The following is a 57,671-nucleotide window of genomic DNA, read 5'->3' as shown; positions in this document are numbered from 1 at the left end:
ATCCAGTTGTTGCGAAAGTCCCAGCCGAGCGTTTCGACATGCGACCCGTCCAGGTCGCAGCGGAAGACCATGCCTTCGCGATACGGCTTGCCGTCGCGCGAAACAACATTGCCCGCCAGATCGACGACCGGCTTGCCGTCCTTGTCTTTGAGCTGGTGGCCTTCATTGCCGAAGTTGAAATAGAGCTTGCCATCGGGGCCGAAGAGGAACGTGTGAATCCCGTGATCGTGCTGCGTTCCGGAAATGCCTGAAAACAGCACGATTTTGTCATCCGGCACGTCGTCGCCGTTGTTGTCGATGAGTTCGAACACTTTGTCGGCGCAGGAGACGATGACGCGATTGGTCTTGCCGTCCGGCGAGCCGATGACGCAAACGCCGTGCGGCGACATCATCTCGGGGTCCTGGTAAAAGACCTTGCACGTGTCGGCCTTACCGTCGCCGTTGGTGTCTTCGAGGATCAGGATGCGGTCGCCTTCGGGGCGCTCGCCCTTGTGATGACGATAGTTGACGACTTCGCAGACCCAGATGCGCCCGCGGGAGTCGATGTCGATGTTCGACGGGCTTGCGAGCATCGGCTCGGCGGCAAAAAGCTGCGCCTGCAAACCGTCGCGCACGCTCAGCGCGTTCAGTTCGTTCTGCGGGTCGTGCGTGATCGCCGCCGCGGCCGGGAGTTTCGCGTCCTTCGAGTTCGACACGGCGAAGATCACGGTCGAGCCGCATCCCTGCTTCGTCCCGCCGTCGTCGAGCGCCGCCGTCGCCTTGAAGCGGACGTAACCGGCGGGCAGGTCGTAGGCGATGATCGAACCGGCGTGCGTGCCGATGCCGTACGGAACGCTCTTGCCGTCGACCGACATCGGCCGGCCTTCGACGTTCGCATCGACATGCGCTTCGGCGTGGCCCGTCGTCGCGCTCTTCCATTTGAGCGTCGTCAGCTTCGTCTCGCTGCCGTCGGCCTTGACCAGCCGCGGCTCGGCCCAGTCGGCCCAGTCGCAGCCGATCCCGTCCCCTGCGTCCGTCGCATACAGGTATAGCTCCTTCGCGCCCGTGATGTCCACGTCCACGTTCACCGCATGGCCCGGCGTCGCCGCCGTCACGACCGGGCTCACGAACAGCGGCTTGTCATTGCCGCTCGTCTGCGTGCTCGTCGCCGTCTCAGAAGTCGCCGACACCTTGTTTCCGCCGTTCCATTCTTCGATCTGCTTCTGAATCTTGTCCGAGTCCCAATGATCGGGCTGCTTCTCGTCGATGTTCTCTTCAAGGTCCTTGGCCGTGACCGGCGACGTCTTCACGCCGTCCTTGGGCACGTCCATCTTCGCCGTCCAGACAATCGCGTTGAGCACGAGCTTGCGCTGCTGATCGTTGCCCCAGTTCCAGTGAAAGTGTCCGCCGGTGAATCCGAATCCGCGGCCGTTGCCGTAGTCCTCGCCGCGCTGATAGGCCCAGGCCATGTGCTGCGGCTCGTGACGCTCGAGCACCGCCGCGCGCACTTCCGGATTACCCTCGTGCGGACCGTCCTTGCGCGTCAGCGACGACGCCGGCGGCAGGTCCGTGAGAATCGGCGTCACGCCCTCCATGCTCGGGCGGAAGCGCATGTGGTAGTACCATTCGTCGTTCGTCGAAAACGACGCGACGCCGCGCGTGATCGGGTGGTCCGGGAGCTGCTTGTAGTCCGCCCGCCAGTGCGGATTGACCGACCAGTTCACCGCGAAATACCCGCCGATCCACCGCAAAAACGCATCGCCCGGCTCGCCGTCGACCGTCTCCACGCCGTAGTGCAGGCACACGAGCCCGACGCCCTTTTTCATCAGCGCATCGAACTCGGGAAGATGCCCGTTGAGCAGATGACCCCCGCCGCCATCGCAATACACGACGACCGTATCCGCGCCTTCGAAGATCGACGGGTCCTTCGGATATCCGTACCCGTCGCTGACGACGACGTCGAGCGGCAGCCCGCTCTTGCGAAGCTGGTCGGCCAGCAGCAGGCAGCCGGCGCGGTGTTCATGCGATCCGTACCCGTGCGAGGGATTGCCCGGCACGAAGACGATCTTCTTCTTCTCGCCCGTCGCCCCGGCCGCGCCCGCGTCGCCCGGCGCGCCCAGCTTCTTGATCCGCATGTTGCGGAACTCGACTTTCATCGGCGTGCCGTGATGAAGCTGCAGCGCGAGCAGCCCCGTCGCGCGGCGCTGCTCCGTGTCCTCATCCGTGCACTCGGCCGTCTTCACGCCGTTGATCGTGTGCACGAAATGAAATCCCTCGGCGTGGATGACGTAGCTGTTCCAGTCTTCCTTCTTGATGTGGGTCTGAATTTCCTTCGAGTCGCCGATCTGCTCGACGACCTTGGGCTTGTGATTGGATTCGATGACGGTCTTCTGCCCGCGGTTGGCGAGAATGCCGCGGAACTGCTCGCCGTAGAGGATGCCCGAATACGTGTCGCCGGCCTCCATGTCCGCCTGGTATCCGCCGATGCGCCATTTGTTCTTGTCATCGGGAATGCGGAAGCTGCGGTACTGCACGCCCGAGTTGGCGAAGCCGGACTTCTTGTCCATCGGCGTGATGCGGTAATCGAAGCGCAGCTCGAAGTCGCCGACTTCCCCGGCGGTGTAGATCAGAAACGTGTTGGACCCGACGGGTTTTTCGAGCGTGGACTCGCCGACGATGCATCCGTCTTCGACGCGCCACAGGCGCGGGTCGCCGTCCCATCCGTCGAGGGTCTTGCCGTCGAAGATCGGCGTGAAGCCCGCTTCGTCATCCGCGTGTGCCGGCGGCGCGATCACCGCGCCGAGCAACGCCATAAGCACCCACATCCCTTGCATCATGGTTCGCGTCATCGAGTAGTCTCCGTTAGAGAATGCGTCGCCGGATTATACCTCAACGCCGGCGGCGATGTTCCTATTTCATTGCACGCCGGCGGGCAGCGTCACGTGGATCATGTTCTTCTTACTGTCCAAATCCTTGTTAAGTTCTTCCTCCGTCACCGGCTCGGATTTGACGCCGCCTTCGGGGATCGGCGCCTTGGCGACCCACAGCATGGCGTTGAGCACGACGTTGCGCTGGGTGTCGATGGCCCAGTTGTTGTGGAAATGTCCGCCGGTGAATCCCACGCCGCGCCCGCCGTCGGGCCGCTCGATCGCCCACATCAGAATCTCCGACCGGCCCGACGCGTCGACGATGTGCTTCTTGGGCCCGCGCGGCGAAGCGGTCGAGCCGCTCCGCGCTTCGTCGTCCGGCACCGCCTCAAGAATCGGCGTCACCGTCTTCGCATCATCATCGCGCCAGCGCATGTTGAAGTACCACTCGTCATGCACCTTCGCGGGCACAATCCCCGTGCCGATCGGGTGCTGCGTGTTGATCTTCAATACCGCGTCCCAGTGCGGATTGATCGAGTAGCCGTTCTCGTAAAAACCGCCGATCCATTTTTTGAATGCGTCGCGCTCGACCGGCCCGTCGACCTGCACCGCGTAGTGCATGCACATGATGCCCACGCCCTTGTCCGCGAGCTTGTCCAGTTCCTCGACATGCCCGACGACCGGATGCCCCCGCCCGCCGTCGGCGTAGATCACCACGGCGTCGGCATTGTCGAACGCCGTCGGATCCTTGGGCCACCCGTTGTCGTGATACTGCGACACCGCCACCGTCGGAATCTTTTCGAGCCGGCGCGCCAGCAGCTTGATCCCCGCATTGAACTCGTGCTCGCCGGACGGATGGCTCGGATGCCCCGCGATGAGCACCAGCTTCTTGCGCCCATCCGTCAGCGGCAGACGCTTAAGTTGAATGTCGCGGTACGCCACGGTCATCGCCGGCCCGCTGTGAAGCTGAAGCGCGAGAATGCCCGTCAGGTCGCGCTCGGCGGTTTGATTGTCGATCACCTCGGCGGTGATTTTGCCGTTGATGGAGAGCGTGATGTGATTGCCGCGGGCTTCGATGCGGTAGTCGTTCCAGTCATCGACCTTGATCGCCGCCATGAGCTGATCCGCATCGCCGACCTGCTGCGTGTCCTTCTTGCCGTCCTCGCCGACGATCGTCTTCTGCCCGCGCGTCGCCAGCACACCGCGCCCTTCCTCGTCATACAGCCCGCCGACCCATTTGCCCGCCTTGTCGATGTCGGCCTGATACCCGACCGCGTGACCGTCGGCCCAGAGGCCCGAGCGAATCTGCACACCTCCGTTGGCCGAGTCGGCGCCGGTGATTTTGAATTGGAGGGTCAGGATGAAATCGTCGAGCGTGCCCTGCTGCCAGACGAGGAACTGATTTTTCCTGCAGGGATGTTCTTCGCTGCTCTTGCCCACGATCGCCCCGTCTTCGACGCTCCAGTAGCTCATATCCGGCGCGGACCAGCCGTCGAGCGTCTTGCCGTTGAAGATGGGTTTGAATCCGTCGTCTGCGAAGGTGGTCGAACAACTTAGCACGATCAGCAGAGCGACGATTCGTTGGGGCATCGCGTTGTCTCCGTGGGGAAGGCGGGGTGAAGGGACATTGTAAGCCCGCATGGAGACGTTGGAAACCCTCACAGGCGATCAGCGGAAATTGATGGGCGTACCGATTTCGTAGGTGTCCTCCACCGGGTGCGCGCTGACGTGGCCATCGAAGAATACGGCGTTGCCCGTCCCGTTGTAGAGGTCGGAGCCGTTGTGGTAGGTGCCCAGCGCTTCGACGAAAGGCAGGGTGCTGATTTTGGGATCGAACGTCGGCGCGAAGAGCGCATCGTCGATGGCGACCATCGACACGGAGGCGATCCACGGACTTTCCTCGGTGAAAAGGAACAGCCGCGCCGGCGTGCGGACATCGGCGATGCGTCGGATGCTCGGACAGCCGGCCCATCCCTGGGGACTGACCTGCCCGGGCAGAATGGTGTAGATGTTCATCGCATAGCTGAACGCCGGGGTGACGCCCGCGGGGCAGACCTCGGTGAACTTGGGACACAGGTACAGCTTGTCCTTCTGCCCGACGTATTTGTAGAGCGTGCCCTGCCGGACCGACGCGGGGGTCTTCCACGAATCGAACCACGCGATCGAGTTGTCGACCCATTCGCGCGGCGAAGGCAATTGGCTCTGGTAGTCGACCGAGTAAAGCACGGTGGCGAGGTTCAACTGATTGAGATGCGTCGAGCAGACGACCGACTTGGACACGTCGCGCGCCTTCTGAAGCGACGGCAGCAGAATCGCGATCAGCACGGCGATGATGGCCACCACGACGAGCAGTTCGATGATCGTAAAGGCCTGTCGTCGCATGGCGGGATTCCTTGTGATGCAAAATCGAATCAAAGGCGGACGGACGGCTCTCGCCGCCCGAACGCTCGGGTCAGACAAGCCCTCTCATTTGCGACGGCGGTGCAGACCGCTCAGCGCCATCAGCGCCAGTCCGGCCGGCAGGGCCGCGGGCGCGGGGACGGCGATGGTGACGCTGTTGAAGGTGGCACCCCAGCGGATTTCGTCCCACGCGGCGGAATTCTCGTCGTAGTCCGACAGCGCCAATCGATCCCATGTGAGGTTCAGTCCGCCGATCGTGACGCCGCCGGTCGGATCGCCGGCGCCGAGCGTCGGGTCCAGCCAGACCGTCACGCTGTCCATGCCCGCCGTCGCGCTGAGGGCGAATCGGACGACGAACAGGTGAACGGCGGTATTGGAGGCGACGCCGAGACTGGTGTAGGCATTATCGACGCCGAATCCGTATTGCAGACCGCCGCCCGCCCCGCTGACGAGGCCGGCGTCGAAGTTCCGGTTGGCGTCGGGCGTGGTGCTACCGTCATACAGCGCCAGCGTCTGGTAGGTCGTCCCGCCGTTGGTGTTCTGATTGCCGCTCTGGAAGAGGAAGCTCAGGTAGCGCACACTGGTGGTCGCATCAGTGGCGGTATGCGCCGCGTCGAAGAGCCGGAAGACGCGGCCGGAGTTGGAGACGTCGATATTGCCGGGGGTGTTGCTGAACGGAACCGCGACCTTGTCGCCGGTCTCGGGCAGGTAAAGCGGATCGGTGTAGTCGAGCGAACCGGCCACCACAGGCGGGCGCTGCGTGCCGAAGTCGTTGCCCGCCCATGCACCGCTGTAACCGCTGACGGTCGGGTTCTGGCCGGCCAGCGAACCGGCGCTGTATCCGCCGGCGATGCTGAACGGCTCGTAGCTGGCGGGGGCGCTCGAGCTTGACACGGCCGTCAGGTTGGCATGAAAGGCGCGGTCGCCGGTCAGGGCGGTGTAGTTGGAGTTGATCGCGCCGTTGGCGCTGCCGCGGTAGGCGTTGCCGCCGGCGTACCCGTCGGCGCTGGTGCCGCTGGTCTCGAAGAACGGCGCGCCGGTTTCGGGCGCAACCTCAAAATAGTAGGTCGTGTTGGGCGCGAGCGTGGTCAGCCCCGTTGAGGCGACGTTGAAAGTCAGATAGTTGCCCGTGCCGCTGGTGCCCGCTCCCACGATGGCCGAACCGGAGTAAGTCGCGGCATTGGTCGTGAACAGCGCGCTTTTGGTCGAGCCCGTGAGTTTGCCGATCTGAAGCTCGAATGTATCGCCGTTCTGGATGTCGTAGAAGGTGCCATTGGCTTCGAAAACGTTCCACAGGACGTGACGGAGGGTGACGGCGTCGAGGGTGTAGCCCAGCGGGTTGGAGCCGGTGGTGAACGTCTGCCCCATCGCGGGACGATCGTTGGCGATGTAGGTTGATCCGTCGTTGGCGCCGGAGTTGCCGTTGGCGGTGTTGCCGTCGCCGTCGATGTTGAACGCGTCGTCGATGTTGCCGGGCAGGTAGGCCTGATCGGCCCCGTCGACCGTCGGCGCGGTCAGACTCGCCGTCACCGTGACCGCACCGTGCGATTGGACCGCTGGGGCCAGTAACATCAGAACAGCGAAGATTGCACATTGATTGACGGACAGTTTGCGGATGCGGTTCATTTCGTCATTCCTTTTCGGTTGAATCAGTGGTTTTGGAACTGGACCACGTCATTTCCTGAATTCCCACGCGCACCGTGAATCGCTTGAGTCGGACCGTGAAACCGGAGTCGGGGCCGGGGTCGGTATGATTGACGAACACGCCCGCCACGATCGGCGCATTGGCCGCGACGTTCGCGATCGCATTCGAATTGACCTTGAGCGCCGCCCCGCCCACGTGCGCCGTCCACACCCCCGCCGTCCGCTCCAGCGATACGACGAGTTCGCCATCAGCGTTGATCGCGATCCGATCTTCGGGCACGTCCGCCAGATCGACATCGCCGCCGTCGACGGTCGCGACGCTGAACGCCCGGCGTCGATCCCAGTGAAGCACGCCGGTCCGGATGACTGCGTTCGTCGAAGTGCCGACGAACAGACCGTAACCGTCAAAGTCGCGCGTCGCCTTCGGCAACTGATCAAAAACGGCTTCGATATGCACGTTCGCGTCGCCCGCCTCTTCGCCGAGTCGGCGCAGGTCGATGCCCGGGTATTGCCCCTCGTCCAGATTCGTCGCGCCGCGCAGATCGCTCATCGTCGAGTGCATCAGCAGGCCGCGCGGACCCATCGTCAGATGCGGGTCGACCTGACCCAGACGGGCGCCCGAGCCGGGGAGTCGAACATCAAAGGGCGTCGCCGCGCCCTCGTCCGTGACGATCGGCCGGGGGGCGGATTGTCGTATCGCGCCGTCGGCATCGATCCGCCATAACTCACCGGGCGTGAGCACCTGCTCCGGCGCCCGCCTCCTATTCACCGCGACGCGCCCTTCAATCACGCGCATCAGCGTCGGCCCGCCGTCGCGTCCGACGATGACTTCAAAACGTGTGCCCAGATCCACAATTTGTACGCCGCTTGGCAGATCAATCGTAAACCCGTGGGCGGCGGCGGGCACGTAGGCCTCAAGGATGCCCTCCGTCAGTTGACCACGATTGGGGCCGATCATCTCAAAACGGCATGGCCCGCTCAGATCGACGACCGCCGTCGAACTAAACATCATCTGCGCCCGGCCGGAAATCAGCGATATCTCCCCCGGCGGCAGTTCCGCGCCCAGCGCGTAGGTCGCATTGGCGAACTGCGCGTCGCCGGACAGGTCGGAGATCATCGCGACGGAGGAGGGATCGGAGTGTGAATCGGGGAGTGTGGATTGCGGAGTGGAAGGCAGGAAGGCGAAGTAGAGGCCGACGGCGAGGAGGATCGCGGCGGCGGCGGCGATAATGGGCTTGAGCGGGAAGCGGTACGTTGTCGAAGGGTCGTCGACATCGTCGCTCGGTTCATCGGTCAGGATCGCGGCGGGCACGTCGTCGTGCCAGCCCAGTTCGTGATGCACGGCAAGGTAATCGAGATAGAAGTGCCGGGCTTCGGGCGTGCAGAGCTTGTTGGACAGGGCGAGCACCATGTCGGGCGTCGCCCGGCCGTCGGCGATGGCGTCGATGAGCGGGATCAGGTCGGCGAACTGTTCGAGGCGGGGTTCCATTACGCGCGGCCCTCGGTGCGGATGGAGCGCTCGATGCATTCAAAGAGCGCGCGGCGGATGCGCGAGAGGGCGTGATACAGCGAACCGGCCGGACGCTGAATCTCCCGGGCGACGCGCTCGACGGTCGTCTGGGCGTCGTAGCAGCGATGGATCAGGTCGCGGTCGGTGTCGCGCAGCTTGGCGAGACAGCCGGACAGCGCGGCCCGGCGCTGATCGGAGATTTGCTCACAGCGCTCGTGATCCTCGGCCAGGTGCGCGACCAGTTCGTCATTGAAGAGCAGGCGCGGATCACGGAAGGACCGGCGGGCCTTGTGAATCTGATTGAGCGCCACGCCGCGCGACCAGGCCCCGAAGTCGCGCGTCCGGTCGAACGAGGCGAAGTCCCGCCAGAGCACCACGCTCGTCTCGGCGAAGACTTCCTCGGCGACGGTGCGATTGGGCGTCAGGGAGGCGATGAACTGATGGAGCCGGCGGTGTTGCTCGGCGAACAGACGCATGAAAAGCTCATGGTCGTCGGCGGCGTGCGGCAATTGAGGGGCGTCACTCATTCGAATCGGGCCTCCATAGAAAGATGGCGCGCCGCGGGGGAATCCTGAATGACATTTTCCGAAATCGGCGCAAAAAAACACCCCGCGCGGGGCGGGGTGCTTCTTAATCGAGAAGGCGGGGGGACTTAAGTCCCCCCGCCTCGGAAGATGCACAAACGCATTACCCTTCCCATTTGACGCCGGTCTTCTCCCATTTGCCGGTCTTGGCGCTCTTGAGCACGGCGTCGCAGACCTTCTGCGTTTCGAGGGCGTCGGCGAACGTCGGATGGCACGGCTTGCCCTCGTCCAGACTCTTCATGAAGTCGGCGACCTGGTGCACGAACGTGTGCTCGTAGCCGATCTGAAGACCGGGGACCCACCAGTTCTTGTGATAGGGCTGATCGCCATCGCTGACGTGCACATTGCGCCAGCCGCGCACGATGCCCTCGTCGGCGTAGTCGAAGTACTGGAGGCGATGCTGATCGTGCAGGTCCCATGCGATCGAGGCGTTGGCGCCGTTGATCTCCAGCGTGTCCTTGGCCTTGTGCCCGCGGGCGTAGCGCGTCGATTCGAAGACGCCCAGCGACCCGTTGGCGAAGCGGCACATGAAGATGCACGCATCGTCGATGGTGACCTTCTGCACCTTGCCGGTCAGTTGATGCGTGCGTTCCTTGATGAAGGTTTCGGTGATGGCGGAGACTTCGCTGATGCCGCCGTTGAGCCACATCGCCGAGTCGATGCAGTGGGCGAGCAGGTCGCCGGTCACGCCGGACCCGGCGGCTTTCGCATCGAGCCGCCACAGCGCCGCGCCGCCCTGCGGGAGGTCGGCGTTGATGGTCCAGTCCTGCAAAAACTGGGCGCGGTAGTGGAAGACCTTGCCGAGCCGGCCCTCGTCGATGAGCTGCTTGGCGAGCGTCACCGCCGGCACGCGGCGATAGTTGTACCAGACGGTGTTGGGCACCTTCGCCTTCTTCACCGCCTCGACCATCTTCTTGCCCTGCTCGGTATTCATCGCCAGCGGCTTCTCGCACAGAATCATCTTCCCCGCCTTCGCCGCCGCGATGGCGATCTCGGCGTGCGAGTCGTTGGGCGTGCAGATATCGACCGCATCAATGTCGCTGCGCTCGATGATCTTCTTCCAGTCGGTCTCGTAGCTGGCGTAGCCCCACTGCTCGGCGAAGGCCTTGACCTTGTCCTCGCTGCGGGCGCAGACGGCTTGCAGCACCGGCACATGCTTGGTGTTGAAGAACGTAATCGCCTTGCGGTATCCGTTGGAATGCGTGCGGCCCATGAAGCCCGTGCCGATGAGCCCGATGCGGACCGGCTTGCGGTCGCCGACGCTGATGCACATGGTGTTGTGGGCCGCGCTGCACGAAGCGGCGGGCTGGCCCTTGACCGGGCCTTTGGACCAGCCGTGCGCGTTGCGCACTTCGATCATCTTCGCGAGGATCGTGTTCCATGTCTTGGGCGTCTCGAGCATCTTGTTGGGGAACATGCACCCGTCCCAACAGATGTGCTGCACGCCGCGATGGGCGGCGCCTTTGAGCCAGTAACCCGAGCAGGCGACGATGTCGACCTTGCCGTTCTTGTCGTCGGCGGGGCAGTGCTTGCCGGTCTTGTCATGCGACCCCGTGCCGTGGACTTCGCCGTCGTTCTGCGCGACGTGGAAGTCGATCGTCCAAGGCCGCAGCGCCTCGGTCATCGTCTTGTACGCCGCCCAGAATTCGTCCTTGCTGTAACCCGGCTTGAGCAGCGCATCCTGCTCCGCGTTGTAGCCGAGCAGGTAGAGGTAGGTGTGAGCGAGGTCGGCCTGGAACCCGACGGTTTCGGGCATGCCGACGCCTTCGAGCGTGCGCAGCATCTGTTTCCATGAATGCATGCCCGCCCAGCAGATTTCCCCTTCGGCCGCGAGACGTTCGCCGGCATCCGCCGCGATCTTGCCCGCTTCCTTGAACGTCTTGATGATCTTGGCCGTGCCCCCCTTGGGGTCCTTGTCCCATGCCGCCGCGGGCGTCGCCGAGTCGATGCGGATGACACCGTACTTCCGCACGCCGTGCTCGTTGAAGATCTTGGCGATGCGGCACGCCTTCTTCACCGCCAGCACGAACTTCTTGCGATCCTCCTCCGAGCCCATCGCCGACGCTCCCACCGTGCCCGGCCAGACCGGCGCGACCAGCGACCCGACATTGAGGTTGTACGAAGCGATCTTGTCCGCCATCTTGCGAAGATCATCCTCGCTCGCGTCCGGGTCGGTGTGCGGATGAAACAGAAACAGGTCGACGCCCTCGAACTTCTGCCCGTTGACCTCGGCCGCGGCGGTCAATTCGAGCATGCGATCGAGCGAAATCGGCGGATGATCCGTCCCCGGCTCCTTGCCGACAAGACCGGGCCACATGGCGTTGTGCAGTTTCGGGTAGTTGTGTTGTCCGCTCATATTTGAATGCTCCGTTTGGATGAATGACCAATGACCAAATCCCAATGACCAAGGGAATGACGAAAGGCAGAATCACTCGTCGATTTTTGTCTTACGATAAATTGCGGCGAAGATCAGATGCAGCTCGTTGGCTTCCTTCCAGAGTTTGCGAGCGTCGTCGCGCTGATCCGGCGAAGCCGCCGCCATCATTCGCAACCAGCGTTTGGTTTCACGTGCCTCCTTTTTACTGACTCCGATCCGATATCGAAAGTCCTTCTTCGTCGTCGCCTCGTCCGCCTCGTCGTCATTGGCTCCGATGCTCGTCGCCGACCGCACCAGTTGTCCGATCAGCGGCGTCGTGATCGCATCGCGTCGAACCTTTCGCAAATACTCGATAACCGCCTCGCCGAACACCGCCGTCCGCTCCGCCAGATCAAACCGCGGCTCCCCCGAACTGTCCGCCCCGCCTTCAGACATTGATTCATTACCTTGGTCATTGGTGCTTGGTCATTGGTCATTTGCCTTCAACCGATTTCATCTTCTCGCTGAGCACCTTCACATCCTCCTGATACTTTCCCCAGTCGAGTTTCCAGCCGTCGGACTCGCGGACGAGCTCGACGATGGCGGGGGCGGGGTTGATGTTGTGTTCGCGCATCAACTGAGCGCGTTTGCGGATGTCGGCCCAGGCCGGGGAATCGGCGGCGAAGAGCCGGTTGACGATGCCCTCCGCCGTTGGCGCGGGCTTGCCGTTTTTGATCGACAGCATGGCCAGGCGCACATACGTATTGTTCGCCTCGGTGGCCATGAGCCATTCCTCCAGATGCGCCGCGTCAAACCGCAGCAGCACCTTCGCCCGCCCCCCCTGCACGACCACCGCGCCGGGGTCCACATGAATCAGCGCATCCTGCTTGGCCCCGACGAAGTCCGCCATCTTCGCCGACTCGGGCAGATCGTTAAGCTGGCGGAGCAGCTTCTTCATGTCCTCGGTGTACCGATCGAGAAACGCCTTGCGCGACGTCGCATCAATGGCATCGGCGAACTCGAGCCCGCGCCCGCCATACAAGCTCTTGAGCCCGCGCGACAGCGCCGTCGCCGCCGAGACTTGGTCCGCATCGACGCCGGGTTCGTCGGCCGCGCGCAGCGGCGAAATCATCATGAGCATCAACACAACCGCCGCCCATGCCAGTCGAGCGCCCGCCGCCAACTCCCTCCCCCTTGAGGGGGAGGGTAGGGTGGGGGTGAATCGTATACGCCCCATGCCGCGCCCGCTTCGATGCTGATGCACATTCGACTGATGCGCCTCACCCTCCCCCAACCCCTCCCTCAAAGGGAGGGGGGAAGAAGCCGCGCCCATCCATGCGATCATCATCCAGCGTCGATGCATATCGCTCACTTGCCTTTCCTGTAGTCCCCGATCGCCGGTGCCTGCGGGTTCACCTCCGGGCCGAAGTAACGCAGCATGACCAGCGGCTCCGTCTTGGACGTATTCTCATATGTCACACCCGCCTTCGCCGCGCTTTCGGTGACGAAGAATTCGTCTTCCGTCAGGTCATGGAACCCGATCAGCTTGGGGCAGTTGAGCACGAGGTTGTTCGCCTTGCCTTCGCCCTGCACGACGATGACGCTCGTCGCGCCTTTGTCCTTGATCGTGACCTTTTGGCCGGGCATGACGGTCAGCTCTTTGGCCGAGAAATACTGCACTTTCTTGATGCGCCCGTACACGATCCACTTGTCGACGTGCGCCTCGTCCTGCGTATCCGCGATCGGCTCAAGGTAGTGATTGTCCTTGAAGTTCGGATCGCAGTTGCCTTCCCAGTCAAGCTGATCGACGATGAAGTCGATGTCCTTGTGCTTGCTCTTGGGCATGTCCTTCACCAAGAGCGCCCACGGCACGCTCCGCCCCTCGACAAGATTCTGATACATCCCGAACACGTCGCTGCCCCACTGCGGCTCGTACGTGCACAGACTTCCGGGGGCGTGCAGAATGCACGGCGGAATCAGCCAGCCCGTCCCCGGCTGCAAGCGATACGCCCGGCTCAGATTCAGAATCCCGTTGTCCCCCTTGTTCCAATTCGCGATGCAGTCGCGCACCTGCTTGCGCGTCGTGCCGGGCTCGAGCCCCATGAACGTGTACGGAAAATTGTTGCCCACATTGTTGTGCTGCGGCGGAAAGTAATACGACTCGGGCTTGCCCTCTTGTTTGACGAGCTTCGCCTGCGCCGCGTTCTGGTGCATGTGATGCGGGATCGGCCCCATGTTGTCGAAGAACTTCGAATACACCGGCCACTTCTTGTACTGCTTCCAGATCTTCTCGCCGATGATCGCGCTGCCCATCTCCGACACCACATCGCGCAGCGTGCACCGCTGACCTTCATGCACGACATAGCTCAATCCCTCATCGGGCGTGCGATTGTCGTTCGCCGCTTCGGTCGTGGACCCGAACCAGCGCTCGTCGATCCCGCCGCGGTCCAGACCGAACGCGTACGTGTCCTTCGGATCGAGCTTGAGCCGCAGGCCCGGTTGCAAAAACGAGCGGGGCACCCAGCACGGGGCCAGCCGCAGCAGTCCGCCGCTCGACTCCAGCGCCGCGGCGGCGAGTTTGGACACATTGCTCTTGACGGTCTTGAGTTGCTTGACGGAAGGCACAGCCATTGGGGAATACCTCGATGAGTTTACTTTGCACCGAACGGGGCCCCATTTTGTACCCGCCCCCCGCCCCCGATGCAACGCATTGACCGCACATCCCGCCACGCCGACGCTGAGCGGCGATTCGCCGCGATGCGTCTGGTACCCCGCCCCCCAATCCGCGATTTCCCTTGCATTCCGCGCCATCTCCCATGTAAAATCGCCTCACCTACACAGAGGGTGATTCGGATGATCAAGACTTTCACATTCGCGTGCGCCATCATTGCCTCCGTCCTCGCGGTTTCCCCCGCTCAGGCCGTCCTCTTCAATCTCAAGACCGACTGGTCCGAGTCGGCCAATCCCAACGGCCCCTGGTCCCTCAATGAAGGCGCCAACGCCCTGCCGCATGTCGATGCATGGCAGAAGATGATCGGCGGATGGGCCACCGATCAGCCCGGCTGGGCGCGCTCCGAAGATGGCTCCGATCGCTTGCCCTTCTGGTTCCAGTCCAACGGCAATGAAACCTTCGGACACGACTGGGTCACCGGCGACATCGTCGTCCATGCCACCGACCCCGCCAACGGCGCCGGCAACGGACTGGCCAACGTCACCTGGACCGCCCCCTCCGCCGGCCTCATCGACATCCTCGGCGGCGTCTACCTCGGCCGCGACATCGACCGCAGCGTCGATTGGCGCCTCCGTCTCAACGGGACCCTCCTGACCGGCGGATCGCTCTTCAGCGGCGACCTCTTCGACAGCGGCGAACCCTTCGAATTCTCCGCCGGCTCCGGCGGCGCCAATGCCGTCCTCGCCCTCGCCGTCTCCGCCGGTGACGTCGTCACGCTCGAATTCGAACGCACCAGCGTCTCCGGCGACTTCGTCGTCGTCGACCTGGGCGTCGAACTGACCGCCGTCCCCGAGCCCGCCACCTTCTCCCTCATGACCCTCGCCCTCGCCGCCTTCCGCCCCACCCGCCGCCGCTGAACCACAATCGCCCCCGTTTAGCGGCGGGGCACCGCCCCGCGTTTTTCCGGCGCTGCCCCCGCGCTTGTCCATCGTGTGCCTGCGCCCTACATTCCCATAGATGAAACTCCCCCCGCTCACCCTCGCCGTGCTGCTCCTGCTCTCCGCCTGCGCCAAACAAACCCCGCCCCCCACCTCCGCCGCGCCGGCAACACCTCAGCCCGACCCGACGCAAACCCCCGCCCCCGTCACCGTCCCAACCCCCGACCTCGCCACCCACATCGGCGTCAACCTCGCCGGCGGCGAGTTCGGCAAAATGCCCGGCCGATTCAACTACGACTACACCTACCCCAAAGCCGAAGACTTCGACTACTTTCACGACAAGCACCTCGACCTCATCCGACTCCCCTTCAAATGGGAGCGCGTGCAGCCCAAGCTCATGGGCCCCCTCGATGAGGCCGAACTCAAACGTCTCGACGCCGTCGTCGCCCTCGCGCGCGAGCGCGGCATGCACCTGCTCCTCGATGCCCACAACTACGCCCGCTACAACGGCAAAGTCATCGGCACTCCCGACGTCCCCAACGACGCCTTCGCCGACTTCTGGCGCAAGCTCGCCGATCACTACAAATCCGAGCCCGCCGTCTTCGGTTACAGCATCATGAACGAACCGCACGGGACCAACGGCCTCTGGCCTGCCGCCGCGCAAGCCGCCGTCGATGCCATCCGCACCGTTGACATGAACCACACCATCGCCGTCTGCGGCGAGGGCTACGCCGGTGCTCACTGGTGGCCGAAGGTCAACCCCAACCTCGACATTCACGACCCCGCCGACAACTTCGTCTACGAAGCTCATCAATACTTCGACAAAGATAACTCCGGCACCTACCGCGGGCACTATGACGACAAATCCGTGAGCCCCGACACCGGCGTCCAGCGTCTGCAACCGTTCATCCAATGGCTCGACGAACATCACGCCCGCGGGTTCATCGGCGAGTTCGGCGTCCCCGACAACGACCCCCGCTGGCTCGTCGTCCTCGACCGCTTCATCGCCGAAATGAAAGCCCACAACCTCGGCGGAACCTACTGGGCCGCCGGCCCGTGGTTCGGGTCATACCCCGTCTCCGTTCAGCCCCGCGATGGCAAAGACCGCCCGCAGATGCAGGTCCTCGACTGGTACGCCGGCGACCGCCAGCGCCCCGCCGACGTCGCCATCGACGTGTCGCACCTCCCCCCCGCGCCGACTCCGGGGGCCTACCTCTTCTCCGATCACCCCGAGTCCTACCACTACAACAACCCCGAATCGAAATACAAAAGCGCTCCCGTCGATGATGCCACGCTCGGCTACCCCGTCCGCCAGATCACCTACGAACACAAAGGCAACCCCGCCTACATCGGCATCGGCCTCTACTTCGGCTCCCTGAACGTCAAAGACTTCGCCGCCTTCGCCCTCCACGCCAAAGCCGACCACCCCGTCAAACTCACCGTCAAAATCTACACCACCGACAAATCCAAATACGAAGGCACGATCGAAGTCGCCGCCGACTGGCAAACCCACTTCCTCGCCTTCGACGACCTCCGCAAAGCGGGCGCAAAATTCGACCCCGCCAAGCCCATCGAAAAAATCGAACTCCAACCCGCCAACAACCCCGCCGCCAACACCCTCTACCTCGCCTCCCTCAAACCCGTCCAACGCTGACCCCCGCCCCCCGTTTAGCGACGCCGCTTCTTGCCGTGAGCCCGTCGAACGGGCGGCGTGCTTCCCAAAGCGTGGTATCCGCGTGACAAGTCCATCCCGCGAAAAGCCCCGCAAACGCCGATACAATACGACAGTCCCGATCCCGCGCGGAGCTGCGACATGGAACTCGACCGCATCACATCCGACCCGAAAATGATGAACGGCCAGCCCTGCATCCGAGGCATGCGCCTGACCGTCCGGCGCGTCCTTGAAGCGCTCGCCGTCTACCCCGATCGCGCCGAGCTCCGCAAGGAGTATCCCGAACTCGAAGACGAAGACATTCGCCAGGCCCTCGCCTATGCCGCCGCCACGCTCGAAGATCGCATCATCGAGTTGAGACCCGCTTCGTGAGATTCCTTCTCGATCAGGGTGTTGCCCGCTCGATCGTTCAACTGCTCATCGACGCCGGTCACGAAGCCGAGCATGTTGGTGCGCTGGGGATGGCTCGCGCGGATGATCAGCGGATCATGGTCGAAGCGATCCAGCGAGCCGCCGTGATCGTGACCTACGACGGCGATTTCCATCGTCTTCTTTACGAGAGCGGCGCTGCGCATCCTTCCGTGATCCGCATCCGAATCCCTGAACTCAACCGCGACCAGGCCGCCGCGCACATCCTGGGCGTCGCGAATCAGGCCGCCGACGAACTCGCCCGCGGCGCGGTCGTCTCCATCACCGAACGCAATGTCCGCCTCCGTGCCCTGCCGCTCATAAGCGGCCTGACCACGCCTTGAAAGTCGCGCATGGCAGGTCATCAACCTGCTCTTTATATCATGGACCTGATAAGACTACGGCACTTACGCCATCTCCCCGAAACGAAGGGACGGCCCCTGTGAAACTCAACCAATCATTCGTCCTGTTCTGCGTCACGTTGTTGTCCATGTCCGGATGCAAAAAGGAAAGTGGTGCCGTGGCTCCGATTCCTGTCACGACGGTGCCGCCGGCGGCCGCATCTGAGCAGCAACCCGCAGAGCGGATTGACACGCCGTCGGTGGACACCCTTCAACAACCCGCGGATGAAAGCGGCAAGAATACGGTCGAGGCCCGAAAGCAACTCGAATCAAAATTTCACGATTGGTCGGAGGGCAAGGAAGTAGAGCCGCTTTTTCTACCCGATGAATTGATCGGTGCAAAACTATTGAAATACTCGATTGACACTCTTGATCTTAAAATTGAGCATAAGGGTCTCTTGGGCTGGTGGTCGACGACCACGGTTGAAACTGAGAAAGAAAAGGGTCAAACGAGTACGACGCAATTACACCACATGATATTAAAATCCGACGACGGCACATGGTTGATCGCACCGAGAGACCCATCTGCGCGGACACCAATAGATCGCACGCCAGAGGCAAAAAGACAGTTGGCGGATCGATTTCTTCAATGGATGCATGACACGGACACGGATAAGCACTTCAGGACATTCGATCTGCGCAATGCCAAACTCCTGAAATTTACAATCGACGCTATTGAGCCAAACCGACCCGATAATCCGTACAGTTGGAAAGCGACAAGCACAGTCGTGATCAAGGGCGAAGACGGCAAGGAGTCAACACGGCGGATCAGGCATGAAATTGACTTGGCACCATCTGGTGAGTGGATGCTGCTGGACGCAAGATAGTGGCTTCGGACATGTTACTGACGAGGCGATCGCGCGAAATGGTCGGCGGTTTTAACCAGCGAGAGCGCCAAGCCGACCAGTATACCGTATGGGGCAACCAGATCGCCGATCAGCCAGAGGACGCCGCCGAGGTCGGTCGGGCCGCAGGGGCCGAAGTTGACGACGCCGTGCGCGGTCACCCATATGACTGCGAAAATCAGCAAACTGATCGTGAGCACCGGGCTGATGAATGTATGGATCGTCTTCACGACGCGGGCTCTCGGATGCGGCGGCACGTGTTGGTCAGCGTTGCCGCCTTTCGACGCTCAGCGGTACGACCGTCATGATCATATCGTGCTTCACCGATTTGGCCTCCACCGCCACCGGCCGGTCGCCACGGTTTGGGCACTTCGACCGTACCGTGCCGTGCCGCTTCGGTTATCGTGATACGCACGGCTTGCAGCGAGGTAGGGTGGGTCAAGCGAAGCGGACCCACCACGATAGACGAATGAACGTTCAATTTTGCAGCGGCGCGTATGCGTGTGGAACGTCCGTTCACACCAAGCCACCTTGCATTAATTTCTCGACCCCGAGTTCTTCAAACGATGTCGTCGTCGCGATGGACGATGATCGAGCATCGCAACATCATACGCCTCGCGTGGTGGGTCCGCTTCGCTTGACCCACCCTACCGCGCCGTCGATCACGCGCGGAGTCCAAGCGCACCGGTGGTGCATCCAAATCGCACAGGCCCGGCCAGCAACCAGCCGACGCCACGAATATAGGATCGGGACCGCGGCAGACCCTCGACCTGCCTTTTGTGCATGGGGCAAAACCGCCGACACGGTCGGAACGCATATAAAACGGCGATGGCAAGATATATATTGCAGGCCCACAGCCGTGCGGCCGCAGCGCGTGGCCGGTCAAATTGAATATCTATCTCACACATCATCATCATTTTCTCACATCATGCTTGCATTGTGTGAATTATGTAGTAGATTCCGATCATGGTGGGAAATGTTTCCGGGCGCCCGTCACATCCGAAGCGGCCGCCTTCCGTGTTGGATTGAAATCCGGGCACCCATGCGACGGAGTTTCATGCGCCGGGTCCGTATTTCCGACGGATCTGGCCTGACCGGGGAATCAGCGATGACAAACAACGGGGATGCGCAAACACCGACGACATTGAATGTTCACCAGCGCCGACTCAACTGCGGCATCCTGAGCGTGCAATATACGCCGATGGGTGCCGTAGGGGCGATCCTGCTTTCGCTCTACCTGCTGTCCCCAATCGCATTTTATTTCCTTCACCTCCGCAGCCAGGTGGAGTTCAACTTGCTCGCGGGCTGGAATCTCGCCGTTTCACTGATATGGATCGTTGGCATCCACATCCTCTTTCGGCGCACCGTCTGGCTTCACCTCCTGTTGTTTCCACTCTATCTCACGACGACCGCCGATCTGTTTCTCGTCCTGAATTTCCAAGCCCGTTTGTCCAGCGGCTACATCATGACGGCTTTTACCGACTTCGGTGACAGCGGGGAATTTCTCCGCACGTACCGGCTGCAGATTTGTTTCGTCCTCTTCGGACTGGGCGTGCTCTATCCCGTCGGCCTGTGGGCGATTCGCAACGTCCAAGTCCAGACATCCCACCGCATCCGTGCATGCACCGTGGCGGTGATCGCCTTGAGCTATCTGGTTGTCATCGGCGCGGACACAATCAGGTGCCAGGGGAAAAAGACGCTGTCGCGGGCCTGCCTCGACGTCGTCAATCACGACATGAGCAGCCCATTCGGCGTGATCTTTCAGTCCAGCGCCAGTCTCCAAATGTATCTGGTCACCTCGCAACATCTGAGGGAACGGCTCGATTATAAGTTCGACGTCGCCAGATCGAATGTGAAAGGCGACGAAATCTACATCCTGATGATCGGCGAATCCTCGCGCCCGGACCACTGGTCCATTAACGGCTACGACCGCCCCACCTCGCCGAACATCGAGAAAATCCCAGGATTTCTCACGCTTCCCGACGTCGTCTCGACCGCTCCGTCGACGCGCGGAGCCGTCCCGTCGATGTTGAGTCTGGCGCCCGTCGAAGACTGGGACGCCGTCGAATCGCAACGCTCCATTGTCAGCGCTTTCAAAGAAGCCGGATTCGAAACATATTGGCTCACCACGCAAGCGATCACGCCCTGGTCCGGCATCATCTATCAGATCGCCGCGGAATCGGATGTGACGCGCTTCTATGATCGCAAGCTCGACGGCGTGCTCGTGGATGACCTTGCCCAAATCCTTTCAACCCACAAAAAGCCCGCCAAACTGTTTATTGTGCTCCACACCACCGGCAATCATTTTCTTTATTCCCTGCGCTATCCTCAGAATTTCGCAAAGTACCCCGAAACAGGCGCTACACGCAAAGAGACGCTCATCAACACGTATGACAACAGCGTGCTGTACGCCGATGACCTGATCTCGCAGGTGATCAAAACGGTGGAGACCCGCAATTCCCGGGCGCTGGTGATGTACGTGTCGGATCACGGAGAGAATCTGGGCGATGACGGTCGGCGCCTGTATGGACACGATATTGGAACTCAGTACGACCTTCGCACGGCGGCGTTCATATGGTGCTCCAGGAAGCTCCAAGACGACTCTCCCGAAAAATGCGCCGCGGTGAAACACAACGCTGCAAAGAAGCTGAGCATCACCAATATCTCTCCCTCGATCTTGGACATCACCGGCACTCGCGTCGCGGGACTGGATCTGACGATGAGCATGTTCAGTCCCACCTTTCACGAACACCCGCGATTCTATCGGTCGCCGCAAGGACAACTCTACGCCTACCCGGACGTTCAGAAGGCGCCGCTCGCCGCGCGATAGTCGCGCAGGCCCGGTCATCGATCGGCCCCTCCATGAATGCAAGACACAAATCACTGCGGACCGGCCGCGAACCCCGACCCGGAATGGGTCGGCGAAGTGAGCGACCGATGCGCCCTCCCATATGACCGGCCACTTCGGGGTCGGGGTCTTGGCGTTTGAATTGATGGTCGTGCAGGGGTGTTCGGCGCACAGGCGTTTCGCTTTTCGCGCACCGGCGCGGCAAAAGGCGCACGGGCGCGGCGCGAATCGCATGGGGGTGTCGCGTTGCGGTTATAAGTTCTGAAAAAGCGCGCATGGGCGCGCCCGACCCCGGTGCGCCGGTGCGCACGGGCGCGCCCATGCGCGATTTGCGTCAGGGTGATGCGCGGAAAACGACGATATTGATGAAATATCGGGGGCGCACGGCAAGGTCAAAAAAGCGCTCTCTTGCCGCGCCGGTGCGGGGTCAGGTCAAGAGGTTGTATTTGACGATGCACCACAGCGCCCGCACGCCGTCGCGCCAGCCGATTTTTTTGCCTTCGGCGTAGGTGCGGCCGGAGTAGGAGATGCCCACTTCATAGACGCGGCAGCGCATCCTGGCGATCTTCGCCGTGATCTCGGGCTCGAAGCCGAAGCGGTTTTCCTCGATGGTGATCCCCTGAATGATCTCGCGGCGGAAGACCTTGTAGCAGACTTCGATGTCGGTCAGGTTTAGATTGGTGAACATATTCGAGAACAGCGTGATGAGCCGGTTGCCGACGGAGTGCCAGTAGTAGAGAACGCGGTGCGGGTGGCTGGAGATGAAGCGGGAGCCGAAGACGACGTCGGCGTTGCCGTCGACGATGGGCTTGATCAGCTCGGGGTACTCGGCGGGGTCGTACTCCATGTCGGCGTCCTGGATGATGACCAGTTCGCCGGTCGCATGTTTGAACCCGGTGGCGAGGGCGGCGCCTTTGCCCTTGTTATGGTCGTGATAGATGACGCGTAGATCGGTCATTTCAGCGGCGATTTTGGCCAGTTCGTCGCGCGTGCCGTCGGTGGAGCCGTCGTCGACGATGATCAGTTCCATGTCCAGCCCGACGGCGCGGACCCGCTCGACGACCCGGCGGATCGTCGCGGCTTCGTTGTACACGGGCATGACGACGGATAACCTCATGCGTTGACCTATTGCGAGGATGTACCGGAAAACGATGCAGCCAACAAGTGTGACACGCGGGAAGGGGTTGCTGGAGACGTGGCTGGCCCATCGCCGGGCGGCGATGGCGGACCGACTCATTCCGCCGGGGCTGCGCGATGGGCGGCTATTGGATATCGGCTGCGGGTCCGTGCCGTATTTTCTGACGCATACGCAATTCCGCGAAAAGCACGGACTGGACAAGGTGGCGACGTTCGAGATCGAACCGCTGCGGATTGGCCGGTTCGATGCTCATGCGGATGCGGCGCTGCCGTTTGAGGACGGGCATTTTGAGGTGGTGACGATGCTGGCGGTGTTCGAGCACATCGAGCGCGGACGGCTGATCGGTCTGATTGACGAGATTCACCGCGTGTTGCGCCCCGGCGGGTGCTACATTCTGACGACCCCGGCGGGTTGGACGGGGCCGATGCTGAGCGTGATGAAGTGGATGGGGCTCGTCAGCGCGGTGGAGATCGATGAGCATGTCGGAAGTTACAGCCGGGGGACGATTCGGGGGGTGATGCGGGAGACGCGGTTCGGGGAGGCGGGGCTGACGATGGGGGCGTTTGAGCTCGGGATGAATACGTGGGCGAAGGTGACGAAAGGCGGATGAGCGGATAGATTGGGGGTTTGCGAATCGATTGGTAAGGAAACCAACATGGCCAAGAAGACCACAAAATCGAAGGCGGCGCCGGCGTCTGCACCCACCAAAAAGATCAAGATTGTGCGCTCCAAGCGGCGGCCGGGCGATACGGCGGCGAAGCTGGTGGGCATGGCGGACGACATCGCCAAGCAGGTGGGCAAGGAGAACGATCCGGGCGTGGACATACCGACGCGGGCCTTGTCGAACGTGAGCTTCGATTCCAAATCGCGGCTCATCCGCATGGGCGACAATACGCAACGGCGGAGCTTCTTCAATCTCGGTCAAGCCAAGAAATTCATGCAGACGACGCTGATCGCCTCCGGCTGCAGCGAGTTGATCCGTCAGGAAAAGACCACGAGCATCCGAGACCTCTTCTACCACTGCAAGCACACCATCGAAGGCACGAAGGAAAACACCTTCGACGAGCAGAGCGAATCGGACCCGATCATCGAAGATCTGGAAGTGACGGTCGCGGCGCTGCGCGAGGAATTGGGGCTGTTCGCCGAACCGAAGGGCGCGATGGTCGGGCCGATGGTCATTGAGGACAACGGCGACACGATCGACCTGTCGAAGATGGGTTCGGGGGGCTGGGCGATTCCGTCGATCGTCGAGGACGACATCATCAAATTCAAACGCGGGTCCGCCAAGTACATTCTGCTCATCGAAAAGGGAGCGGTCTGGCGTCGGTTCAGCGAAGACCGCTACTGGGAGCAGCACAAGTGCATGATCATCCACGGCGGCGGTCAACCGCCGCGCGGCGTCCGCCGTCTGATCTGGCGCATGCACAACGAACTGAAGCTGCCCGTCTACGTGCTCGTCGATAACGACCCGTGGGGTTACTACATCTATTCCGTCGTCAAGCAGGGGTCGATCAATCTGGCGTTCGAGTCGGAGCGCATGGCGATTCCATCGGCCCGGTTCATCGGCATGAGCGCCTTCGATGCGGAGCGCTTCGACATTCCCAAGACGGTGGCGATCAAGCTCAATGATCAGGACATCCGCCGCGCCAAGGAAGTGCTCAACTATGAGTGGTTCCAGAAGAAGGAATGGCAGAAGGAGATCAAGAAGATGTTGAGTCTGGGGGTGAAGCTGGAGCTGGAAGCGTTGTCGAACAAGGATTTCAGCTTCATCACGGAGCAGTACCTGCCGCGCAAGCTCAAGGACAAACAATGGCTTGATTGAAACGCCCGCGGTCGATAGAGGGAATGTCTTACAGCACTTGCGGTTTGCAACGGGTCAATTGCCGGTTATACTTGCAGACCGGTTGGGAACGAAGACTCTCCAGGGACATTGCCGGTGGGAACTGAAGATGGTCACCCCGCAATGATGGTCACACAAATGGTATCCGGGATGGGAGTTGTGACTATGACTGATGCGCGTGACAACATCGAGGGGTCGGCTGCGCCGTCGGAGGACCGCCCCGGTCTGCCGACGAAGATTTTGATCGCGGAGGACGAGCATCTTCTGGCGGCCAGTCTGGCGGACCAGTTGCGTGAAATGTCCATTCAGGTCATCGGGCCGGCGAGCGACGGCGAAAAGGCGCTGGAGTTGGCGCGGACGCACATGCCGGACATCGCCCTGCTCGATATCCGCATGCCCAAGATCGACGGCCTGAGCGTCGCGGAAGCGATCTTCAGCGAGCTGGGCATCCCCGCGATGCTCGTCAGCGCGTACAGCGATGAGCAGAGCGTGGCGCGGAGCGTCAAGGCGGGGGTGTTCGGCTACCTCGTCAAGCCGATTACGCGCGACGAACTGCGCGTCGGGCTGACGGTGGCGTGGGCCCGGTACCGGGAGCAGAAGTCGCTGGCCGGCCAGGTCGAGGAATTGAAGGTCGCGTTGGAGAACCGCAAGCTGGTGGAGCGGGCGAAGGGGATTCTGATGGATCGCCTGCGGCTGGGCGAGGCGGAGGCGATGAAACGCCTGCAGAAACAGGCCCGCGACGCCCGCCGCACGCTCGCCGACATGTCCCGCGCGATCATCGAGAGCAAACAGCTTTTTGATGAGAAGAAGTAAGAAAAGGAGAGCAGGCCGCAAGCGGCCTCGCTAAACGGGGTTGTGCTGGGGTGCGATGTCTGATCGCTGATCACTGATCGCTGACTTCTTGTTTTTCCTCCGCTCTCTCAAGTCCCCCCCTCAACTCGTCCGATAACAGGCATGGGTCTGCGGCTTGTTATTTTCGGAACGTTCCACCGCCCCGAATGCCGACAGAAGGATGACACAAGTGCGCTGTGTTTGGCGCGGAGGTCGAACATGAACGGACATGCCCTGAAAATTTCCGCGCTGCTCGCGCTTCTGACGTCCCCCGTGGCCTGCACCACTTCGCACTCGGCGGCGGGCCGATATGCGTTGAGCGATGAGCCGGGAACGAGCGTCGTGAAGGCGACCCCGGCTCCCGCGACGGCCGCCCCGGCCCCTGCCCCGGCGATCGCGTCGGCACCGGTCGCCGCCGCTGAACCGGTCAACCCGGCGTTCATGGAGCCCTCCCCCGCCGCGGCGGGCGTCGAGCCGGCCAATCCGAACAACGCCTCGATCCGCCCCATCGCCGGGCGGCTGAGCTTGTGGGGCGAACTGCCCGGCTCGGAAAAGGGCGCCAACCCCACCGACGCTTCCGATAACCTCCGCCAGGTCACCTTCAGCCGCGAAGGCAGCGACTATGACGTGAACATCGACCCGACCGGTCAATGGCTCGTCTTCGCTTCGACCCGCCATCGCGCGACCGCTGACATTTATCTGAAGCGCGTCGACGGCAACACCACGACGCAACTCACCAACGACCCCGGCAACGATGTGATGCCCGCCTTCAGCCCCGATGGCAAGCAGATCGCCTTCGCGTCCGATCGGGCGGGCAACTGGGACATCTACGTTCAGGGCGTCGATGGCGGCGCGCCGGTGCAGCTCACCAATGACCCGAGTCAGGAGCTGCACCCGAGCTGGTCGCCCGACGGCAAGCAGATCGTCTTTTCGAGTCTGGGCACGCAGAGCGGGCAGTGGGAAATGGTCGTCATCGACGTCGAGAACACCGCCCGACGCAAGTTCATCGGTTTCGGCCTGTTCCCCACGTTCAGCCCCGATGGCAAGAAGATCGCCTTCCAGCGCGCCCGCTTCCGCGGCACGCGGACGTTCAGCGTGTGGACCATCGACTATGTGAATGGCGAAGGCATGCACCCGACGGAAATCGCGGTGGCGACGAACGCGGCGGTGATATCGCCGGCGTGGAGCCCCGATGGCAAGAAGCTGGCGTTCACAACCGTGGTGAACCCCCCGAGCGAGCCGGGCGCCAAGCCGCAGTTCGCCGAGCTTTGGATGATCAACGTCGACGGCACCGGCCGCACAAAACTGACCAACGACAAATACGCCAACACGCAGCCGGTGTGGGGCCCGAGCGGGGCGCTGTTCTTTGTGTCCAATCGCGCGGGCTTCGACAATATCTGGTCGGTGCACGCGGGTCAGAGCATGATGGCCGGTGCGGAGGACAACAAGGCGACGACGCCACAGGCGTCGGTGCCGACGGAATAGAAGTTTTGAGCATTCAGCGGTCAGGTTTCAGGAAGGAACAGGCCGCGAGCGGCCTCGCTAAACGCTGTTGACTGAATGCTGAGACCTGACAGCTACTTTGTGCGGGCGGAGCCCGCCGGACAGGCAGGATGCCATGACAAGTAAAAAGGTCATATTGAGTCTGATGCTGGGGCTGATGCTGTCGGCGGCGGGTTGTGAGCTGTTTCAGAAGCGCATCGAGCAGCCGCTCGTGTATTCGACGCCCTACCCGGGGCCGAAGATGTGGGCGGTCGCGCCGTTTCGCAATGAATCGGGCACATCGCTCGTCGACAGCGCCGTCGTGGCCGACCACCTGGCGCAGCAGATTCAGCAGATCAATGGCATCGGCGTGGTGCCGGTCAATCGGGTGCTGGCGGCGATGAACGCGGCGCAGATTGATGCGGTCAACAGCGTCGGGGACGCCATGAAGCTGATGAATCTGCTGGGTGTGGACGGGCTGATCGTGGGAACGATCACGGCGTGGGACCCGTACGAGCCGCCGAAGATCGGCGCGACGATTCAGCTCTACGCCCGCGAGCTGCCCGGCGGCGGAACCGCCCTGGACTCGCGTGCCCTGACACGAGCGACGTCGACCAACGATCTGCCCGGCATGGTCCGCTACGAACAGCCCGTCGCCACGGTGAGCGATCACTTTGACGCGGCGAACGGGGCGGTGCTTCAGCGGATTCAGGACTACGCCCACGGCCGGGCCGCCGACGATGAACCGGCCGGCTGGCGACGCTACATCATCAATATGGACCTTTACAACGAATTCGTCAGCCACGAGCTGATGCGACGGCTCTTCGCGCGTGAATGGGATCGCCTGCACCGACAGCCGATGCCGCCCACGGCCAGCGCCGCCGATGACAATGTGATCCGTACAACCCAGCCATGAGGCCACGGTCTTCCGTCGCCTTCATGGCGACCGGAAGCTGACCGTGACCGACTCTCAAGACAGATCGCCGATCAAGCCCGCCGAACTGGTGCTCGTCAAAAAGACGCAGCGCTGGGTGTTCCGTTACATGCCCGGCGAGGAGGCGGCGGTGCTGCGCTCGCTGGCGGAGACGGCCCGCGATCCGGCCAGCGATTTCGACTGGTTCGACGCCGCGGTGCTCAGCCACCAGATGGGCGATCAGATGCACAAGCAGCTTAAAAAGATGATGCCCGGATGAATATGAGTTTCTGGTTTCTGGTTTCCAGTTAAGGACCGGAATCCGCAAACCAGAAACTAGAAACCTGAATCTAGAAACCACCTCTTCCCTCTGGAGCCTCGCCATGAACGTGCCGCTGATCAACCAGTTCCTCGAATACCTGCAGCTTGAGCGCCATTTCAGCCCCTTCACCGCGCGCTGTTACGGTGCGGACCTGCGTCAGTATGCACAGTTCCTGGCCGGTGCTTCGGCGGGCGGCGAAGGCGCAACGCCGACGTCCGCACAGGCCACGGATCCGGCGGCTGAAGTTCCGGGGGTCGGCACGGCGATTGTCAGCGCTGATGCGCTGGCGATCCGGCGCTTCCTGACGCATCTGGACGAATACGAATACTCCGCCGCGACGATGGCGCGGAAGATCGCCACGCTCCGCAGCTTCTACAAGTTCCTGCACCGCCGCGGCATCGTGGCGGCCAATCCCATGCTCATGATCCGCACGCCCAAGCAGGCCAAACGCCTGCCCAAGGCCATGACCGTTTCGCAGATCGAACAGCTTCTGGCGGCCCCCGACGACGGCTCCACGCTCGGCGCCCGCGACCGCGCGATCCTCGAAACGCTCTACTCCACCGGCGTCCGCGTCAGCGAACTCGTCGATCTGAACCGCCATCACATGGACGAGATGGGCGAAGCGCTGGTCATCCGCGGCAAGGGCAAGAAGGAGCGCATCGTCCCGCTGGGCAAGCACGCGCACAACGCCATCACGCGCTATGTCGAAACGCTGGAGCGCGATCCGCGCTTCGCGCATGTGCGCGAAGCCGTGGCGTCGGGCGACGAGGTTCCGCTGTTCATCAACAAGGCCGGCGGGCGGCTTTCGAGCCGATCGGTCCGCCGCAAGCTCGACAAGTATCTGGAGCAGGTGGGGCTGGACCCGTCGATCAGCCCGCACACGCTGCGCCACTCGTTCGCGACGCACCTGCTCGACAACGGCGCGGACCTGCGCAGCGTGCAGGAGCTGCTGGGCCACCAGTCGCTTTCGACCACGCAGATTTACACGCACCTGACGACGCAGCGCATGCGGACGGCGTACGACCACGCCCATCCCCGCGCTTCGTAAACCACTGGGGTCGGTTTCGAGAATGTGACACAACGGAAGCCCACGGTTTTGAACCGTGGGCTTCTTTATTTTTTGGTATCCTGTTTTCCCTATTCATCTGACAAGGGGACGCCATGCTTGCTACGGATCTCAAAGGCAAAGTTGCACTCGTCACCGGCGCTTCGCGCGGACTGGGCGCGGCGATCGCGCGGGCGCTGGGCCAGCGCGGGGCCAAAGTCGCCGTGAACTATTTTGGCTCGGAAAACAAGGCAAAGACCGTCGCGGATGAAATTCGCGCGGCCGGCGGCGATGCGGAGATTTTCAAGGCGAACGTCGTTGACGAAACCGAGGTCAACGCGATGACGGCGGCGGTGGCCAAGCGCTTCGGGCCGATCGACATTCTCGTGCCCAATGCGACGGGCCCGCAGCCGTTCATCGCCATCGAAGATTTGACATGGGAGGATTGCGTCAAACAGTTGGAATTTTTCGTCAAGAGCCCGGTGCTGCTGGCCAAGGCGGTGGTCGGTTCGATGAAGCAGCGGCGGAGCGGGCGCATCATCAACATCGGATCGGAAGTGCTCGAGATGGCCGTGCCGCGCTTCTCCAATTATGTCAGCGCCAAAGGCGCCCAACTGGGCCTGACGCGGTCTTGGGCGCGCGAGCTGGCGCCATGGCAGATCACGGTCAACGTCGTCTCGCCGGGGTGGATTCCCACGGAGCGTCATGCGGACGATGCGCAGGACATGAAGGATGCGTACGCGCGGGCGGTGCCGATGGGGCACATGGGCGAGGCGATGGACATCGGTGAGGCGGTGGCGTTCCTGGCGTCCGACGCCGCCAAGTTCATCACGGGCCAGAAGCTTTCGGTCAACGGGGGCAACAGCGTCGAGTAGTCGGGCGTTGGACAATTGAGGCATGTGGCATCGACCCGGTGTGCGGGACTACAATAAGGCCCCGCCGGAGTCGGACTCTTTTTCATCCCTGATGAGGCCCGATCCTTGAAACGAATCAGAATTTCGTGGTTGTTGCTGATGCTCACCCTTGTCGCGGCGCCGGTGCTGGCGCACGACGAAGCCGCGGCCCCGGCCGGCGCGCCGGCGGCGGCTGTTGCCGATGCGGCCAATGCCGTCGCGCCGACTCCCCCGGCGCCCCCGTCGTTTTTCGCGCGGCTCTGGGATTTCATCGGCGTATTTCACCCGGCAACCGTCCACTTCCCCGTCGCCATGCTGACCATCGCGGCCCTGTTCATCGTGCTGCGATGGAAATTCCGATCGATCTCGCCGGACGTGGCGTTCTACTGTCTTTGGATCGGCGTCATCAGCGCGATCGTCGCCACGGCAATGGGCTTCTCGTTCGCACCGCAGAAGGGCTACGGCGGGATCACCGCCGACATGCACGCGGAAGTCTTCTGGCACCGCTGGCTGGGTGTCTCCGTCACTATTCTCGCACTGATCACCGCCATCGCCGCCACGCGCGCCCGCAACACCGCCGACCCCGCCCGCGTCGAACGCTGGCATGTGGGCGTCATTCTCTGCGCCATGCTCGTCGGCCTCGTCGGACATCAGGGCGGATCGCTCGTATATGGCGATGACCTGTACACCCGGGCGTTCGAGAAGCTCATGAACGTCGCGCCCAAGAAGAATCCGATTGTCGTGCCGATTCCCATTCCCGTGCCGACCGTCAACACCGGCGGCGTCGATTTCGTCACGCAGATCAAACCCATCATCGAGGCCCACTGCATCAAGTGCCACGGCCCCGACAAAAAGAAGGCGCACTTCCAGCTCCACACGCGCGAACTGGCTATGACCAGCGGCGACACCGCCCCCGACAACATCAAGCCCAAGGACAGCGCCCACAGCAATGTCATTGACCTGCTGAGCACGGCCGACAAGGACGATGTCATGCCACCGTCCGACGAAGGCGGGCCCCTGCCCAAGGATCAGATCGACCTGATCAAAAAATGGATCGACGACGGCGCCATCTGGCCCGACGGCGTCGAGCTGACGGACAAGAGCAAGAAATAGCCACCCGCCGGTCACCCCGCGCGGGTCGAAATTCCGGATTTGTCTGTACCAGTTTTCATCGCTGAGGCGGAATAAAGGAAAGCCCCTTGCGGGCTCCCGCCGACTCGGGCCATGAAAACCCCACCGGAACCGCGCGTATGACCCATCTGAGACTCATGTTATGCACGGCCGTCTGTCTTGCGGCCGCCGTATCCGATCCGGCGCGGGCGGCTCAGCCCGTCGATTTCGTCCGTGATATTCAGCCGATTCTCCGCGATGCCTGTTACGAATGCCACGGCGTCAAAAAGCAGGAAGCCGGGCTGCGATGGGATCGGAAGATTTATGCGTTTCACGCGGCCGACTCGGGGGACATGCCGCTCGTGCCGGGTAAGCCGGCGGAGAGCAAAATTCTCAAAGCGGTGCGCGGCGACGGCATGGACCGCATGCCCAAGGACGGCAAGTCGCTGAGCAAGTCGCAGATCGCGTTGCTGGAACGGTGGATCGCCGAAGGCGCGGTTTGGCCGGACGGCGTGGACCCGGACTATCCGGATGTGCCGCGTTACTGGGCGTTCGTTGCGCCGGTCAAAGCGGAGTTGCCGGCGGTGCAGCACGCGGACTGGCCCAAGTCGGGGCTCGACTACTTCATTCTGGCGAAGCTCGAAGCGGCGGGACTGACGCCGATGCCCGAAGCGGATCGGTACACGCTCATTCGTCGGCTGTCGTTGGACCTGACCGGTCTGCCGCCGACGCCCGAGGAAGTCACGCGTTTCGTCAATGACAAGGATCCCGCGGCGTATGAGCATCTGGTCGATCGCCTGCTCGCCTCGCCGGCGTACGGCGAACGATGGGCGCGCGTCTGGCTCGACCTCGCTCGTTACGCCGACACGCAGGGTTATGAGAAGGATAATCGCCGTCCGGGCATCTGGCGCTATCGCGATTGGGTCATCAAGGCGTACAACCAGGACATGCCTTACGACCAGTTCACGATCGATCAGCTTGCCGGCGACCTGCTTCCCAATGCGACGAGCGATCAGATTCTCGCCACGGCGTTTCATCGCAACACGATGACGAATACCGAAGGCGGAACGGACGACGAGGAGTTCCGCACGGCGGCGGTGATGGATCGCGTGGACACGACCGGGCAGGTGTGGATGGGTCTGACGTTCGGCTGCGCGAAGTGTCACAGCCACAAGTACGACCCGATCACGCAGCGCGAGTATTACCAGATGTTCGCGTTTTTCAATCAGTCCGATGATGCGGACCGCAATGATGATTCGCCGCGCATGGCGATGCCGACGGATGAGCAGAAGCAGAAGACGGACGCGCTCAACGCCCGGCTTGCCGAGCTGCGCGGGGGTTTGAATGGCGATGACAAGGCGCTGCGCGAAGCGCAGGCGAAATGGGAGAAGCAAGTCGCCGGCGGCGCAGCCCAGTGGACCACGCTGACCCCGACCGCCGCAACCTCCGCCAACGGCACGAAGCTCGCCGTGCAGGCCGATGGGTCGCTCGTCGCGTCCGGCGACACGCCCGACACCGATGCGTATACCGTCTCCGTGCACACCGACCTGCGACACATCACCGCCGTACGCATCGAGGCGATGAGCGATGACAGTCTCCCGTCGCGCGGTCCGGGGCGATCGGGCAATGGCAACTTCGTGCTCAGCGAACTGCGCGTGCAGGCCAAACCCGCCCATGCGCAAGCGACGCAGCCGGCCCGATTCGTCCGCATCGATCTGCCGGGCAAACAGCGGATTCTCCATCTGGCCGAGGTGCAGGCCTTCTCCGGCGGACAGAACATCGCGCCGCTCGGCACCGCCAAACAAGTCTCGACCGACTTCGGCGGCGACGCCAAGCGCGCGATCGACGGCAACACCGATGGCGAGTACACGCACAACTCGGTGAGCCATTGCGCCGTGCAGGATGATCCCTGGTGGGAAGTCGACCTGGGAGGCGCCAAGCCCATCGAAAAGGTCGTCGTGTTCAACCGCACAGACAATAATCTCGCGCCCCGCCTCAACGGCGCCCGCGTGTCGCTGCTCGACGCCGATCACAAAGTCATCTGGGAACGCACGCTCGCCGAAGCGCCCAAGACGAGTGCCGAACTGGCGATCGGCGACTCGGTCGGCGTGCGGCTCGAGCACGCCAGCGCGACCTTCGAGCAGGCCGACAACAGCGCGGACAATCCGTTTCACGGATGGACCGCCGCGGCGGCGATCGACAATGACCAAAGCAGCGCCAAGTGGGGCTGGGCCGTGTCGCCGCGCTTCGGCGAGGATCATGCGGCCGTGTTCCAAACCGCCGGCGACATCGGATTTGACGGCGGGACCGACCTGACGCTCACACTCGAACAGAACTACGGCAACAAGCACACGCTCGGCCGCTTCCGCGTCTCCGTCACGGCTTCGCCTCGCCCCGTCCGTACGCTGCCCGACGACGTCGCCGACGCGCTGGCGATCGCCCCGGCCAAGCGCAGCGATGCGCAGCGCAAGACGATCGCCGACTACTACCGTTCGATCTCACCGATCACCAGTGAGAGCAAGCAGCAGATCGCCGCCATCGAGAAAGAACTCAAAGGCATCGACGCCCCGACGACGCCGATCATGAAGGAACTTCCCGCGGGCAAGGGGCGCACCACGCACATGCTCATCAAGGGCAACTTCCTCAATCCTGGCAACGAAGTGGAAGCGGACGTGCCGTTGGCGTTTCATCCGTTCCCGAAAGATGCGCCGCACAACCGGCTGGGCCTCGCGCAGTGGCTCGTCGCACGGGATAACCCGCTGACGGCGCGCGTGCTGGTCAATCGCTACTGGGCGTGTTTCTTCGGCATGGGGATCGTTGAAACCGAAGAGGACTTCGGCCATCAGGGCACGGAGCCGACGCATCCCAAGGCGCTGGACTGGATGGCGGTCGAGCTGATGGACACGGCTCACTGGTCGCCCAAGGCGCTGTGCAAGATGATCGTCATGTCGGCGACGTATCGGCAGTCGTCGCAGGTCAGCGAAGCGTCGCTGGCAAAGGATCCGCGCAACGAACTGCTCTCGCACGGGCCGCGCTTCCGGCTCTCTGCGGAGATGGTGCGTGATCAGGCGCTGGCGTGTGCGGGGCTGCTGTCGCACAAGATGTATGGCGACTCGGTCATGCCGCCGCAGCCGGACAATGTGTGGCAGATGGTGTACAGCGGCGACAAATGGGCGACGAGCAAGGGCGAGGACAAGTATCGCCGCGGGCTCTACACGTTCATCCGCCGCACCAGTCCGTACCCCTCGATGATCACCTTCGACGGCACGAGCCGCGAGGTCTGCACCATCCGCCGCATCCGCACCAACACGCCGCTGCAGGCGCTGGTCGGCATGAACGACCCGGTGTACGTCGAAGCGGCGCAGGCGATGGCGCGACGGATCATGACCGACGGCGGATCGTCCATCGAAGACCGCGCCGCCTTCGCTTTCTCCCTTGTCGAAATCCGCCCGCCGCACAAGCGGGAAATCGCCATGCTCGTGAACCTCTACAAGCAGGAACTGGCGTATTACAAGGGCGAATCGTCCGCGGCGATGGCGCTGGCGACGAGCGAACTGGGCGCGCTGCCCAAGGACATGAACGCGGCGGAAGCGGCGGCGTGGACCGTCGTCGCCAACACGATTCTCAATCTCGACGAAACGATCACGAAGGGTTGAACCATGAATCTTCACATGAAATACGTGCAAGCGATCACACGGCGCCACTTTTTGAGCCGCTCCGCGCAGGGCGTCGGCGCGATGGCGCTGGCGTCGATGATGGCGGGCGAAGCGTCGGCGAAACAGGTGCGCGACAATCCGATGGCGCCGCGGCTTTCGATGTTCGCGCCCAAGGCCAAGCGCGTCATCTATCTGCACATGGCCGGCTCGCCCCCGCAGCAGGAGTTCTTCGACTGGAAGCCCAAGCTCGTCGAACTTAATGGCAAGCCCTGCCCCGACGACTTTTTGAAGAAGGAGCGATTCGCGTTCATCAAGGGGCATCCGAACCTGCTCGGTACGCCGTACAAATTTCAGCAGTACGGACAGGGCGGGGCATGGATCAGCGAACTGCTGCCGAACTTCCAGACGATTGCGGACGATGTGACGATCGTCAAATCGATGCATACGGATCAGTTCAATCATGCGCCGGCGCAGTTATTCCTGCACACGGGTAATCCGCAGCTCGGGTATCCTTCGATGGGCGCGTGGGCGACGTACGGGCTGGGCACGGAGAATCAGAATCTGCCGGGCTTCGTCGTGCTCGTGTCCGGCGGGAAAGATCCGAGCGCGGGCAAGAGCGTCTGGGGCTCGGGCTTTTTGCCGAGCGTCTATCAAGGCGTGCAGTGCCGTACGAGCGGCGACCCGGTGCTGTACCTGTCGAACCCGAGCGGGATGGATTCAGCGGGTCGGCGGCGCATGCTCGACGCCACGCGGGCACTCAACGAATTTCAGCATCAGACGATCGGCGACCCCGAAACGATGACGCGCATCGCGCAGTACGAATTGGCGTATCGCATGCAGATGGCCGTGCCGGAGGTGATGGACATCTCGCGCGAGCCGGCGCACATCAAGTCGATGTACGGCCTCGACAAAAAAGCCGAACCCTTCGCCAGCAACTGCCTCCTGGCCCGACGCCTTGTCGAGTCGGGCGTGCGCTTTGTGCAGCTTTTTGACTGGGGATGGGACTTCCACGGCACGGCGCGCGACACGGACATCACGCTCGGCCTCAAGGACAAGGCCCGCGATATCGATCAGCCGATGACCGCCCTGATCCGGGACCTGAAGCAGCGCGGGCTGCTCGATGAGACGCTCGTCGTCTGGAGCGGCGAGTTCGGCCGCACCGCCATGAACGAAAACCGCGGGGGGCACAGCAAATTCCTCGGCCGCGATCATCATCCGCACTGTTTCAGCATCTGGATGGCCGGCGGCGGGATCAAGGGCGGCGTCTCCTACGGCGAGACTGACGAGTTGGGCTATCACGTCACCGAAAACCCCGTCTCCGTGCGCGACCTTCAGGCGACGATCCTGCATGTCATGGGCCTCGACCCCTACAAGTTCTCCTACCCGTTCCAGGGCCTCAACGCCCGACTCATCGGCCCGTCCGACGAAGGCGAAGTCAAGCACGACCTGCTGGCGTGATCGTCCTCCATTCACACAAAACAACACCCCCGGCTCCACGCGCCGGGGGTGTTTTCACATTCTCGATGTCCGACCCCTGATTCGATTCAGGCCGCGCGGGTCTGACGGCGGCGGCGACCGACCGTGCGCTGATCGCCGTCCATGCGCTTCTGCGGATCGCTGTTGATCGCCGCGACCATTTCGGTCGGCGTCAGCGCCCACAGATCCGCGCCAATCTCTTCGGCAAGCCCCTCCGCCCGGTTGAACACGCCTCCGCCGACGACGATCTGCATCGACGGACAGACGCCCACATCGTGAAGCTCGTCGATGAGCTGGCGGATATGCGGCAGGTCGGCGGGCGTGGAGCCGAAGAGTACGAGCACTTCGGGTTTCAGTTCGCCGACCTGATTGATGATTTCGTCATTGGCGATCCCGCCGCCGCCAAAGTACGTCGTATACCCATTGGCTTCGAGCAGGTCGGCCGCCATCTGGCCCTGAAGTTCGTCCGGCTCCGTGGGGCCGCACAGCAGCAGCACCTTCTTGTTGCGCGGCTCGGCATTGGTCAGCCGCATCTGCATCTGATCGGCGAGCATGCGCAGGAGGCGCGTCGCGTAATGGTGCGCCAGTACGGTGAGCTGATCCTGACGGAAAAGCTTCTCGACCATCATGAGCGTGGGCCAGAACAGCTTTTCGATGATCGCCTCGGCCGGCACATCCGCCATCAGGCATTCGTCAACGATCGCCCGCGCCGCCGCTCGATCCCCGCTGATGAGGGTCTCGAAAAAACGCTCCACCAGTACCTGCTGACTCATGTTCGTGCTCCGGCCCGTCGGGCCCGTTGACTGACGCTCACGTGCATCCCTGCTCAGCGCCGATCGTGTGCTTCCCGCAACGTCCCGTCGCGGGCCTGTGTACCTGTCCCTCGCCGCAGACACATGCTGCGACACTAGACGTATCGTCAAGGCGGCGATTTTTTCTTCACCACATTATCCAGCTTAACTACTTTAACATCTATGCCGCATTTTTGGATCAAAAAGCCCATATCATCTGTCCGATAAATCCGGATCAGGCAATTTGGGCGAGTCAATTGGAGTCCAAAAACGCGGGTCGCGCGTGGACGGCATCTGTAGCACCGCGATCTATTGACCTCTCGATGGTTATCGCGCGCGTACGGCGCTTGTACGGTATTGCGCTGGGGCGGTGGGGGGTTTATCTTGGGGCATGCGCACGGAAGCTTTTATCGAAGTACTTCAGGAGCGTCGGCGGATCGCGGCGCGGATGTTCGATCAGAAACTCGACAGCGGCACGATCGCGTCGCTCGTCGATACGCATCCGCAGACGGTGCGACGCTGGCGACGGGTGTATGAGAGCGGGGGCTGGGAGGCATTGAAGGCCAGGCCGCATCTGGGGCCGGAGTGCAAGCTCGACGACGAGCAGAAGCAGCGGTTCCTCGCGTTGCTCGCCGCGCCGCCGTCGGCTTACGGGTTAGGCGAGGGGATGTGGACGACCAAGCGGATGGCGCGATTGATCGAGGCGGAGTTCGGCGTGTGCTACAGCCACAACCACGTGGGCGTGATCATGCACGAACTGGGCTACTCGCTGCAGATGCCGTCCAAGCAGGCGCGTGAGCGTGATGAGGCGAAGATCGCGTCATGGAAAGAGCGGACCTGGCCGCTCATCGTCGCGCAGCATCGAGCGAGAAAAAGCGTGCTTTTGTGGATCGATGAGGCGGGCTATTCGATGATTCCGACGCTGCGCAAGCAGTGGGCGCCGCGTGGCAGGACGCCGATCGTCAGGCACCGCAACCGCTGGTTCCGCAAGGTCGATGTCATCGGCTCCATCGCGCTGGATCGGGCCGATCAACTGGAACTGGTGCTGCACTGGCACCCCGGCCAGCCCATCGATCAGGCCAAGGTCGTCGCCTACCTGCGGGCGCTGATCGCGCGGTTCGGCGAGACGATCGACATCGTGTGGGACAACCTCTCATCGCACGGCGGCAAGCTCGTGCGTGAACTGCTGAGCGAACATCCCTTGGTGCAACTGCACCGCCTGCCGCCGTACGCTCCGGACCTCAACCCGGTCCAGGGCGTGTGGTCGCTGACCAAGTATCACCGCATGGCCAACCACGACATCGCCGACCTGGACACGCTCCAGCAGCGTGCCCAGGAGGCCGTCGCCGACGTCGCCGCCCAGCCCCACCTCCTGCGCTCCTGCATCCAACACGCCGGCCTCGCCGACGCGCTTTGGCCATCGGGAGGTCAATAGTTCCCAAATCTCCCCCGCCTGTTCTCAGTTTGTAACCCCCGTCGCTCAGGCAGTTTCCCGCCTGGTCCCACGCTTTGTCACCCGCTCCCGCCCCGCCATATAGCTCACAGTATTACAGCATCGAGAGATGAACGGGTCACCGTTTCGCAACGCCGCTTGCGGCGGGTCTCTTGTTGCGTCGCGAATGAAGACAAAGCACGCCGCCAGCGGCATCGCTAACCGGGTTATTTGAGGAACCGGTCGACGGGGGCGTTGGGGTCGATCTTTCGAGCGGCTTCTGCGGCGGCGCGGGCGGCGCCGGGGTTGCCCATCTTGGTGTAGAGGGCGGCGAGGCGCACCTGGTGGATGGCGCGGTCGGGTTCGATCCATGTGAGCGCTTTGAGATGATGCAGCGCGGTTTCGTCGTCGCCGCGCTGGAGGGCGATTGTCGCAGCGGTTTCGCGCAGGGTCGCATCGTAGGGTTGACGGATGATGGCGCGCATCGCCGCCTGCTGGGCGTCGTCGAGGTCGTTGAGCTGGCGCTCGATGTTCATAAGCGTCACGGCGTTGGCGCCGGTCGACTGATCGAGCAGGTCCAGCGTCTCCAGATGACTGATCGCCTGCATCGGCCGACCGAGCTTCACGGCCAGTTCCGCAATCGTCCGATCGGCCCACGGATCGACCGGCCGGGCCGACCCATAGCGCAGCGCCAAGGTGTACGCCCCTTCAAGGTCGCCGGCCTTGAGCGCCTGGGCCGTGGCGATCTGCAGCACATCCGGATGATCCGGATACTGCTTGAGCAGTTCGGCGAGTTTGTCCGGATTGCTCGTTCCGGCATCGGGGAGCTTCTGCATGATCTCGGCTGTCGGCGGCGTTGGCGACAGGCCCCACTGATGCACCTGCTCGGCGGCCCACGCGTAAAAGTCCGACATGAACTGGTCGGCGCTGAGACCCGTCGCCTTGGGCACGATCTCGTTCTCCGGCACGCCCTGTTTGGAGAGCGCGAGCATGTCCAGAATCTTCTGATGCCCGAAGCGCCGCGTGATGTATTCGAACATCCAGTTGGCCTGGGCGTACGCCTGGGCGCGGTCGGTGGGCTTTTTCGGACGGACGAAACCCCAGTTGATTTCGTCGAGCGTGAACAGTTCATGCTCGGCGACGCACTTGGCGAGGAGCTGACACGTGTCGTAATCGCGCGGGCCCGGCTCCTGCGAGACGGCGGCGGCTTCGGTGAACCAGTGGGCGATGCGGTTGCCCGTCTGCTCGAGCGTGACGGTGTGCACGAATTCGTGTCGGATCACTCGGTACCAGTCGAAGCTGCCCGACTGCTTCTTGCCGATGCGCGGCGGGGTGATGGCGATGATCGGCCCGGTCGAGGCGCCGATCGTCCAGATGTCGGGCATGCCGGTGATGCGCACGGCGAACCACTGCTTGTTGGGCATGATCTCGATGATCGTCTTGCCGCGCGGCTGATACGAAAACGCGCTGGTCACCTCGATGTAAATGCGCTCCAGCAGTTCGGGCATGTCGTAGGCCAGGGCCGCGTCGATGTCCTCGCCGTAGACGATCGTGAAGTGCTCGGTTTCGAGACGGTGATAGGTCGCCATCGCCTCGAGCATTTTCAGCACGTTCGTCGCGCGGATGTTGAACGGGTCGAGCGACGCGACCTGGCGCAGTTCGATCAGCGCTTCTTTTTCCTTGCCCGCCTGATTGAGGAGGAGGCCCAACTCGACATGCGCGGCGGGCCAGTTGGGCTGGCGCGCGATGGCCGCACGCAACATCTGCTCGGCGGCCTCGTACTGACGGGCGCTGGACAGTGTGCGCCCCACCATGAACAGCGCCAGCGGATTGCCCGGCGAAACGCTGTCGAACTGCCGCAGCGCCGCGACCGTCAGCTCCGGCTTGTAGTTGAGCGCCGCGGCGGCGGCGTAGTCGGCGAGCAACTGCCGCTCGTTGGGATACTGCGTCAAAGCATCGAGCAGAATTTGCTGCGCAAGCACCGGGTCCTTCTGCTGAAGCGCCATCTGCTCATCGAGGATGTTCGCATACAGATGACCGGGCTGAATGCGGCGAAGCTGCGCGGCGGCCTGAGCGACGGAGGCGAAGTCGTAGCCCATCAATGCAAGCTGCCCCAGTTCGAACCACGCCTCCGAGGACCCCGGATCGAGCTTCAGCGCCTCGTGCAGCGCTTTGACCGCCTCATTGGGGTTGTCCTTGTCCGCGAGCAATCGGGCCTGCGCCACCAGCGCGGGGGCGTAGAGACGATCCAGTTGCTGCGTGACGCGATCGAGGCGCTCCAGCACCATGCGATAGTCGTCGGCCGGTCGCCCTTCGAGCGCGGCCAGTTCGATGGCGGCCTCGGCGGCGGCGGTCAGGTCGACCGCGTTGTCATACTTGTCCGCGCGAGCGGCGTCGCGCAGCGGCGAAAGCGCCGCGATGGCCTTGTCATACTGACCGAGACCGATGTACGACTGGCCGATGAGAAGCTGCGCCGACGGCGACGCGTCATCCTTGAGCAGGCCCGCCACAAGATGCAGATCGCCCCGCAGGTACGCCGCCTTGGCGCGGATCAGGGCGGGGACCGACACATCGTCGAACACCGCATTGTTGAGGTCGAAGATCGCCAGCGCGTACGACGCGGAGGCACGCCCGATGGCGGACACTTCGTCGAAGAGCCCGTGATCGATGCGCATCGCGTCGCGCTCGGCGTCGGTGAGCAGCGCGTCATCGACGGCGGCGCGGACGGTTTTGGAGAGCACGACTTTTGAAGGAACCAGCGATTGCTGCGCGATACCGGGGTGAACGAACAGCAGCGGGAGGATCAGTGCGATGAGCATCGGGAGCGTCAGGCGTGATCGCATCGGCAGTCGGTTCCTATGTTCCCCAGGGTTTGATGTCCACGTTCCACCCCGAACCGGGCGCGGGCGGCGTGGTGTCGAAAAGCTTGCCCGCCTCGGCGGCATCGATCTTGTCCACCTCCACATCGCTCAGCTCGACCGTCGTATTGGCCTGTCCCTCGACGGTGACGACCTTGACGGGCAGGAGCGACGCGCGATCGAAATACAACTCGACGCGGTCGAACTGTTTCTGATGTTCGAGCTTGGGCGCATCGCTGCGCGGCGTAAGCCGAAGATGCAATGGAGCCGAGTCGCCTTCGCCGTCATGGATCATCTCCACATTGAACCGCGCCAGCACGGCATCGCGCTTCTGACCGATCGGCAGAGGGAATGGCCCATCAATGTTGAGCGGCTCGAACTTCTCTCCGGGCGCGACGACCTGACGCTTCTGAAACATCTTCGTGTCGAACTGTTTTTCGACGAGCCACTGGCCGTCGAAGATGAACTGGTGCCGCCGATCGCGCAGAGCGCCGTTGATGACCATCTTCCTGAAGTCGGCGACGAAACGGGCGGGCTGATCCTTGGCGGCGTCAGCGGCGAGATAGACGACGTCGCCCATGCGGACCTGCCGGTCGCCGAGCAGCACATTGTTCTTGTCATAGGTGATCGTCGCCTTGAGCGAATGCAGGTCGGCCCCGCGGGCTTCGAGCTTGTCGAGCAGGTCGATGACGTCCTGCGAGGGCACGGCTGGCACGGCGACGGTCAGCGGCTTGTTTTCCTCCGCCGGGCCATCCACGGGCACGTTCGGCGGCGTCGAATCGGCGCAGGCGGTCACGCCGATGAGCAGCGACAGGGCGAGGGCTTGATACGTGCGAGGCATCTCAATCATGTCCATCGGCGTCCGTCGAAAGGTCACTCTATTCTACGATCACCCTTCCGGGGGCGTTCGGCGGCTTGCCCGGCGGGCGCAAGTCGCGTTTAATGGCCCCATATCTTAGACGAGACCATTCATGCAGGTCGATGCGTTCTGGAAACACTGGCAGGTCCGCGAAGACCCCTTCCGAGCTGAGGAAGCACGGGAGGACCCGGTGTTTCGCCGGCTCATTCATACCGATACGACCCATCCGGATTTCGCCAAAATTTTCGGTCAACCCGACCGCCCCACCACCGCCGTCGTCTTCGGCGAAAAAGGCAGCGGCAAGACCGCCCTGCGATTGACGCTCGAAACGCGCCTTGCCGAGCACAACGCGAAAAACCCCGAGCGTAAGGCATGGGTCGTGCGCTATGACGATCTGAACGCGGTGCTCGATCGCTTCGCCCATGCGCATCACGCCGAGGGCGAAAAGCTGCTCAATCAGTTTCGACTCGCGGATCATCAGGATGCGATTTTGTCGCTGGTGATCACGCGGCTGGTCGATGCGCTGCTTCATGAAGGCGGCGAGGGGTCGGAGCCGCTGGGCGGGAAAGCGATGAAGATCGCTCGAAAAATGGGGCGGACACGGCGGGCGGATCTGGCGCTGCTGGCGGCGCTTTATGATCAGCCGCGCACCGGCAGTTTCGCGCGGCGGTGGCCTCGGCTGCGCAAAGCACTGCGGATCGCGCTCTGGCCGGCGATGAGCGCAGCGAAATGGATCGGCGGACTGCTGGCGGTGCTGGTCATCGGACTGGTTGTGGCGGAGCGGCTGGGCAAACAGACTTCGTCGCTCAACACGGTGCTGACGGGCGTCTGCACGGCAGGGGCGATTCTGCTGCTGGGCTACTGGCTGATTCGCACGGCGAAGATGTGGTCGCTGGCAGGTCGGATTCGGCGGGAGATTCACGTGGTGGACCGCACGCGCGGCGAGCTGCGTCATGCACTGGGCGATCTGAGCGGGCGGGAGCTGGCGGCGACGCCCCTGCCGATGAGCGGCGATCAGGACTGCCGCTATCAGCTCACATCCCGATTGCTGAATGTGATCGGGGCGTTTGGTTATCGGGGCTTGGTCGTACTGGTGGACCGGGTGGACGAGCCGGCGATGGTCAATGGGGACGCAAAAAAGATGAAAGCCCTGATCTGGCCGATGCTTAACAACAAGTTCCTGCAGCAGGATTCCGTAGGGATCAAGTTGTTATTGCCGGTTGAGCTGCGTCATATGCTTGGCCGGGAGGAATCGGAATTTTATCAGCGGGCGCGATTGGACAAACAACACATGGTCGATAGACTGGTCTGGAGCGGGGCGACCCTGTATGATCTTTGCTCAAGCCGATTGGCGGCGTGCACCGATAACGGACAACAGGCCGCAAGCTTGATGCAGCTTTTTGACGATGATGTCACAAGGCAGGACTTGATCGATGCACTGGACCAGATGCAGCAACCACGGGATGCCTTCAAATTCCTCTACCGGGTGATTCAGGAGCACTGTTCGAACGTGCCGCAGGACGAACCACGATGGCGGATTCCGCGGCTAACCCTCCAACAGGTAAGAAAACAGCAGAGTCAGCGGGTGCAGGACTTGCAACGCGGCGTGACTCCGGCATAATGCTCACTCAGTAAGCACTGCAAACTCCACCAACCCCAGACTGCTTTTTCTTAATGCAACGCTCAAGAAAACGAGAGCACGGCATGGACTATCGTAACAGCTTCAATGACAAATCATTGCGGAATCCAGTGGGTGGCTGGTACGCATTGGTATGGCATTTGATGTCTTTTTGCAACATGGGACCGTTAGGTAGGCGGTCCCGCATCGCTCAGGTTCCCTACAACCAACAAGGAGTTGCCACAATGGCAAAGGGACACGCAATGTTTGGTTTTCGTCGTTGGCTGGCCGCTGCGGCGGTCGCCGGTTCGGTGATGGCCCCCGTCGGTGCGATGGCTGCTGAAGAAGCCGCCGCGCCCGCCGGCCCCAACACCGGCAAGCTCTCGTTCTCCGGCGGCTTCGATGTCACCACCGCTTACTGGTTCCGCGGCATCGCTCAGGAGAACCAGGGCTTCATCATTCAGCCCTACGCCGACATGGGCGTCGCGCTGTACAAGGGTGACGGCCCCCTCCAGAGCATCGACTTCAACGTCGGCATCTGGAACAGCTTCCACTCCGAGCAGACCTTCGCCACCGGCACCGGCGGCGTCGGCCCCGACGCTTGGTACGAATCCGACCTCTATGCCGGGTTCACCTTCGGCCTCATGGACAAGTTCTCCCTGGGCATGACCTACACCGCCCTCACCAGCCCCAACAACGGGTTCGACACCATTCAGGAACTGGGCTTCTCGCTCAGCTATGACGACAGCGAACTGCTCGGTCAGTGGGCCATGGCTCCGTCCATCACCCTCGTTCAGGAACTGGACAACCAGGCCGACGGCGGGTCCAACGAAGGTCAGTACTTCCAGATCGCCTTCGGACCGACCTTCACCATCGTCGACTCCAAGGAATACCCCATCACCCTCAACGTCCCCGTCACCGTCGGCCTGAGTCTCAACGACTACTACCAGGACGCCTCGACGAAGGACTCCACCTTCGGCTTCTTCGACATCGGTGCTGACGTCAGCGTTCCGCTGGCCTTCGTCAGCTCCGAGTACGGCGCCTGGACCCTCACGGCCGGCGTCCACTACATCCACCTGAGCCAGAATGCTGCGGCTCTGGGTGCCGGCGGCGGCGCGATCACCGATGGCGATCGTGACTCCGTCTACGGCAAGGTCGGTGTGAGCTTCAGCTACTAATCACACCCTTGCGTCCCTCCCAACGGGGAGGAACGGGGCGGCGGCGGATCGGATCCGTCCCTCCGCCCGCCAAACGCCTGATGATTCCACCCAGCCCGCTCGCCACACCGGCGAGCGGGCTTCTTTTTGCGCCCCATCCGCCCCGACCCCGGAACCACCGTTTACGTATCACCGTACAGCCATTATCATGGACCGTTCACGCCAGAGTGTTCCGCCCCCACAGAGGACTCCCCGCATGATCCGCAAAACCGCACTGCTGTTCGCTCTCGTCCTGTTCTGCCAACCCCTGACCGCTCACGCCGAAGACGGGTTCGTCCCGCTCTTCGATGGCAAGACCCTCGACGGATGGGAACAGCACGGCGGGAAGGCCAAGTACGAAGTCAAGGACGGCGCCATCGTCGGCACTTCCGTCCCCAACACCGCCAACAGCTTCCTCTGCACCAAAAAGACCTACCGCAACTTCGTTCTCGAATACGACTTCAAGGTCAACACCGAGTTGAACTCCGGCGTGCAGTTCCGCTCCAACGTCTACGACGCCGAAAAGACCTACGAAGTCGCCGGCAAGACCATCAAGGTCGCCGCCGGCCGCGTCCATGGATATCAGTGCGAGATTGACAACGATCCGCACCGCAAGCGCTGGTGGACCGCCGGCGTGTATGACGAAGGGCGCAGCGGCTGGCTCTACCCCGGGCGCGACGGCGGCAATGCAGCCGAGTTCACCAAGCAGGGCGAGAAGGTCATCAAGCCCGAGGACTGGAACCATGTCCGCGTCGAATGCAACGGCGATCATATTGTGACCCATCTCAACGGCGAGCTTCGCGCCGACCTGCACGATGCGATGACCGCCGAGGGCTTCATCGCGCTTCAGGTGCATGGTGTGGGCAAGAAGGACGAGCCGCTGTGGGTCATGTGGAAGAACCTTCAGATCAAGGAACTGCCCGACACCGGCGCCGCCCTCCCGCAGGCCAGCACCACCACCGCTCTGACCGCCGATGACGCCCCTGCGGCCGCCCCCGACGCGGACGGCTGGATCACGCTCTTCAACGGCAAGGATCTGACCGGCTGGCACAATCCCTACAAGTACGGCAAGGCGTGGGTCGAAGACGGCACGATCCATCTCGAGTCCGGCCAGAAGTTCTTCCTCGTCACCGACAAGCAGTACAGCGACTTCGAACTCGAAGCCCAGATCATGCTCCCCACCACCGGGCACAGCAACTCCGGCATCATGTTCCGTTGCCACGCCGACCCGAACAAGGTGTACGGCTATCAGGCCGAGTGCGACCCCAGCGACCGTGCGTGGACCGGCGGACTTTACGATGAAGGCCGCCGCGGGTGGCTGCATCCCGGCAAAGACCACCCCAAGGACGAGCATCTGGTGAAGGCGCCGCTCGGCGAATGGATCAAGTACCACATCATCGCCAAGGGCGATCACATCCAGATCTTCATCAACGACCAGCAGACCACCGACTATCACGACTCGACCGACGCCAGCGGGTACATCGGCATTCAGCACCACGGCGAAGGCAAGCAGGTGTATCAGTTCCGCAACATCCGCATCAAGCCGCTCAACTGAAACGGGAGCAGATCATGCGATGGTTGATGACGTTCATGTTGGTGCTCGCGGCGGGCGCGCTGCTCGGCGCGGACGAGCCGGCCGGGCAGTGGAGGCCGCTCTTCGACGGCAAGACGCTTGCCGGCTGGCACGCCACGCCCGGCGGCAATTGGCAAGTCGTCGACGGCACGCTGCAAGGCACCAACGAAGCGTCCGACAAGCGGCACGGCATCCTCCTCTCCGACGCGGCCTACACCAACTTTTCCATCCGCGCCAAGTTCAAAGTCACCAGGGGCAACAGCGGGTTCTACTTTCACTCCGAGCCCGTCAAAAGCGCCGTCTCCGTCAAGGGCTTTCAGGTCGAAGTTGACCGTGAGATGGACACCGGCGGACTCTACGAAACGCTCGGGCGCGCATGGGTCGTCAAACCCGACCCCGTCGAGATGCGCAAGCACTACACGCCCGGCGAGTGGACCGACCTGCTGCTCGAATGTCATGGCCCGCACATCGTCGTCACCATCAACGGCTACAAAACCGCCGACCTCACCGACGAAAAAGGCGCCAAGTCCGGACACTTCGGTCTGCAACTGCACGGCGGAATGGACATGGATGTGCAGTTCAAGGACATCGAAATCAAAACCGACTGAACCATGCGTCACAAACTCTTCTCCATGTTGCTCGTCGCGTTCGTCGCCGTGCTCCCGGCTTCGATCCGCGCCGATGAGCCCGCCCCGCCATTTCTCACGCACGTCCGCCAACTGACTTTCGACGGCAAGCGCAGCGGCGAGGGATACTTCTCCGCCGACGGCTCGAAGATGATTTTCCAATCGGAGCGCGAAGCCGACAATCCGTTCTATCAAATCTATCTGATGAACCTTCAAACCGGCGACACGCAGCGCGTCTCGCCCGGTTACGGCAAGACGACCTGCTCATGGGTCCATCCCGATGGCCAGCATGTGCTCTACGCCTCCACTGATGCGGACCCCGATGCGAAAGCCAAGCAGAAAGCCGAACTCGATGACCGCGCCGCGGGAAAACAGAAACGCTACGCATGGGATTACGATGAACACTATGACATCTACACGCAGGAACTCGCCACCGGTCAGCGCGTCAACCTGACGAATACGCTCGGCTACGACGCGGAAGGTTCATACTCGCCGAACGGCAAGCTGATCGCCTTCGCCTCGAACCGCAAGGCGTATTCCGCTCCGATGTCCGACGAGGACAAGAAGCACTTCGAGATGGACCCGGCGTACATGATGGACATTTACATCATGAACGCCGACGGTTCGGATGTGAAGCAACTCACGAACGTGCCCGGCTACGACGGCGGGCCGTTTTTCTCGGCGGATGGGAAGAAAATCTGCTGGCGCCGGTTCAGCCCCGACGGCGCGACGGCTGAAATCTTCACGATGAACATCGACGGGTCCGATCAGCAGCAGCTCACCCACATGGGCGCGATGAGCTGGGCCCCCTACTTTCATCCCTCCGGCAAGTACCTGATCTTCACGACCAACAAGCACGGGTTCGCCAACTTCGAGCTTTACATGGTCGACGCGGCGGGCAAACACGAACCCGTACGCGTCACTGACTCGGACGGATTCGACGGCCTGCCGGTCTTCTCGCCCGATGGCGCGAAGCTGGCCTGGACCAGCAATCGCACCGCCGCGAAGCAGTCGCAGATCTTCATCGCCGACTGGAACCACGCCGCCGCCCTCGCCGCCCTCGGCGGGGAGACTTCAGTCGCCCCGCAACAAGTCGTCACCACCCCCGAACCCGCCGCGCCGACCGACGCCGACATCACACCCGCCGACCTCCGCACGCACATCACCTATCTCGCCAGCGACGCCCTGGAAGGCCGACTCACCGGCACCAAGGGCGAACAGCTTGCCACGCAATATGTCGCCGACAATTTCAAATCCTTCGGCCTCGCCCCCGCAGGTGACGGCGGCTCGTACTTCGAACCCTTCGACTTCACCGCCGGCATCGACCTCGGCGATCACAACACGCTGACCCTCCGCGATCAGACCTACAAACTCAATGAAGACTGGCGACCGCTCTCGTTCACGAAGCCCGGCAAGATCGACCCGACGCAGATCGTCTTCGTCGGCTACGGCATCGTCGCCCCCGCCGATAATGGCAACGACGGCTACGACTCGTATGTACATCAGGACGTGAGCGGCAAATGGGTCATGATGCTGCGCTACATGCCCGAAAAGATCGACGAAAAAGAGCGTCACACGCTCTCGCGCTACGCCAGTCTGCGCTACAAGGCGATGATCGCGCGTGACAAGGGCGCCGCTGGAATCATCATCGTCAGCGGACCCAACTCGAAGGTGAAGCACCAGCTTGTCCCGCTCGGCGACGACGCCTCGCTGGCCGGAACGTCGGTGGCGGCGATCACGGTGACGGACGATATGGCGAACAAGTGGCTCGCCGCCGCCGGGAAGAACCTCAAGGAGTTGCAGGACAAGCTCGACACGGGCGATGCCATGATCGGCTTTGACCTCGCCGACCTGAAACTCAGCGGGAACATGGACATTCGCTCCATCAAGCGCACCGGCCGCAACGTCATCGCGCGACTCGCCGCCGGCGACACGCCGACGAAGTCCGCCGTCATCATCGGGGCGCATGTCGATCACCTCGGCCATGGCGAAGAGAGCGGCTCGCTGGCCCACGCGGGCGAACAGGGCGAGATTCATCACGGGGCCGACGACAACGCCTCCGGTGTCGCCGCGATGCTCGAAATCGCACAGTGGCTCAAACACATGAAAGACACGGGCAAACTCAAGCTCGAGCACGATGTGATCTTCGCGGCTTGGAGCGGCGAAGAGCTGGGACTCATCGGCTCGTCGCATTACGTGCAGGCGCACGATGACAAGGATCACGCGCTACGCGATCACGTGGCGGCGTATCTGAACATGGACATGGTCGGCCGCTACGTCGACAAACTCATCGTGCAGGGCACCGGCTCGAGCACGCACTGGGGCGCGCTGATCGAAAAAGCGAATGTGCCGGTCGGGCTCAACATCGCGACGAGCGCCGACAGCTACCTTCCGACCGACTCGACTTCGTTCTACGCCCACGGCGTGCCGATTCTCTGCGCTTTCACCGGGGCGCACGAAGACTATCACCGCCCGACCGACACGGCCGACAAGATCAACTATGAAGCCGCGGCGAAGATCGCCAGATTCATGGGCCTCTTGACCCGCTCGCTGGCGATCACGGCCGACGTTCCCGAGTATGTCGCGCAGAAGCGTCCCGAAAGCGGCGCGCGCGGCGGTTCGCTCCGCGCGTATCTGGGCACGATCCCGGATTATTCGCAGGGTGACATCAAGGGCGTGAAACTCTCCGGCGTCGCCAAGGGCGGTCCGGCGGAAAAAGCCGGCGTGCGCGGCGGCGACATCATCGTCAATCTCGCCGGCCGCAAAATCGAGAACATCTACGACTACACCTACGCCATCGAAGCCCTGAAGATCGGTCAGGAGGAGACGATGATCGTCGAGCGCGATGGTAAGACGGTGGAACTGAAAATCACGCCCCAGTCACGGGATTGAGCGTTTGAACGATCCGATCGAACATAATCGGCGGGCGTGGGATCAGCGCGTGCGCGAGGGGCGGCGGTTCACGCGGCCCGCCACGAAGGATGAACTGGCCAAGGCCAACGAGACGATCGATCCCTGGGTGCGGACGGAAGGCGCCCTGGGGAAGACCATTCTGTGTCTGGGTTCCGGGGGCGGGCGACAGGGTCCGCTCTATGCCGCGGCGGGCGGGTATGTCACGGTCGTTGACGTCAGCGAGGCGCAGCTTGAAATCGATCGGCATGTCGCGCGCGAAGCGGGATTGAATCTCGTGACTCTGGCGACGTCGATGGATGATCTGTCGAAGCTGGTCGATGGAAGTTTCGACATGGTGGTGCAGCCGGTGAGCACGTGTTACGTGCCGGACATTCGCAAGGTGTACGACGAGGTCGCGCGGGTAATTAAGGCGGGCGGGTTATTCGTATCGCAGCACAAGCAGCCGACGAGCTTGCAGGCGGACATTCTGCGCGGGCCGCACGGTTACGAGATCACCGAGCCGTATTATCGGGAGGGACCGCTCCCGCCGGTGCTCGGGTCGGCGCATCGCGAGCCGGGCACGCTGGAGTTTCTGCACCGCTGGGATCAGCTCATCGGCGAGATGTGCCGGGCGGGTTTCGTGATCGAGGATCTGGCGGAACCGAATCATGCGGACCTGTCGGCGAAGCCCGGCAGCTTCGGGGATCGAAGCCGGTACATTCCGCCGTATGTGCGTCTCAAGGCCCGGCGGACGGCGGGCGGCGCCGGTCGTCCTGCAATTCTGGTAAAGTAATGCGTAATATGTTCGTGTTGTGTGCAAGGTGCGGCGAATCGGCGATTGAGGTGAATCGCGCATGGATTTCAAGGCCGAACGCGTCAAGCAATTGAACTGCGGCAAGTGCGGGGCCGAGATCGACCCGAGCGGGCCCAAGCCGCTGTCGACCATCGAATGCCCCGCCTGCCATCACCAGTTCACCGTCCCCGCGTCGTTCGGCGATTTTCTGCTGACGGCCGTAATCGGCACAGGCGCGGCGGGCATCGTCTGCCGCGCGTTTGATGAGAATCTGCACCGGCAGGTCGCGATGAAAATTCTCCGCGCCGACGCCGAGTCGAGCGCGTTGACGCAGGCGTGCCAGTCCGAAGCGCGGGCGCTGGCGGCGCTCAATCATCCGAACGTCGTGCAGGTGCACAGCATCGGCGAGTACCGCGGACAGCCGTACATCGTGATGGAATTGCTCGACGGCGGAAGCGTCGAGAAAAAGATGCTCACCGACAAGGCCGACGAAACCGCGTGCCTCGATCTGGCGATTCACGTCGCGGAGGGCCTCGAAGCGGCGCGTCAGGTCGGGCTCGTGCACATGGACGTGAAGCCGGCGAATATTCTTTACGATCGGCACGGCAATGCGAAGCTGATCGACTTCGGCGTGGCGCGAATCGCCCGCAAATCCAGCGACGAAATCGCCGGCACGCCCTACTACGTCGCGCCGGAAGTCGTGCGCGGCAAGCCGGCGGATCAACAGGCGGATATCTACAGTCTGGGCGCGACGCTGTTTCATCTCTTGGCCCATCGCCCGCCGTTCGCCGGGTCCAAAGCGACAGCGGTCATCTCCGCGCGGCTCAAAGCGCCGGCCCCGCCGCTGACCGATTTCCGCAGCGATCTGCATGATCGCACGATCGCCGTCGTGGCCCGCATGCTCGAAGCCGACCCCGCCGATCGTTATGCCAACTACGACGACCTGCTGGTCGATCTGCGTGCGGCTCGCGCCGCGGCGAACATCCCGCTCGAGCGTCAGCAGCTTCACGAACTTTCGACCGTCTCCTCGCCGCGATCGCGCTCCAAGAGCACCGCCCAAAAGAACGCCCCGTTGATCATGACCAGCGCCATCATCGCCGTGCTGCTCATCATCGCCATCGTGATCGGCGTCATCGCCTTTAAGCAGTCGCAGCCCGTGTCGCGATCGTCGGTGTCGTCGACCCGGCCGTCGAACGATGCGGCCGACCGCGAAGAGGTGCGTCTGCCCCATGTGCCCGAACCGGGCGAAAGGCCTGCACCGACGACAACAACAACGACGCCTGAACCTGCGACGCCCGTCGCGCTCGCCCCGAACAAACCCGAGCCGATGCCCGAGCCGGCGCCAAAACCTGAACCGGCCCCCGCACCGACGACGCCCGCCCCCGTCAAGCCCGAGCCGGCCCCGACAACGGGCCAACCTGCCAACGCCAACAAGTCGACCTTCGAACCGCTCGACGACAAAGTCGCCAACGAAACGATTGACGGTCAGTGGCATGTGCTGGACATTCGCGAAGCGATCAACGCCAGCGGGGCGGACATGACGCGGCTCGAAGACGGGTCCGTGCTCGTGTCCGGCCGCGGGGCGGATACAGATACCTACACGTTTGTGACCCGAGCATCGCATTTCCCGATTCGTCAGCTTTGCATACAGGCCCTGCCGCACCCGTCGCTCAAGAAGGAAGGCCCCGGCCGGTCGGGCAATTTCGCGCTGACGCACGTGGCGTTTTTCATCTCCGATGAGAAGACGCCCGACAAGCTGACACTCATCACGCTCGCTAATCCTATCGCGGACTTCGAGCAGACAAACACGACGGTCAAGCATCTGCTCGAGCCCAACAACAAGGTGTTCTGGAGCATCGCCGACCAGTTCGGCAAGGCGCATCAGGTGACGTTTACGGTGCCGACGCCGATTCAGAAGCGCGAGGGCGCGCTGCTGACGGTGCGGCTGGCGTTTCATCAGCCGCGCTGGCTGACCATGGGGCGCGTGCGGCTGCTGGTGTCGTCGGCCGAGCCGTCGGCTGAATTGGCGACGCTGACGCCGCCGAAGGCGATGACCAAACCGACGGAGCCCGCGCCCAAGCCGACCGAGCCGCCTCCGCCGCCGGCATCTCCGGCGTTAAGCGAATATGTGGTGCTCAAGCCGACGAACCAGTCCAGCGCGGAAAAGTCGCAGATGAGCGTGCAGGATGACGGGTCGATCCTGGTGGACTCCAAGAAGGTCGCGGGCGACACGTACACCGTGACGTGCGAGACGGACATCCCGGCGGTGACGGGCGTGCGGATCGAGCTGTTGCCCGACGCTTCGCTGCGTGACGGCGGACCGGGCGCGGCGGCGGGCGGCGTGTTCGCGCTGGCGGAATTCGGCGTGACGATCGCGCCCAAGGATGATCCGACGAAGACGCAGCCGCTCAAACTCGCGCAGCCGACGGCGGACATGGACGAAGAGAAGTACGCCATCGCCAACGCCATCGACGGCGACCCCAAGACGTTCTGGTCCGTGAAGGATCATCCGGGCGAAGCGCGCACCGCATCGTTCGCCGTCGAGCCGGCGGGATCGGTCGCGCCGGCCGGATCGGTGCTGACGTTCACGATCGCCAATCGCTTCAACATCGGGCGCTTTCGGCTTCTGGCGACGGCGTCGACGGATGCGGCGGTGATCAACACCAAGCCCGCCGAGCCCGCCCCCGCCGGCGCGACGGCTCAGAAACCCGAAGGCGAGAAGCCGGCCGACAAACCCATGAAGGCCGACAACAAAAACGCCAAGCCCGAACCGGCGGCGACGGCGGCGAGCGTGCATCTCCAGTTCAACCTCGGCGGCCCAGTCGTGACGATTCACAATACCGAATGGCCTCCCGCCCCCGCCTTCAACGGCGACAACGCCGGATACCTCGGCGGCAATCCGTCGATCAATGAGAAGGTCGGCGGGGGCAACGCGCTGATCAATTCGGCCGTGTCGGGCATCACGGGCTTCAAGGCCAAAGTCCCCAACGGGCGCTATCTTGTGACGATGATCTTCCTCGAACTCGACGAGACGCCGACGCCCGGCGAGCGCGTCTTCTCCATCAGCTTTCAGGGCATGCCCCCCGCCGGTGAATTTCAGCGCGTCGACCCGGCGATGCTCAACCAGAAATCGCGCGGCCCGAGCAGACTGACGGCGGGCGTCGTTGTCAATGACGGTGTGCTGGACCTGACATTCAAGCCGGCCGACGGCGTCAAAAAAGGCGCGATTCTTAACGCGATCGCCATTGAAGGCCGATAACATCGCCGCACGTGTCAACCGGGCGGCCAATGCGGTCGATACAATCAGTCGACACGATCAACGATCAGGGCTCGCAATCTCAGTGAGGGAACTTTCATGAAGGGCGTCATTCTCGCCGGTGGTCTGGGCTCGCGTCTGCGTCCGCTGACGCTGGTCACCAACAAGCATCTGCTGCCGGTCTACGATCGGCCGATGATCTACTATCCGATTCAGTGCCTGGTCAACGCGGGCATCGACGAGGTGCTCATCGTGACCGGCGGCGAGCACGCCGGCGACTTTCTGAAGCTGCTCAAGAACGGACATGACCTGGGGCTTCGCCATCTCGCCTACGCGTATCAGGAAGGCGAAGGCGGCATCGCCGATGCGCTGAAGCTGGCGGAGGATTTCGCGGACGGCGGGAAGATCGTCGTGATCCTCGGCGACAACATCATCGAGGGCAACATCCGCAAGCCCGCCGGCGAATTCTTCACACAGAAGTCCGGCGCGAAGGTGCTGCTCAAGGAAGTGCCGGACCCGGAGCGCTTCGGCGTGGTCCGCATGGAGGACGGCCGCATCGCCGAGATCATCGAAAAACCCGAGCAGGCGCCGAGCAATCTGGCGGTGACGGGGATTTATTTTTACGACAACGCGGTGTTTGAGATCTGCAAGACGCTCAAGCCGTCCGGCCGCGGCGAACTGGAGATCACGGATGTGAACAACCACTACCTGAAGCGCGGCGACCTGACGCACGAAGTGCTTGAAGGATGGTGGACGGACGCGGGGACGTTCGAGAGTCTGTACCGCGCGACGTGCTACATCGCCGAAGGCGGCGCCAATCACATCGACCTGGCCGCCGCCGCCCCGCCGTTGTTTTCGGGCAAGGTCTGAGCCGGGTCGATCAGCGGCGGCGCACTGACAAGTCCGCCGGCCAGCGCGATGAAGATGACCAGAAACGTGCTGTTAAGAAACGCATCGACGGCATTGATCGCCAGCACCGCCGCCAGCGCGATCGTCGCGGCATTGGCTCCGTAACGCATGCGCGGCCGATCGCATTGCCAGATGACGCCGCCCAGTGGGACCAGTCCGATGAGCATCCACGCCGTCAGTCCGACGATGCCGTACGTCCCCAGTTCCAGCATCCACATGCCCCATGGCCGCACCGCCTCGTCCCGATTCCACCAGTCGCTTCGTCCCCAGCCCAGCAGCGGCCGCTCCCACACGCGCTTGAGGTGCTCCTCCTCGCGCTTGAGCCGCCAGCCGAGTGATTTGAGCCCGGCGTCGATGAGCACGCGCTTGGCTTGCGCACCGATCCATGTGTGTTCAAGTTTGCCGCCGACGGAGGCGAGACCCGTCGCGCGGGCGCCGAGGTAGAGAATCGGCAGCGCGATCACGGCCGCAAGAATCCATCGTGCGCGGAAGCGTGCGATGAGACTTAAGCCGATGACACCGGCGAACAGGAGCAGAATGCTGCCGACGGATTGGCACAGGAGCGTGACGAGCGTGAGCACGCCCGCCACGACGCCGCCGGGAAGACCGATCAAATTCCGCATGATCCCGCGTCGCCACATCCACACTGCCGCCAACGCCGCGCTGGCCATCCACATCCCCAGTTGATTACCGTCTTCGAGCAGGCCCAGCGGTCGCTGTCCGAACCAGCGGTCCGCGCCGACGTTCTGATAGGCGTGAAACCCGTAGAGCGCGCGGTACAGGACGTTGCCGGTCAACATCTCCAGCAGACAGATCGGCACATAGACGAGCCCCGCCGTGATGATCGCCGCGACCCACAGCTCGACCGCCGCGCGATCGATCAGATACATGCGCCCCATCAGCCACGGGGTCCCCCACACCAGCGCCGCATACGCCACCTGCATCAGCCCGTCGCTCATGGGAAGACCGTTCCGCAACGTCGACGCCAGCGGCACCAGGCACCACGCCGCGATCGCCAGATCGATCGCCCGCGGCCGCAACTGCATCAGACGCGAGCGATCAAAAAACGCGACGCCCAACAGACACCCCGCGCCGATCGCCGTCGCCTTGTTCCACCACGCCACGCTCAACACCGCCGCGCCCGTGACGATATTCTCCGGCTGTTCGAGCCCCCTGACCGCATCCGAAAACTGCGCCACCGGCAACAACGCCCACCCGCCGATCAGACACACGACCGCCGCCACCCGCCCCGGCAACTTCGCGAACAGCGCGATCGAAACGACGACCCACGCGGCGAGGAGTAGATTGATGTATGACTCAAACATCGATCGCGTCCTCGCTTCGCCCGCGCCGCACCGCCAGCGCGGTCATCGCGCCCAGCAGTAGAATGTACGCCTGCGGCATCTCGTAATTGATCAACCCGTCAACCGTCCACAGTACAAGGAACACAGCAAATACTGACGGCGCCGCCAGCGCCACATCCGCCCACCGTTCGCCCGGCGTCCGCATCACGAACCGCGTGCTCGGCAGAAGCATGAACACCATCCAGATCACGAGACTGACGATTCCGGTGCGCGTCAGCGCCATGATCCAGAATCCGTCTAGCCGCCGGCCTTCATCTTCGCGCCATGCGTTGAACGCGCCCCATCCGAATAGCGGCCGCTCGTGCAGACGCCGAATGACCTGATCCTCGCCTTCGAGACGAAACTGCAGCGAGTGTGCGCGGTTGGGCGCAACCGATTCGAACGCCCGCACGATGATGTGCCCGCTCATCAGACCGCTCAAACGCAGCCCCGCATAGAGCGGGATCAGCACGATGAGCCCCAGTAAAAGACCGCGCCATCGCGTGCGTGCGATCACAAAGAGCAGCCCGAGCCCGACCCCCATCAGCAGGATGCTCCCCAGCGATCGCGCCATGATCGTCGTCACAACGAGCGCCGCGACAACGATCAGCACCGGTACGCCGGCGATACGTCGAATCGTACCCGCCCGCCACATCCAAACACCCAGCATGCTCGCCAGCGCCAGCATCATCGTGACCTCAAAGCCCGTGCTCATGAGTACGACCGGCCGCCATGTCCCGCCGCGCCATGCGCCCGCCATCGCCCGGCCCGACACTTCGCCGGTCAGCCATTGATTGAGCACCGGTCCTCGAAAAATCTCCAGCCAGCACAGCGGCACGTAAATCAGCCCCGCCAGCAACACGCCCACGCCCAGATCTCGCAGGTATTTCGGCTCGCCAATGAGCAGCCGACCCAACGCGAATGGCGCGAGCCAGTAGAGCATTTCCTTGCCCGTCTCCGTGGATGCAAAAGTCAATGGCAATCGGTTGACCAGCGCCGCAATGAACGGACAGAGGCAAAAGAGCACGGCCGGAAGATCCATCATGCTCGGTCGATACGCTTTCAACAACGGCCGGCAGAAGATCAGCGTCCCGATCACTGAGGGCACCACAGCCGCTTCCATTTTTGTCCACGTCCATCCACTCAACATCAACGTCGTCGTCGGCAGCGCGATCCATCCGCCGATGATCGCAATGATGCATGCGCGATGCGCCTCCAGTCGCCAGAATGCGACAAGCACCACCACCGGCCAAACAAGAAGGAGCACCTGCGCAATTGTCATGAACCTTGTTCCCGCAAATGACAGTGTAAAAGTCCTCATGTAAAATCGACACGATGCAACCAAACTCTCCAACGGGCTCGTCCGGCGCATCTGCCAATCTCCTGCTCATCGGCGCCGGCGGCATGCTCGGCAGGGCCTGGCGGCAGATGCTTGCCGCGCGCGGCGCGACGTTTGACGCGCCCAAGCGCGGCGAGATGGACCTGACGAGCGAGGCGTCGATTGAAGCGGGCGTGCGCGAGGGGCATCGACTGGTCATCAACTGCGCCGCGTACACCGATGTCGACGGGGCGGAGACGCATGAAGCGGAGGCGATGCGGCTCAACGGCGAGGCGGTCGGCGTGCTGGCCCGGCGATGCGCGGCGGTCGGCGCGACGCTCGTGCATTACAGCACGGATTATGTGTTCAATGGACATG

General features: G+C 62.8%; 44 protein-coding genes and 2 pseudogenes (2 of these 46 cut by a window edge). 26 read left to right on the top strand and 20 right to left on the bottom strand.

All coding sequences use genetic code 11. From position 1 onward, the window contains the following. The 11 genes and pseudogenes from GC162_11465 to GC162_11415 all read right to left on the bottom strand — a co-directional run. Window positions 1–2,804, bottom strand: a pseudogene (locus GC162_11465) (DUF1080 domain-containing protein) (it extends 1,258 nt beyond the left edge of the window). Between the two features lie 90 nt (window positions 2,805–2,894). Then, window positions 2,895–4,487, bottom strand: coding sequence for a DUF1080 domain-containing protein (locus GC162_11460; protein MBI1369255.1), 1,593 nt, complete (start codon window positions 4,485–4,487; stop codon window positions 2,895–2,897). Between the two features lie 27 nt (window positions 4,488–4,514). Beyond that, the gene (locus GC162_11455) at window positions 4,515–5,228 is read right to left on the bottom strand and encodes a prepilin-type N-terminal cleavage/methylation domain-containing protein (GenBank protein ID MBI1369254.1); all 714 of its coding nucleotides are present in this window, start codon (window positions 5,226–5,228) and stop codon (window positions 4,515–4,517) included. An 84-nt stretch (window positions 5,229–5,312) separates the two neighbouring features. Beyond that, the gene (locus tag GC162_11450; protein ID MBI1369253.1) at window positions 5,313–6,818 is read right to left on the bottom strand and encodes a hypothetical protein; all 1,506 of its coding nucleotides are present in this window, start codon (window positions 6,816–6,818) and stop codon (window positions 5,313–5,315) included. Window positions 6,819–6,876: 58 nt separating this feature from the next. Further along, entirely contained in the window at window positions 6,877–8,379 is a 1,503-nt protein-coding gene (locus GC162_11445) for a hypothetical protein (protein ID MBI1369252.1), read from the bottom strand. After that, window positions 8,379–8,927 carry a sigma-70 family RNA polymerase sigma factor gene (locus GC162_11440; protein MBI1369251.1) on the bottom strand — a complete coding sequence of 183 codons (549 nt, stop codon included), beginning with the start codon at window positions 8,925–8,927 and terminating at the stop codon, window positions 8,379–8,381. Before GC162_11440 ends, GC162_11445 begins: the two co-directional genes overlap by 1 nt. A gap of 160 nt (window positions 8,928–9,087) precedes the next feature. Further along, window positions 9,088–10,257, bottom strand: coding sequence for a gfo/Idh/MocA family oxidoreductase (locus tag GC162_11435; protein ID MBI1369250.1), 1,170 nt, complete (start codon window positions 10,255–10,257; stop codon window positions 9,088–9,090). 54 nt (window positions 10,258–10,311) lie between these two features. Then, window positions 10,312–11,301, bottom strand: a pseudogene (locus GC162_11430) (TIM barrel protein). Between the two features lie 111 nt (window positions 11,302–11,412). After that, a complete protein-coding gene (locus GC162_11425; protein MBI1369249.1) occupies window positions 11,413–11,796 on the bottom strand; it encodes a four helix bundle protein in 384 nt (127 codons plus the stop codon). Between the two features lie 37 nt (window positions 11,797–11,833). Next, entirely contained in the window at window positions 11,834–12,475 is a 642-nt protein-coding gene (locus GC162_11420; protein MBI1369248.1) for a hypothetical protein, read from the bottom strand. Between the two features lie 233 nt (window positions 12,476–12,708). Then, window positions 12,709–13,971 carry a hypothetical protein gene (locus GC162_11415; protein ID MBI1369247.1) on the bottom strand — a complete coding sequence of 421 codons (1,263 nt, stop codon included), beginning with the start codon at window positions 13,969–13,971 and terminating at the stop codon, window positions 12,709–12,711. Window positions 13,972–14,193: 222 nt separating this feature from the next. Here GC162_11415 and GC162_11410 point away from each other — a divergent pair, with 222 nt between their 5' ends. The 3 genes from GC162_11410 (at window position 14,194) to GC162_11400 (ending at window position 16,993) form a co-directional block, all read left to right on the top strand. Next, a complete protein-coding gene (locus tag GC162_11410) occupies window positions 14,194–14,928 on the top strand; it encodes a PEP-CTERM sorting domain-containing protein (GenBank protein ID MBI1369246.1) in 735 nt (244 codons plus the stop codon). 100 nt (window positions 14,929–15,028) lie between these two features. Continuing rightward, entirely contained in the window at window positions 15,029–16,603 is a 1,575-nt protein-coding gene (locus tag GC162_11405) for a cellulase family glycosylhydrolase (GenBank protein ID MBI1369245.1), read from the top strand. 159 nt (window positions 16,604–16,762) lie between these two features. Next, on the top strand, window positions 16,763–16,993 hold the full coding sequence (locus GC162_11400) for a DUF433 domain-containing protein (GenBank protein ID MBI1369244.1): 231 nt from the start codon (window positions 16,763–16,765) through the stop codon (window positions 16,991–16,993). Here GC162_11400 and GC162_11395 read toward each other — a convergent pair. After that, entirely contained in the window at window positions 16,939–17,394 is a 456-nt protein-coding gene (locus GC162_11395; protein ID MBI1369243.1) for a hypothetical protein, read from the bottom strand. The genes GC162_11400 and GC162_11395 overlap by 55 nt on opposite strands. 77 nt (window positions 17,395–17,471) lie before the next feature. Here GC162_11395 and GC162_11390 point away from each other — a divergent pair, with 77 nt between their 5' ends. Beyond that, a complete protein-coding gene (locus GC162_11390) occupies window positions 17,472–18,257 on the top strand; it encodes a hypothetical protein (protein ID MBI1369242.1) in 786 nt (261 codons plus the stop codon). 14 nt (window positions 18,258–18,271) lie between these two features. Here the strand turns inward: GC162_11390 and GC162_11385 are convergent, their stop codons facing one another. Continuing rightward, window positions 18,272–18,505 carry a hypothetical protein gene (locus GC162_11385; protein ID MBI1369241.1) on the bottom strand — a complete coding sequence of 78 codons (234 nt, stop codon included), beginning with the start codon at window positions 18,503–18,505 and terminating at the stop codon, window positions 18,272–18,274. Here GC162_11385 and GC162_11380 point away from each other — a divergent pair. After that, window positions 18,487–21,105, top strand: coding sequence for a sulfatase-like hydrolase/transferase (locus GC162_11380; protein MBI1369240.1), 2,619 nt, complete (start codon window positions 18,487–18,489; stop codon window positions 21,103–21,105). The genes GC162_11385 and GC162_11380 overlap by 19 nt on opposite strands. A 445-nt stretch (window positions 21,106–21,550) precedes the next feature. Here the strand turns inward: GC162_11380 and GC162_11375 are convergent, their stop codons facing one another. Next, the gene (locus tag GC162_11375; protein ID MBI1369239.1) at window positions 21,551–22,240 is read right to left on the bottom strand and encodes a glycosyltransferase; all 690 of its coding nucleotides are present in this window, start codon (window positions 22,238–22,240) and stop codon (window positions 21,551–21,553) included. Between the two features lie 19 nt (window positions 22,241–22,259). Between GC162_11375 and GC162_11370 the strand changes: the two genes are divergently transcribed. From GC162_11370 to GC162_11360, 3 genes are all read left to right on the top strand, one after another. After that, window positions 22,260–22,871 (top strand): methyltransferase domain-containing protein, encoded by a 612-nt coding sequence (locus GC162_11370; GenBank protein ID MBI1369238.1) that lies wholly within the window; start codon window positions 22,260–22,262, stop codon window positions 22,869–22,871. 45 nt (window positions 22,872–22,916) lie between these two features. Further along, window positions 22,917–24,083, top strand: a complete 1,167-nt coding sequence (locus GC162_11365) for a DNA topoisomerase IV subunit A (protein ID MBI1369237.1) — start codon at window positions 22,917–22,919, stop codon at window positions 24,081–24,083. Between the two features lie 141 nt (window positions 24,084–24,224). Next, a complete protein-coding gene (locus tag GC162_11360) occupies window positions 24,225–24,914 on the top strand; it encodes a response regulator (GenBank protein MBI1369236.1) in 690 nt (229 codons plus the stop codon). A 107-nt stretch (window positions 24,915–25,021) separates the two neighbouring features. Here GC162_11360 and GC162_11355 read toward each other — a convergent pair whose 3' ends face one another. Next, window positions 25,022–25,375: a hypothetical protein gene (locus GC162_11355; protein MBI1369235.1), complete on the bottom strand. Its 354-nt coding sequence runs from the start codon at window positions 25,373–25,375 to the stop codon at window positions 25,022–25,024. On the opposite strand from GC162_11355, the gene GC162_11350 reads away from it, so the two are divergent. The 8 genes from GC162_11350 to GC162_11315 all read left to right on the top strand — a co-directional run bounded on the left by GC162_11350 (window position 25,374) and on the right by GC162_11315 (window position 35,811). Beyond that, window positions 25,374–26,417: a hypothetical protein gene (locus GC162_11350; protein MBI1369234.1), complete on the top strand. Its 1,044-nt coding sequence runs from the start codon at window positions 25,374–25,376 to the stop codon at window positions 26,415–26,417. The two genes, GC162_11355 and GC162_11350, sit on opposite strands and share 2 nt — an antisense overlap. A gap of 133 nt (window positions 26,418–26,550) precedes the next feature. After that, entirely contained in the window at window positions 26,551–27,330 is a 780-nt protein-coding gene (locus GC162_11345) for a hypothetical protein (protein ID MBI1369233.1), read from the top strand. A gap of 43 nt (window positions 27,331–27,373) precedes the next feature. Then, complete coding sequence (locus tag GC162_11340) at window positions 27,374–27,607, top strand: hypothetical protein (GenBank protein MBI1369232.1); 234 nt, start codon at window positions 27,374–27,376, stop codon at window positions 27,605–27,607. Between the two features lie 103 nt (window positions 27,608–27,710). Further along, the gene (locus GC162_11335; GenBank protein MBI1369231.1) at window positions 27,711–28,697 is read left to right on the top strand and encodes a tyrosine recombinase; all 987 of its coding nucleotides are present in this window, start codon (window positions 27,711–27,713) and stop codon (window positions 28,695–28,697) included. A gap of 113 nt (window positions 28,698–28,810) precedes the next feature. Continuing rightward, complete coding sequence (locus tag GC162_11330) at window positions 28,811–29,569, top strand: SDR family oxidoreductase (protein MBI1369230.1); 759 nt, start codon at window positions 28,811–28,813, stop codon at window positions 29,567–29,569. 138 nt (window positions 29,570–29,707) lie between these two features. Then, a complete protein-coding gene (locus GC162_11325; protein MBI1369229.1) occupies window positions 29,708–30,700 on the top strand; it encodes a hypothetical protein in 993 nt (330 codons plus the stop codon). Window positions 30,701–30,837: 137 nt separating this feature from the next. Continuing rightward, on the top strand, window positions 30,838–34,353 hold the full coding sequence (locus GC162_11320) for a DUF1549 domain-containing protein (GenBank protein MBI1369228.1): 3,516 nt from the start codon (window positions 30,838–30,840) through the stop codon (window positions 34,351–34,353). Window positions 34,354–34,356: 3 nt separating this feature from the next. Further along, window positions 34,357–35,811, top strand: a complete 1,455-nt coding sequence (locus GC162_11315) for a DUF1501 domain-containing protein (GenBank protein MBI1369227.1) — start codon at window positions 34,357–34,359, stop codon at window positions 35,809–35,811. A gap of 86 nt (window positions 35,812–35,897) precedes the next feature. Here GC162_11315 and GC162_11310 read toward each other — a convergent pair whose 3' ends face one another. After that, a complete protein-coding gene (locus GC162_11310) occupies window positions 35,898–36,602 on the bottom strand; it encodes a hypothetical protein (GenBank protein ID MBI1369226.1) in 705 nt (234 codons plus the stop codon). 409 nt (window positions 36,603–37,011) lie between these two features. On the opposite strand from GC162_11310, the gene GC162_11305 reads away from it, so the two are divergent. Beyond that, complete coding sequence (locus GC162_11305) at window positions 37,012–38,055, top strand: IS630 family transposase (GenBank protein ID MBI1369225.1); 1,044 nt, start codon at window positions 37,012–37,014, stop codon at window positions 38,053–38,055. A 224-nt stretch (window positions 38,056–38,279) separates the two neighbouring features. On the opposite strand, the gene GC162_11300 is transcribed toward GC162_11305, so the two are convergent. Further along, window positions 38,280–41,018, bottom strand: a complete 2,739-nt coding sequence (locus tag GC162_11300) for a tetratricopeptide repeat protein (GenBank protein MBI1369224.1) — start codon at window positions 41,016–41,018, stop codon at window positions 38,280–38,282. Further along, a complete protein-coding gene (locus GC162_11295; GenBank protein ID MBI1369223.1) occupies window positions 40,909–41,760 on the bottom strand; it encodes a hypothetical protein in 852 nt (283 codons plus the stop codon). Before GC162_11295 ends, GC162_11300 begins: the two co-directional genes overlap by 110 nt. 121 nt (window positions 41,761–41,881) lie before the next feature. Here GC162_11295 and GC162_11290 point away from each other — a divergent pair, with 121 nt between their 5' ends. The 8 genes from GC162_11290 (at window position 41,882) to GC162_11255 (ending at window position 54,593) form a co-directional block, all read left to right on the top strand. Next, window positions 41,882–43,390 carry a hypothetical protein gene (locus GC162_11290; protein MBI1369222.1) on the top strand — a complete coding sequence of 503 codons (1,509 nt, stop codon included), beginning with the start codon at window positions 41,882–41,884 and terminating at the stop codon, window positions 43,388–43,390. A gap of 53 nt (window positions 43,391–43,443) precedes the next feature. After that, window positions 43,444–44,565 (top strand): hypothetical protein, encoded by a 1,122-nt coding sequence (locus tag GC162_11285; protein MBI1369221.1) that lies wholly within the window; start codon window positions 43,444–43,446, stop codon window positions 44,563–44,565. A 235-nt stretch (window positions 44,566–44,800) separates the two neighbouring features. Further along, a complete protein-coding gene (locus GC162_11280) occupies window positions 44,801–46,138 on the top strand; it encodes a DUF1080 domain-containing protein (GenBank protein MBI1369220.1) in 1,338 nt (445 codons plus the stop codon). A gap of 14 nt (window positions 46,139–46,152) precedes the next feature. Next, complete coding sequence (locus GC162_11275; protein ID MBI1369219.1) at window positions 46,153–46,764, top strand: DUF1080 domain-containing protein; 612 nt, start codon at window positions 46,153–46,155, stop codon at window positions 46,762–46,764. Between the two features lie 3 nt (window positions 46,765–46,767). Then, a complete protein-coding gene (locus GC162_11270; GenBank protein ID MBI1369218.1) occupies window positions 46,768–49,674 on the top strand; it encodes a M28 family peptidase in 2,907 nt (968 codons plus the stop codon). Window positions 49,675–49,678: 4 nt separating this feature from the next. Next, complete coding sequence (locus GC162_11265; protein MBI1369217.1) at window positions 49,679–50,467, top strand: methyltransferase domain-containing protein; 789 nt, start codon at window positions 49,679–49,681, stop codon at window positions 50,465–50,467. Between the two features lie 61 nt (window positions 50,468–50,528). Beyond that, on the top strand, window positions 50,529–53,726 hold the full coding sequence (locus GC162_11260) for a protein kinase (GenBank protein MBI1369216.1): 3,198 nt from the start codon (window positions 50,529–50,531) through the stop codon (window positions 53,724–53,726). A gap of 96 nt (window positions 53,727–53,822) precedes the next feature. Beyond that, window positions 53,823–54,593: an NTP transferase domain-containing protein gene (locus tag GC162_11255; protein ID MBI1369215.1), complete on the top strand. Its 771-nt coding sequence runs from the start codon at window positions 53,823–53,825 to the stop codon at window positions 54,591–54,593. Here GC162_11255 and GC162_11250 read toward each other — a convergent pair. After that, entirely contained in the window at window positions 54,542–55,957 is a 1,416-nt protein-coding gene (locus tag GC162_11250; GenBank protein MBI1369214.1) for a hypothetical protein, read from the bottom strand. The two genes, GC162_11255 and GC162_11250, sit on opposite strands and share 52 nt — an antisense overlap. Further along, window positions 55,950–57,257, bottom strand: coding sequence for a hypothetical protein (locus GC162_11245; GenBank protein MBI1369213.1), 1,308 nt, complete (start codon window positions 57,255–57,257; stop codon window positions 55,950–55,952). The genes GC162_11250 and GC162_11245 overlap by 8 nt, the downstream gene beginning before the upstream one ends. 53 nt (window positions 57,258–57,310) lie before the next feature. Between GC162_11245 and rfbD the strand changes: the two genes are divergently transcribed. Beyond that, window positions 57,311–57,671, top strand: partial view of a dTDP-4-dehydrorhamnose reductase gene (gene rfbD, locus GC162_11240; protein ID MBI1369212.1) — the 5' portion only. It continues 515 nt past the right edge of the window; only the first 361 of its 876 coding nucleotides appear in the window; it begins with the start codon at window positions 57,311–57,313; the stop codon falls past the right edge of the window.

The sequence above is a fragment of the Planctomycetota bacterium genome (assembly GCA_016125255.1).
GTDB lineage: Bacteria > Planctomycetota > Phycisphaerae > Phycisphaerales > Zrk34 > RI-421.
This window is presented reverse-complemented; position numbering and strand designations above follow the sequence as displayed.

Bases quoted from the DNA above. Each gene is read 5' to 3' on its own strand.
- GC162_11460 (MBI1369255.1), bottom strand. From the start codon at position 4,487: ATGCGGGCTTACAATGTCCCTTCACCCCGCCTTCCCCACGGAGACAAC.
- GC162_11455 (MBI1369254.1), bottom strand. From the start codon at position 5,228: ATGCGACGACAGGCCTTTACGATCATCGAACTGCTCGTCGTGGTGGCC.
- GC162_11450 (MBI1369253.1), bottom strand. From the start codon at position 6,818: ATGTTACTGGCCCCAGCGGTCCAATCGCACGGTGCGGTCACGGTGACG.
- GC162_11445 (MBI1369252.1), bottom strand. From the start codon at position 8,379: ATGGAACCCCGCCTCGAACAGTTCGCCGACCTGATCCCGCTCATCGAC.
- GC162_11440 (MBI1369251.1), bottom strand. From the start codon at position 8,927: ATGAGTGACGCCCCTCAATTGCCGCACGCCGCCGACGACCATGAGCTT.
- GC162_11435 (MBI1369250.1), bottom strand. From the start codon at position 10,257: ATGTGCATCAGCGTCGGCGACCGCAAGCCGGTCCGCATCGGGCTCATC.
- GC162_11425 (MBI1369249.1), bottom strand. From the start codon at position 11,796: ATGTCTGAAGGCGGGGCGGACAGTTCGGGGGAGCCGCGGTTTGATCTG.
- GC162_11420 (MBI1369248.1), bottom strand. From the start codon at position 12,475: ATGATGATTTCGCCGCTGCGCGCGGCCGACGAACCCGGCGTCGATGCG.
- GC162_11415 (MBI1369247.1), bottom strand. From the start codon at position 13,971: ATGGCTGTGCCTTCCGTCAAGCAACTCAAGACCGTCAAGAGCAATGTG.
- GC162_11410 (MBI1369246.1), top strand. From the start codon at position 14,194: ATGATCAAGACTTTCACATTCGCGTGCGCCATCATTGCCTCCGTCCTC.
- GC162_11405 (MBI1369245.1), top strand. From the start codon at position 15,029: ATGAAACTCCCCCCGCTCACCCTCGCCGTGCTGCTCCTGCTCTCCGCC.
- GC162_11400 (MBI1369244.1), top strand. From the start codon at position 16,763: ATGGAACTCGACCGCATCACATCCGACCCGAAAATGATGAACGGCCAG.
- GC162_11395 (MBI1369243.1), bottom strand. From the start codon at position 17,394: ATGACCTGCCATGCGCGACTTTCAAGGCGTGGTCAGGCCGCTTATGAG.
- GC162_11380 (MBI1369240.1), top strand. From the start codon at position 18,487: ATGTATGGATCGTCTTCACGACGCGGGCTCTCGGATGCGGCGGCACGT.
- GC162_11375 (MBI1369239.1), bottom strand. From the start codon at position 22,240: ATGAGGTTATCCGTCGTCATGCCCGTGTACAACGAAGCCGCGACGATC.
- GC162_11370 (MBI1369238.1), top strand. From the start codon at position 22,260: ATGTACCGGAAAACGATGCAGCCAACAAGTGTGACACGCGGGAAGGGG.
- GC162_11365 (MBI1369237.1), top strand. From the start codon at position 22,917: ATGGCCAAGAAGACCACAAAATCGAAGGCGGCGCCGGCGTCTGCACCC.
- GC162_11360 (MBI1369236.1), top strand. From the start codon at position 24,225: ATGATGGTCACACAAATGGTATCCGGGATGGGAGTTGTGACTATGACT.
- GC162_11350 (MBI1369234.1), top strand. From the start codon at position 25,374: ATGGAGCCCTCCCCCGCCGCGGCGGGCGTCGAGCCGGCCAATCCGAAC.
- GC162_11355 (MBI1369235.1), bottom strand. From the start codon at position 25,375: ATGAACGCCGGGTTGACCGGTTCAGCGGCGGCGACCGGTGCCGACGCG.
- GC162_11345 (MBI1369233.1), top strand. From the start codon at position 26,551: ATGACAAGTAAAAAGGTCATATTGAGTCTGATGCTGGGGCTGATGCTG.
- GC162_11335 (MBI1369231.1), top strand. From the start codon at position 27,711: ATGAACGTGCCGCTGATCAACCAGTTCCTCGAATACCTGCAGCTTGAG.
- GC162_11330 (MBI1369230.1), top strand. From the start codon at position 28,811: ATGCTTGCTACGGATCTCAAAGGCAAAGTTGCACTCGTCACCGGCGCT.
- GC162_11325 (MBI1369229.1), top strand. From the start codon at position 29,708: ATGCTCACCCTTGTCGCGGCGCCGGTGCTGGCGCACGACGAAGCCGCG.
- GC162_11320 (MBI1369228.1), top strand. From the start codon at position 30,838: ATGACCCATCTGAGACTCATGTTATGCACGGCCGTCTGTCTTGCGGCC.
- GC162_11315 (MBI1369227.1), top strand. From the start codon at position 34,357: ATGAATCTTCACATGAAATACGTGCAAGCGATCACACGGCGCCACTTT.
- GC162_11310 (MBI1369226.1), bottom strand. From the start codon at position 36,602: ATGAGTCAGCAGGTACTGGTGGAGCGTTTTTTCGAGACCCTCATCAGC.
- GC162_11305 (MBI1369225.1), top strand. From the start codon at position 37,012: ATGCGCACGGAAGCTTTTATCGAAGTACTTCAGGAGCGTCGGCGGATC.
- GC162_11300 (MBI1369224.1), bottom strand. From the start codon at position 41,018: ATGTGGAGGTGGACAAGATCGATGCCGCCGAGGCGGGCAAGCTTTTCG.
- GC162_11295 (MBI1369223.1), bottom strand. From the start codon at position 41,760: ATGATTGAGATGCCTCGCACGTATCAAGCCCTCGCCCTGTCGCTGCTC.
- GC162_11290 (MBI1369222.1), top strand. From the start codon at position 41,882: ATGCAGGTCGATGCGTTCTGGAAACACTGGCAGGTCCGCGAAGACCCC.
- GC162_11285 (MBI1369221.1), top strand. From the start codon at position 43,444: ATGCAACGCTCAAGAAAACGAGAGCACGGCATGGACTATCGTAACAGC.
- GC162_11280 (MBI1369220.1), top strand. From the start codon at position 44,801: ATGATCCGCAAAACCGCACTGCTGTTCGCTCTCGTCCTGTTCTGCCAA.
- GC162_11275 (MBI1369219.1), top strand. From the start codon at position 46,153: ATGCGATGGTTGATGACGTTCATGTTGGTGCTCGCGGCGGGCGCGCTG.
- GC162_11270 (MBI1369218.1), top strand. From the start codon at position 46,768: ATGCGTCACAAACTCTTCTCCATGTTGCTCGTCGCGTTCGTCGCCGTG.
- GC162_11260 (MBI1369216.1), top strand. From the start codon at position 50,529: ATGGATTTCAAGGCCGAACGCGTCAAGCAATTGAACTGCGGCAAGTGC.
- GC162_11255 (MBI1369215.1), top strand. From the start codon at position 53,823: ATGAAGGGCGTCATTCTCGCCGGTGGTCTGGGCTCGCGTCTGCGTCCG.
- GC162_11250 (MBI1369214.1), bottom strand. From the start codon at position 55,957: ATGTTTGAGTCATACATCAATCTACTCCTCGCCGCGTGGGTCGTCGTT.
- GC162_11245 (MBI1369213.1), bottom strand. From the start codon at position 57,257: ATGACAATTGCGCAGGTGCTCCTTCTTGTTTGGCCGGTGGTGGTGCTT.